The organism is [Erwinia] mediterraneensis, assembly GCF_900604315.1.
GTDB lineage: Bacteria > Pseudomonadota > Gammaproteobacteria > Enterobacterales > Enterobacteriaceae > Pantoea > Pantoea mediterraneensis_A.
Genome location: NZ_LR026978.1, coordinates 883,063 through 939,583, shown reverse-complemented (window position 1 = coordinate 939,583; position 56,521 = coordinate 883,063). Strand labels below are relative to the sequence as shown.

Here is a 56,521-nt window from a genome sequence, read left to right as displayed (position 1 = left end):
GTCGCCAGTATTAACCCTCCCTATCCGGATCCATCCGGCATTGCGGTTAGCTCCAGTAATCGAGTGTTTTTAGGTTTTCCCCGACATGCGGATAACCATAACTGGTATTCATTGGCAGAAGTCAAAGGCAATAAGCTGGTGCCTTATCCTGATAATACGTTAGGTCTGAAAAATAAACAGGATTATGACCACTGGCTTGTTTCACCTCATGGCATGTATATGGATAAAAATGACGTGCTCTGGGTGCTTGATGACGGCAAGATTGCCGGAAATAAAGAGATACCTGAGGGAGCGGCTAAAGTTGTCGCTATCGACACAAAAAGCAATAAGGTTATTCATAATATTGTCATTCATAAGCCGGTCCTGAATTCAGGTTCTCATTATAATGATTTGCGTGTGGATTTAACACATGGCGATCAGGGGGAAATCTATATTGCAAATTCAGGGTTTGAACAACATTATTCACTGGTGATTATTGATATCGCTTCAGGAAAGCAGAGGGAAGTCCTGACAAACCACTATTCGACCTCTCCTGAGCCGGGATATATCGCTTTTCTTGAAGGTCAGCCCCACCAATATGATTTTAACCACCAAAGCTTTCCTTTGGGAGGCGCAGATGGCGTAAGTTTGAGTCCTGACAGTAAAAAACTGTACTGGACAGTATTAAACGGGCGCAACCTTTACAGTATTGATACCGCGGTGTTGAGTGATTTTTCTAAAAATGAAAAGGCTATTGAGGCTGCTGTTCATTTCGAAGGCCAGCATCCTGCTAATGATGGATTGGCGGAAGATTCCGCCGGTAATCTTTACTTTGGCGCTTATGAACAGCAGTCCCTGATTAAAAGAGATGCAAAGGGAAACTATAGTTTGCTTTCTCATGATGAAAAAAACTATGTATGGCCTGACGGGCTGGCTTACAAAAACGGTTTTCTTTATGCGACCTTAGGGCAATGGAATCGACTGGCAGAGCTTAATGATGGCAAGGATCTGAGACGTCCCCCTTATTTGGTTGTTAAAGTGAAAGTCCAATAAAAACTCAGGCTTCATGAAAAAATGAGGCCTGGGTAATGACTTTGATCATGTTATAAAATTATGCGTCGGGACATTGCCGAATCAGCGTGCGGGATGGCCAGCTGCGTTCGCTTGATAAGCGAGACCTCAAGGTCATCCGCTATGGCGTGTCTGCTGTCGCATCCCTGATTGCTGAAGGCGTTCGCGTCGCTGCGTTTCTGTCAGGTCACATGCTTTCGGCAGAGAAATGGCGAGTATCCCGGCAATGATCAGCGAAGCGGCAAGCGCGCAGATTGCCACATTTTGACCATAGAGATAGAGCATTATGCCCACCAGATAAGGGCCGCAGAATCCGCCGAGGTTGCCGAGACCGTTGATTACGCCGCGTGCGCTACCAGCCACTTCGGGAGTCGCAATCCTTCCCGGAATGGACCAGAACGGACTGGTTGCCGCCTTGAGGAAAAAGCCGCAAATCACCAGAGCAATATAAGCTGCGATAATATGGTTGCGCAGTATAACGGAGGCCAGCAAGGCTGCGGCGAAGCAGAATAACGACGCCATTATCCATACACGCCGCTTCCCGCTACGATCGCTGAACAAGGAAATCAGCCAGATACCGGCAATCGTCGCCACGAAAGGCAGCACAGCCAGCACACCGACCCCCGCCATATTGGCGCCAGTCAGATTTTTTAAGATACTCGGGAGCCACAGGGTGTAGCCATAATCGCCCGTCTGGTAAAAAAAGTTTAGCGCTACCAGCTTCATCAGGCCTTTGTTACGGAATACATCTTTCAGCGGCGCACGGCTTACCGGTTGCTGATCGCGCCGCGCTTCGCGCTCGCGTTGCAGTTCGCGAATCAGGTATTCGCGCTCGCGCTCCGGGAGCCAGCGTGCCTCTTCAGGCCGATCGCTGATGACCAGCCACCACACCAGCAGCACCGCGGCAGAAAGCAATCCCTCGATAATAAATAGCCAGCGCCAGTCGAAGGCGTTGATAATCCAGCCGGATATCGGCGCAGTAAACATGCCACCCAGCGGCGCAAACATCATGACAAACGCGTTGGCACGGCCCAGCTCTTTTTCCGGAAACCAGTTGCTGACCATGGTCAGCACCACGGGCAGCATGCCGCCTTCAGACACGCCAAGAATAAAGCGCAGCGCCAGCAGTTGATAATGATTAGTGACGAAGCCGGTCGCAATCGAGACCGCCATCCAGGCGGCAAGCGACCAGGCGATAAAACGTTTACCACTGCCGTTTACCGCAATCCGGCCGCCGGGCACCTGCAAAAACAGATAACCGATAAAGAAGATGCCGCTGGCGATACCCGCCATCTGGCTGCTTATCGCCAAATCCTGTTCCATTCCTCCGGGCAAAGCGAAACTGATATTTACCCGATCCATAAAAGAAACAATACAGGTAATCAGAATGGGGGCAATGACACGTAACCACCGAGTCCCCGGTATTTTATTATCCATACAGCGCCCTCTGTGAATTTACGGAACGTACGGCGCTAACGATGTTGGTAACAACATCGTGAGTGCCTGAATAAAAATGAATGCGGGATTAAACAGCGTTGGGTAAGGGGCGCCCTTTAAAAAACGCGTCGACATTAGCAAAAACGACATCGCTCATTTTTTGACGTGTTTCCGCTGTCGCGCTGCCGACGTGTGGTTGCAATATCACATTATCCAGCGCGATAAGCGCTTCAGGGACATGAGGTTCTTCTTCGAAGACGTCTAACGCGGCGCCAGCAATGGCTTTACGCTGCAACGCCTGAATCAGGGCGTTTTCATCTACCAGCGTTCCGCGAGCGATATTGACCAACCAGGCGTGCGCCGGCATCGCCTCAAGAACCGAGGCATCGATCAGTCCACGGTTTGCCGCGCCGCCGGAGGCGGCGACGATCAGGAAATCATTTTCCCGCGCCAGGGTGTAAATGTCCCCGCACCGGGTATAGGGAAGCTCCGGTTTCGGCGTACAACTGATATAGGATACCGACATATCAAACGCCGTCGCGCGTTGAGCGATCGCGCGGCCGATATTGCCCATGCCCACGATGCCGACTCGCTTGCCGCTGACCTGGGTGCCGAGCGCGGGAGCTTGCCTGAGCCACTGGCCTTCACGTACGAAGCGATCGCCGAGACACAGGCGCCGTGCGCCGCTCAGCAGCAGTCCCATCGCCATGTCAGCAACATCGTTAGTCAGCACGCCGGAAGTGATGGTGACGGCAATATTCGCTTTGCGAGCATAATCAAGGTCAACGGCGTCAGTACCTACGCCGAAGATCGCAATCAGCCCGATCTGCGGTAATTGTTCCAGTACGGCATTGCTGATACCGACATCGCCACGCGTGACAACGGCCTGAACGCGCGTCCCCTCGGCGGCAAGCCAGGCCAGCGGTTCATCCTGTTCATACAGACGATGCACCTCAAAGGCGGAGCTGAGACGGTCAAGCAGAGAATCGAGCACCGGGGCAATCAGTAAAATATTCGGGCGGGCTTGTTGCGTCATGAGCGTTCCTTTAATCATTCCGTTACCTGAGATGGATACTATTAAAGGCGTTCTGACGTATTTTTTTGTGATAAATATCACATGAAAAAGTGTTAAGAAACTCTGTTACTGATGGCGTGATCGTGACGGCGATTCGGCTATATCGGGTGACACATTTCAGATGGTAGCGCCCATCGACAGACGATAATGCAAATCGACCTGCTCGATGGTGGGTTGTTGATGGATCTTTTTAATGAGAATTTCTGTGGCGACCTTGCCCATTTCGAAGCGCGGCGTGACCACGCTGGCCAATTGCGGCGTTGTTACCTGCCCGATTTCCAGCCCGTGAAAACCTGCGATCGCCATTTGATCGGGGACAAGAATGCCTGCGGCGCGACACTCCTGCAATACGCCAACGGCCAGATCATCATTGGTACAGAGAATGCCATCCATATTGGGATAGATCTGCCGCGCCAGAGTCATCATGCCTGTACCGATGGAAACCGAAGAAATTTTATTCGGCGCTATGCGCCCCGCTGGGAGTCCGGCCGCCGTCATGGCTTCGCAATAGCCTGCATAGCGTTGTTCATCACGCGTATCGGACATCGAACCAAAATAGATAATGTGTTTTTTACCGCTGGCCAGCAGCATATTCGTCATATCCAGACCGGCGCGGTGATTATTGAAGCCTACGCTGATGCGTCCGGGCGTCTGAGTCAGGCCCATCACTTCCGCAATCGGGATGCCTGCAGCTTTCAGATATTTTTCTGCGCGCACCGTATGCACGGATTCAGTCAGAAGCAATGCCTTAATATTAAAAGCCAATACCGTAGCGATCTTTTCTTCTTCGCGCTGGCGATCGTAATCGTAATTTACCACCAGCGTCTGATAACCCTGTACGCGGGTAACGGATTCCACACCTGCCAGCAAATCGGCAAAAATCTGATTATGAAAGGAAGGAATAAGCACGCCGATGCGGGGCAGGGTATTGCCGATCATGGCGGAATTATCGGCGTCAGGCTGGTAGCCAACCTCCGCAATCACTTTCGCGATATGTTCCGCCGTTTCCGCCTTTACTTTTTCCGGCGTGCGTAAATAGCGACTAACCGTCATTTTTGTTACGCCCGCCAGCGTAGCGATATCATGTAACGTTATGCGTTGCATTTTCATTATTCATGTCCGTCAGACGGCGATTCCATCACATTATTATGCCTGCCGGCAGAGGGAAAAGGAATTATTCGCCGATACCGGATCCGCCCATTTCGGCTGCCTGACCTGCCACAGTTCACAACAAAGGTAACCGGGTTTTGTAACACGGATTAGAGTGACGTCCGTCACAGTTTTATACGCCATAAAACCGTGATATAGGCGTTATGAATGGCAAAACAAGGCAGGTTTGTTGATGAACGATCTTTTCAGCTTAAACAACAAACGGATATTGATAACCGGCGCCGCCCAGGGCATTGGTTTCATTATGGCCCGTGGTCTGGCGCAACAGGGGGCAGAAATCATCATCAACGGCACGCATGCAGAGCGGGCAGAAAAGGCTGCCATGCGATTACGCGATGAAGGTTTCAAAGCCCATACTTCTCTGTTTGACGTTGCCGATGCCCGTGCGGTGGAACAGGCGGTTGCGGATATTGAAAATAACATAGGCCCGATTGATGTGTTATTTAACAATGCCGGCATTCAACGCCGCCATCCTTTTACCGAATTTCCGCTTGATGAGTGGAACGATATTATTGCAACCAACCAGACCGGCGTATTCATCGTCTCGCAATGCGTGGCAAAAAAAATGGTTGCGCGCAAAAAGGGCAAAATTGTCAATATCTGTTCAATGCAAAGCGAACTGGGTCGGGATACCATTACGCCTTACGCGGCGGCAAAAGGTGCGGTAAAAATGCTGACGCGCGGCATGTGCGTGGAGCTGGCGCGTCATAATATCCAGGTTAACGGTATCGCCCCGGGCTATTTCCGCACGCCGATGACCCAGGCGTTAGCAGACAATAAAGAATTCACCGACTGGTTATGCAAGCGTACCCCTGCCGCGCGTTGGGGCAATCCTGAAGAACTGGTGGGTGCGGCGGTGTTTCTTTCGTCAAAAGCGTCCGATTTCGTTAACGGGCATCTGTTGTTCGTCGATGGCGGCATGCTGGCGGCGGTATAACAGGGAGGATCTGGCTATGGCAGTACCATGTATCATTTTAATGGGCGTATCCGGCACCGGAAAAACCTCCGTAGGCATGGCGCTCGCCAGGGCGCTGAATGCGAAATTCCTTGACGGCGACGACCTTCATCCGCGTGAAAATATCCTGAAAATGGCTGCCGGACAGGCGCTGAACGATGAGGATCGTCTGCCCTGGCTCACGCGTATTTCCGACGTGATTTTTAGCCTGGGCCAGAAAAACGAAGCGGGTGTTCTGGTCTGTTCCGCACTGAAGAAACGCTATCGCGATACGCTGCGCGCGGGCAATGCGCATGTGCGTTTTATCTGGTTGCAGGGTGATTATCAGTTTGTATTGAACCGCATGCGGCAACGACAGGGCCATTTTATGCCGGAGGCGCTTCTGCAAAGCCAGTTTGCTACGCTGGAAGTCCCTGGCGAAGAGGAAGGCGATGTTATCCCGGTCGATATTTCACCTGCTCTTTCCCATATCGTTTCACACTGCATCAGCCTGGTCAGCGCCGCGCCAGCGCAGATGACAAAAGTCGCGTCCTGATTGCCTGTTTTTATACGGGCGCATCGCATCCGCGTTCCGCCCGCTTCCCGCAATGCCATCATCCGCTCTGTGCCGATGCACAGAGCGGATTGACGCCTGCAATCATCCATTGTCTCGGGCTATCCGACGTCGGCGCCGCCAGGTTAATCCTGCGCATACCGCAAGCAGAATGACGATCAACGCCACTATGCCCGGCATAATCCACGGTTGCGCCCTGGCCAGCAGCGGCGGGTGGCCGCCCTGACGCACCCAGGCAACGTCATCTGCACTCACGGTGACCTCTGGATTACCGTAATGCGCCAGCACGAAATTACTGATATCAGCGACCTGCGCATCGCTCAGCTTGTCAACATAAGAGGGTGAGCTGAAGCCCGGCATCAGTACCTGACCCGCGGCGGTGTTGCGCTGCACGCCAAACAGAATAGCGGCAATCAGATTGGCTGGGTTATGCATGCCCGTCGCGGTATTGTGGAACAGCGAAGGGTAAGCCTGATTAGCGCTGCCGGCTCCGTCTGGCTGATGACAGCTGGCGCAGTTGCCGCTGAACAGTGCCGCGCCATTCGTCAGTGAGTGATTGGCGTTATTGGCGTTACGTCCGCGTATGCTGTTCTCCACATCCGCTGGTTTGCCAAAGCTGTAGGCGGGTTGCGTGTCGCCTTCGTCACGGATTGGCGTCGTGCTTTTAAGATAAACCGCTATCGCTTTCAAATCGCTGTCGGACAGATACTGCAGGCTATGCTCCACCGCTTCGGCCATGCCGCCCGCCGCCTGGTTTTTGCCCTCAGCCCGGCCGGTCTTAAGGTATTGAACCAGCTCATCGTTACGCCAGCCACCGATTCCGCTTATCGCATCGGATGTGATGTTAGGCGCGTACCAGCTGCCGATCGGCGCACCAGCCAGCGGCCGGTTGCCTGCCTCCTGCATCAATACTCCGCGCGGCGTATGACAGGTGTTACAGTGCGCAAGGCCGTTAACCAGATAGTTACCCCGATTCCACTCAGCACTCTGGCTGTCATCGCTCAGGTAAGGCTTATCGTCCGCAAACATCAGGTTCCAGAAGAACATGCTGAAGCGCAGGTTAAAGGGGAAAGGCAGGCTGGTTTGTCGGTTTTTCTGCTCAACCGGCTTCACGCCATGCATAAAGTAGTAATAGAGCGCATGCAAATCTTCATCCGTGATCTTGCTGTAAGAGGTGTAAGGCATCGCGGGATAGAGCTGCGCGCCGTCAGCGCGTACGCCATGGCGTACCGCCTGCGAAAATTCAGCTTCGCTGTAAGGCCCGATGCCGTCGGCAGAAGGGGTGATATTGGTGGAATAGATCACACCCATCGGCGAGGCGATCGCATAACCGCCGCTGAAGGCGGTTGCACTGCCCGGAGCGGTGTGGCATGCCTGACAATCCGAAGCAATGGCGACCTGTTCCCCCTGGCGCAACAATGTCAGATCGGTCTGCTCTGCCGGAGCGCTTAACGTCAACGCTGCCATGAGTGACGTTGCCATCAACAGCTGTTTCATGCGTCCCCCTTCATGCGCAGGCTGATGTCATGAGCGGCCTTCAGCCCCAGCGCCGCCATGGTCAGCGTACTGTTCACCACGCTGGCGGAGGGGATGGCGCCTCCCCCGGGCAGCCAGAGATTTTCATGGTCAAATGCCCGACAATTGCCGTCCACAACCGCCTCTTTTGCATTTTTCCCCATGATAACCCCACCCATAATGTGGTTATTGGCATTCAGGCCTTGACTGATAGTGAATTCTTTGGCGTCAAACAGCTGCCCGATATGCTCCAGCTGCGCGTGAGAAGCTTCCGCGCCCTTACGGACATAATCACCCACGTCGTAATAAATATCGGGGCAGGGCAAGCCATGCGGATCTTTACGGGTTTTGCTCAGCGTCAGACGGTTTTCCGGATCGGGCAGCGGTTCCAGACTGATGGAGAGATCCACGCTATGGACTGCGCGGTAGCGAATCTCCTCATCCAGTGCTTTGCCGACCAGGCCTTTTTTCATCGCCTGTTGCGTTGCGGTGACCACACGGGAAATATTGTTGAGGATCACTTTGTTCGCGGAGTAGTCGCGTCGGAAGTCGCCGTCACGGTAGCCGACCATACAGCTGCTCTGCGCCGGACCTCTGCCCAGCCAGACCGGTTCTTTCGTCAGAAACGAACAGTGGAAGCCGGAGTGGTCCATCATGTTACGGCCAACCATATCGGAAGCGTTGGCGATACCGTTGGGATTAGCGTCATTCGCCGCCATCAGCAACAGACGCGGCGTCTCGATGCCATTGCAGGCCAGCGCGAAGGCTTTCGCCGTGGCTTTATGCGAAGCGCCAGAGGTATCCAGCCAGTGAACCGCGGTGATACGGTTATTGCTGTCGGTGTCCATTTTATAAACCACCGCCTCCGCCAGCACCACCGCGCCATTGCGTTCGGCGCGTTCAACATGATGGATGCCGTTATACATCGCACCGATCGGGCAAATGGGCTGACAATTGTTATTGCCGCAACAGGTAGGGCGTCCTTCCCACGGGCGAGTGCTTCGCCCTTGCGGAATCGGTACCAGGTTATAGCCATGCGGGTTTACCACGCTGGCAAAATAATTATCGCCGTGGGCAAAAGGCACCATATCCATCGGATAAGGCTGGCTGCGCTCCGTGGGTGATTGTCTGGCGGGATCGTTTGGCCCTGCGACGCCAATCTCGTTTTCAGCCTTGCAATACCAGGGTTCCAGCTCGTCATAGCCTATCGGCCAGTCGCGGCCCACGCCGTATTTCGACTGCATGACAAAATCGCTTGGATGATGTCGCCAGCAGGAGGCTGCCCAGTGCCAGGTCGTGCCGCCTACCGTGCGCAGGTAGCCTTGTTGAAAACTGTCAGCATTGGGACCCGTCACGTTGACATAGTTGTTACGCGGGAAATAGAGCGGTGCCGGAGCAAATTTTGACTGAGGATATAATCCCTGAAAGTCGGAGCCTGCGCGGTTTGCGAACGGCATATTGCGCCAGTTTTCCACGGCCTGCGCGCGATCGATACGCAGGCCGGCTTCCAGCACCAGTACCGAATATCCCTGACTGACCAGTTCGTTGGCCATCATACCGCCAACAATACCGGAACCCACGATCACAATATCTGCCGAAGCATCGCCTTGCGCAGTAAACACTGGTTTTTTCATGATTTTTAGTACTTTTAAATGAATCAGAGATTTTCAATCAGGCTGGGATTTTCAGCGGGAACGGGCGCGGTCCACCAGATGGGGCCATTGCCGCAGTATGTCGGCACGATCAAACCATCGCTCACGGTCTGGTACATCAGCGCCTGCTTATACGCAACTAAGGTGCCGTGATAATCGTCGCCCACCGTGCCGGTATACCAGGCGACCACGATCTGGTAGAGAAAATCATGCAGGCCTGCCTGCGTCGCTTTATTCAGCAGTTGCTGCGCGCTGTCGTCCGGGCTTTGCAGTTGCGCAAGATGCGACAGACGGGCAGCGAAGTGTTTATCCCGCGCGGCAAAAGCGTCAAAAAACCGTGCTGCCAGTACGCTGTCGATCTGCTTATGCTCGGTGATGGTGCGGGAAAGAGCGATAAAAGCCGTGACGGGATCGCTGGCGCGCGCCACGCTGGCCGCGAACGCATTACCTGACAGTGAAGCGAATGCGCCAGCCAGAGTCAGCCTGGCCGTTGCCAGCAGAAATTCCCTTCGTGTGGAACCGGTTCCATTTTTAGGCGAAAAAATTACGTCGGGTTCGATTTTTAGATTCATGGATTTTTCTTGCGTAAACCAGATAGTGGGGGAATGTGATCCAAGTCACGCACCCTAACATCAATATTAATTTTTTGCTATCGTCATATGAGCTATATGTATAGGTATGTAAATAAAAAAGCTCAGAATGATAGGTAATGGTCCCAACTTATTGATAGTGTTTTATGTTCAGATAATGCCCGATGACTTTATCATGCAGCTCCACCGATTTTGAGAACGACAGCGACTTCCGTCCCAGCCTTGCCAGATGCTGCCTCAGATTCAGGTTATGCCGCTCAATTCGCTGCGTATATCGCTTGCTGATTACGTGCAGCTTTCCCTTCAGGCGGGATTCATACAGCGGCCAGCCATCCGTCATCCATATCACCACGTCAAAGGGTGACAGCAGGCTCATAAGACGCCCCAGCGTCGCCATAGTGCGTTCACCGAATACGTGCGCAACAACCGTCTTCCGGAGCCTGTCATACGCGTAAAACAGCCAGCGCTGGCGCGATTTAGCCCCGACGTAGCCCCACTGTTCGTCCATTTCCGCGCAGACGATGACGTCACTGCCCGGCTGTATGCGCGAGGTTACCGACTGCGGCCTGAGTTTTTTAAGTGACGTAAAATCGTGTTGAGGCCAACGCCCATAATGCGGGCGGTTGCCCGGCATCCAACGCCATTCATGGCCATATCAATGATTTTCTGGTGCGTACCGGGTTGAGAGGCTGTGTATGTGAACTGTAACTGCCATGTTTTACGGCAGTGAGAGCAGAGATAGCGCTGATGTCCGGCAGTACTTTTACCGTTACGCACCACCCCGTCTGTAGCTGAACAGGAGGGACAGCTGATAGAAACAGAAGCCACTGGAGCACCTCAAAAACACCATCATACACTAAATCAGTAAGTTGGCAGCATCACCCCATGTACCCCTCGATCAACTTGCCAAGTATAGATAGAGGGTCTTCGCATTCTTTATTTATTCTACGCAACCATTCTAATGCTTTTACAGGCTTCGAACCCTCGGGGGCATCTCCCGGAGCATCGGCATAGAAAAAAAGACTATTTAAACCAGCATGGGTTTCTGTAGATGATATGTGATCGGCTACAACTGACACTAAAGGCTGCGGAATTTTTCTTTCCATTTTCCTCTAACTCGTCGTTTTAAAGGTTGGCGCGCTGGTTCGCATTAGCTAATTCCTGCGACACTTTTGCGACACACCGAAAGAAAATAGTTAGTATGGCAAGGAGTGTTTGGGTCTATGTTGTTGATAACAAATGAATAATTTGGTGACCCCTGTTGGGTTTGAACCAACGACCAAGCGATTGTGAGTCATAAATACGGCATGTTTTTAATTGTTCGTCATTGTCCCAATTTGTATTTTTAATTGTCTATAATCAATCGGTTATGAAGATATTTTTGTTTCTGATTGGTTCTCTCATTTTCCCATTGTACTATCCTTACCTGACCCGTTACCTGACCCGAAATGGGCATCGGGTCAGGTAACGCTTATTTTCATAAAGGTAACCTCATGGCCGCTAATCTCACCGAGACTGCTATACGTGGATTGAAGACTAAAAGTACGGCGTACTACGTGTGGAGCAACAGCGCTCAGCGTGGTACTGGCAGGCTTGGCGTTAAGGTTCAGCCTTCAGGCAGCAAAGTTTTTTATTTCCGTTACTACGTTGAGAAAGGGAAGAAAGAGAAGTTCATCCAGTTGGGCATCTGGCCCGAGATGAAACTGGTGACGGCAAATGAGCTGGCGAAAAAATATGGTGCCTGGCTTGTTGAAGGAAAAGAACCCCAGCAAGAGCTTGAGCAACAGCTCCTGGCCGAGCAGCACATTATGCAGATTCATCGTTCTCAGGGGTCGTTTGAAGAGCTGGTGCATGGTTACGTTAACAAGATGAAGCTCGACAACAAGCGGACCTGGGCCGATGTCCTGAAGCGCCTTGAAAAAGAGTGCTATACGGTTATCCCTCGTGAAACCAAAGCGAAGGATGTAACACCTCTGCAGATCAAAACCATCCTCTCAGGCATTATCCAGCGTGACGCGGTGGTCCATGCGAACCGAATTCGTTCCTACCTGATGGCGGCATTTAACTACGGTCTGAAAGCCGATAACGATCCGATGAATACCAGCGTGGGCATTACGTTTGGGCTTGAAGTTAATCCGGTATCGGCCATACCGAAGCAGTCCTCAGCGGAAAAAGTGGGTGATACATGGTTAACGCTGGAAGAGCTGCGTTTTGTCATGGAACAGTTCGCTCAGGCAACCAACGTTGGGCCGTTGATGCAGCACCTGATCCGCTTCTGTGTTTATGCTGGCGGGCAGCGTCCATTTGAAATAATTGCCAGCCAATGGAGTGCGATTGACTGGCAGCAAAAGACATTACTCGTCATAGCCGATGTATCGAAAAACAAGCGTGAGCATCTGATCCCGCTGACTGAGTCGGCGCTACAGGAATTAGCCTCAGTGAAAGAACTGACTAAGGAAAGTAACAGTCCCTATATTTTCCCGCTATCAACTAACGGTGAGCGTCCGGTACGTACTGATAGCCTGGCGCGTTCCATCATGTATTTCCGGGCCTTTAATCCTGAGTTTAAAGTTTTCACCGCACGAGATTTACGCCGCACCTGTAAAACGCTGATGGGGGAGGCGGGGATCAGCAAAGAGATTCGCGACCGTATTCAGAATCACGCTTTGAATGACGTTAGCTCGAAACACTATGACCGTTATGATTATCTGCCTGAAAAGCGCAGGGCGCTTGAAGTCTGGGAGGATCGGGTTAACAACTATCAGCGGCAGCAGGAAAACAATGTTGTGAACCTGTTTGGGCGGAAGTAGCATTTATCTGAACAAGGCTACTAGGTAAGAAAGTTATGTGGCTGGGGTTCTCTGCGGCATCAAAAAATTGCGATGCCGCCGAGATACTGGCGAAGGGTTATAGGGGACTTTCTTCTTTATTTCGGTGACCACCTGAGCGGTCACCTCTGATAAATGGCAGTACATTGAAGGCGGCACAGGCTCTCACCTTTAGCACGTAAACACTCCGATTAATATCACGCCAGGTAATACTACTTTTCTGGCAACACGAACCGAACTTCAATGCGACGCTGACGTGCATCTTCCGGTGCAATACCGGGAATAGGCTGCGAGTCACCATATCCGGCAACAATCACCCGACGTGCAAAAGCCTGAGCAAGATCGCCAACTATAAATTTACGCGCTTCTCTTGCACGAGCTGCCGATAAGGTAAAATTATCGTCATAGACAGTGCAAAAACTTTCAAAATTAGTCACCGGACGGGTAACCGGAAGATTATCCGTATACCCTTCAATATAAACTTGTCCGCTTTTAAATTCGTTAAGAAATCTGACAACCTGCGTTTCAATCGTCGTTAATGCCTGGCTTGCCCGAGATGCAATACAGGCACTGCCACGGTTGAAAATCCCATCGCGCAACGTAATTTTTTGCGAGTTGACATCCAGTGCAACTAAGCCTTCATTTGCCGTTCCATCAAGCGTGGTTTTAATACTTCCCAACATTTCCCCTACCCGTGCTCGCTGGGCATTGATTCCATGTTCCATTTCCTGCTTATGCTTAATATCTGACCATGTTTTCTGTAGTACAGACATCACCAGCAGCAACATAACTACAGCCATTACTCCTGACATCAGGTCGGAGATCGAGACCCACTCATTAGGTTTATCTTTCATAAGTGAGTACCTCAGACTGCATCATTAACGATGTTCATTGTCGATAACGTTTGGTCGATATGTTGCAATGTAATGGCAAGTGGCGTCAGGCTTTTTTCAATTTGTTGAACCAGGTGGTTCCGTTCTGGTGGTGACAGCATTTTACGAATCCCCCCCAGCTCTTCCAGAGAACGGATCAATTTGTCATTGAGCGAAGAAAGTGCGGCAGATGTATCAGTATTACTCAGCATTTCATCACGTAATGATTCAATGCTGTGCACCAGTTTACCGACACCTGCAGTGACCCTGTCCATTCCCGGCTGAAGAGGGCTCTCTTTCTGCATGAGCTGAAGTTGATTCACCAGCGTTTCAATCGCATCTGCATTTCTTTCGCCTGATGTCGTCATCTCCGCATAACGGTTGTTCAGGCTTGCTACTTGCCGATTGCTGCTGGATACCGCCGCTAGCCCGTTAACTATTTGCTCACGCAAATCATCAACCAGTTTTGTCATAGCGATCACTTTTTCATTTAAAGTTTCACTAGTGATCATAAATTCACGCTGCGCATCACGCTGAGTTTTCATCGACTGATCGATGGAAATTCGAACTTCACTCATTGTGGTGCCAACGTTTTGAGAAAGGTCGGTAACTGCACTGGAAATGCCATCTGTTGCATTTGCCATACTGGTGGATATTGATTCCATATTCTGGCTAAAACTTTCTCCCATTTGGGAGATGGTGGAACCAAGGTCGGTTTTAACCGTGCCTAACATATCGGTAATGCCCATACGGAAATCGCCGATAACCTGTTGCAAATCACCTGCGGAATTACCCATTTCTTGTGCTGCGGATGACATTTTTTCGGCTGAATGTTGAATTGCGGACAGGTTACTACTGTTGGTGTTAATGAAGTGCTGTAACGATTCTCGGGTTGTCGTTAACTCTGTTATCTGTTGTTCCCTTTGCACATACTGATCTTTGGTACCCTTAACGATATCGTTTTGAATTTCATGCAAGAGGTCTTGCAGTTTTACCAATTGCTCATTCTGGTTAATACGCTGTTGTTCAGCGTTATCACCCTGACCGGCGATCCTCATATAGATCGCGGCTACCTCGGAATGGTGTGAATGGTTAGCCTGACGGGAATTTTCACTTGCCTCGTGAATACTGTTGCATACGTGCTGCAATCCATCGATATGTTGCTGCTGAGTACTACGGGATATATCTGTCAATTGTTCCAGATATGTTTCCTGTATTTTGCGTTGTTGTGCGGCAGCATGGCCTTGGTCAATCAGGGGTTGTAAAAACGACTCCATACCTGAAGAGAACTTGCTCAGCAACTGCCGTGTGGCTTCGCTTTCCACCTGCATTCTATCGTTCAAACCCTGTAATGCTGCCAGATACTGCAACTGGGTCTCTTTATGTTCAGCACGCTTTTGCTCTCGTGACTGGTCGAACACTTGTTTCATCTGCTGAGCGCACCAGCGCAAACGCTTCTCGTCATATCTTAACCCAGCAGCACAGACTTTAAGGATCAGATACGCCATGATCCCCCATGTCGATGTTTTAAATTTCGTCCCCAGCCCTTCCATCATCCCCATCAAATTCGACATGGCGTTATCCATGCCTGCGGAGTTAGCATCAATCAAAATATCCGATGCTTTATTAAGCGCAATTCCCAGACCGAGAAAGGTGCCTAGCAACCCTAAAATTAACAAAATGCCCGGCATAATGTCGGCCATTTTTTCTGCGGGACTGGCAACTGCTGCGCTGATTTCGTTGACTGAACCATGCTCAACATCGAGATGGTCTGCCCCATTATTCAGTGCATCACCTTGCCATTTTCTGTCCCAAAAGCGCTGATTTGCCTGCCAGAGCAATAAACCAATCGTCAGTAAAACCAAAAAAAGCATTGTGCCGCCAAACAGCATCTGAATGACGTCGAATTCCGGCAATATAAAGGCAAAAAACTCATGAAACGTCATGCAGCCACCTCGACAAGCTTGCTTGCACGTGCGCGGCTGGCTTTTTCAAAGATATTGGCAAAATCGATAATTAAACTTTGTTGCTCGGTATTAAGTTCTTCCCAACGCTTACCAAACTGAGCACACTCAATAATAATCATCCCAACCGTGCTGCTGTCTTCCATCAAATATTCTTGGTCAGCAAATTCTTCAGGCTCTTTTTCGAGCATTTGCAGAAATCCTTCTGCTGCAAAAACATAATTACGCATTTCATTGGTTCGTTTGCGTTTTGCTTCCATCTCAGCCTGTTGCACTGGTAAACGAGCTTCTAGCTCGTTGAGCATTGGTACTTCATCTTCCTGAAGATCACCAAGGCGCTGGCCAATCTGTAGACGTCGCAGAAGTACTTGTTCTTTGGACAGACCGTCATTCAGCGATTTCCATTCATTTTCCATATCCTGCAGGTTATACCCCCAAGCCATTATCATCTCTTCGAACACGAAGGGGATAAGCTTCTTGCCAAAACGCGCCATCACAACACGATCCAAGCGTTGCGTTGCGTCATCGTTCAACTGAGGGTTGGGTTTTAGAAATTCGTTGCCAGTTTCAATAAGAAACAGGTCGTCATCGGTTATCGTATCAATGTCCTGCGCACGCGTAAGATGCTGCTCAGTATCTTTCAGTAACTTCTGCGAAGCGCGTAACCGCAGATAATGCTCGAAATCGTTGATCTGAATGTTATCCAAGACGTCCTTAATACGCGTTGAGAGTTGGGCATATAAGGTAATCAGGCTCGCCAGATCAACAGCACTTGCTGCTTCCCCGCGCATCTGATTACGCGCTTCGCGTAGTGCTTGCTCATGCTCACTGGCCTCATCCATTTCTTCCGGTGTAAGAAACAAATCTTTAAGTTGTTTGGCTTTATTAATTGCCCACTCAATGGCCTTACCAATACGTTTCGCCAGATCACTCTTATCCCATTCGACCAGCAGCCCCAACGCCTTATCCAGCGCTTTCAAAGCGCCACCCACCCACGGGAATTGTGGCAACATCTTTTCAGCTAATTTTGCTGCGTTTTGCACGATAGGGCGGATCACATTACTGATAAATGGTTTCACCTTTTCCCAGACACTCTTTACGCTTCCCACAAAGGTCTCAGCTTTCTCTGCCATCCAAGAAACGGTTTTAGCTGCGGTTTCTTTAATACCATTCCATACCCGGCTAGCAGTGCTTGTCACTGCACTTGCTACGCTGCTGCAAAAACTGCCGACACTTGACCAGAAACCCATAATCTTCTCCTGTTGTTTTTATTGGATACCTAATAATTTTTTTGCTGTGTTGACTTCACTGGCTGTACGTCCCGAATGATTGGCTATCGCCTGATGGGAGGCCAAAACCTGTTCTATCGCACTCCGTAAATGAGCGATGTTAAGTTGTGCAGCCTCTCCGGTGCGTTCTGCTTCCAGCAGCACTTTAGGCAGTGCCAGACGCATACAGGTACGGATCTCACGTCCTGCCAGGCCTTCGGATAGTTCGCTTGCGGCGGTGAGAAGACTTTCTCTTTCTTCTGCGAGTGGAATTTCAGCAACCAGGAATTTGTTCCAGAGTTGATGGCGGGCTGTAAGATCAGGAAGCGTAAATTCAACGTGATAGCCAATACGGCTGCGGAACGCCTCATCATAGTTACGTGCGAAATTAGTCGCGAAAACTACAATGCCGTCAAAACGCTCCAGCTCGATCAGTAACGTAGAGCGCATCGCATTAACTTCATTATCAACGCCTTGTGTGACAGAGGAGAGTCGTTTCCCCAGTAATGTGTCGGCTTCATCGAAAAAGAGCAGCGCTCCGGTTTCCTTAGCCTGCGCGAAAGCAGCCTGGATATTTTTAGCCGTTTCTCCCATAAACTTGCTTTCCAGTTCTGCAATACCAAGAGCAATAAAGGGCATCCGTAACTGTCCAGCCAGTGCCTCGGCGCAAAGCGTTTTCCCGGTGCCGGGAGGGCCATAAAAATTTAGTATCGCCGTCGACCCCATAGGATCAACGGCTGAAAAATTCCATTCCTGGTAGATCGTTTTATGAAAACGCAGACGAGCCATACATTCATCAAGAGAGGAGCGGGTAGACAGGGATAAGATGACATCTTTATCGAGAGTAAATCTCGGGTCTGTCGATATATTTTTTTTACCATTTTCGTCGTCATCTTGTGGAGATAATGGCTGCCTAAACGGTGCTGAATTGTTACTGTGCGTTGACCTAAGATCGTCATTCATAGAGAGATGTTTAAGTTCCGTTAAACCAGGGCTGTGTTGTCCCTGAAAAATTATCATATTGATAATCATGTGAAATATAACTTTAGGTGTTATCGGCCTGTGGCTTGGTCACTTTAGTAAAAAAATTTCGGAAAATGTAACACCGCAGTCAGTGCACAGTCAGCGCTGCTTGTTGCGTTCTGCTGCTAACGAGCAGTTGGTTGTGAAAGTCATCCGTCAGCGGCGCTATTTTTTGAACATGTGAGTGCATGAAATCGTCAACTACTGGCTATGAGAAGCCGTTTCTCTCTCGTTTTGGTGAACTGAAATCTCTGGCTTGTCAGAGGCTAGCTATCTGGTTGAATGCAGTGTGGCGTTTATTTTGGACCGTCCGTTCATGGAAGATGATGGATGCTTGTTACAGTTAATTTGCGATGTATTGTCAGTTCTGGTGGGGAAAGATTTGCTGGATTACAGCTTATGGGATGAACTCAAGGTCTTTTACTTCGAGGCAATACATGCTGGCAGGTGTGTCAGGGAACTACTGCTTTACGATGCAACTGGTGGGCGATATGTTGCCAGATTAACGGGCGAGACCGACGGCTTTTGCCTGCGCTTGGTTACGTTCAAGTTGTTGCTCAATTTTTTGTACAGAAGCACCGGTTTCTATCGCGGTCGAGCTGGCAACGGCGCGGTAGATTTTTGCTTTGCTCACTAGAGATGATGTATGTTTGCTCATGAAAAATTTCCTTATAGTTGCTGCCAGGATTTTAGGTGTGAGAGGGTAGGTCAGTCCAGTAAAGTCCTCATCCGGGTGTGCAAAGGGATTTGTGAGCTAATTCGCAATTGTGCAGATTTAATCTAATCGATATGTTACTTCTTGAATGTACGCAGTAATGACTTATCTTAATTTATTGCAGTTGTAAACTATTTATTGATTTTATAAGGGTTGAAAATGGTTGAAAATCCTGATTTTACAAGAGAGAATTTTGAGGAACTTCTTAGAATAAATAATGATTTAAGAAGAAAAAATAACGATCTTTTAGATGATATAAAAAACTATCGTAAAGATGCGGAAGGTTTTCTTGCGGATAAAGAAAATTTTCTCAAAGATCTTGAAATGCTCAGAGGTGAAAATAATGAACTGAAAAAAGAATTATCAAATGATGAAAAAAAATCAAAAGTTAATCGTGGTGAAACAAAAATAAGACCTCCAGCAGTAAATGCAATTTATCTTCTCAGCAAAGAACATTATCAACTTGATAAGTTTGTTGCAAAAGATTTACTTAAAAAATTAGATTCCCTCGTATCGCTATATAAAATTGATTACTCTTTCGAGTTAAAGACTGTTGAGGCCTGGTGTACAGAATTCAAAAAAATGGGCGCTAAATAGTAGCCTGTTTTAATCTGAGAGTTACTTCTTAATACGCTTGTAATTCTCAGATAATACGAAAATTTAACTTTATGGAGAGCCGTTTCTGTAATCACTATTCAACTCTTCTCCAGCATGAATCCTTCAAATATCTCTTCTGTAATATTTTCTTTCTGAGTACACATTTTCCTCTGCCATATCATAACCTCCCTTAATAAGGGAAAGTCCGCACATCGCGTAACCAGTTGATATTAATGTATTTTATTTGATTTTGAATTCCCTGTTCCTTAATGAGAATCGCGAGTGTTGTGCATGTGTCCTGGCTCAAGCATGATAATTTCACGCTATCAACAAGGAAACTCAAATGATGCTATTTAAGTTAACTAATGAACAACGTATCAAAGTCTTACGAGATTATGGTGAAACCTGTGACCGATTAGTTCGTGAGAAAGAACGGCAATATATTACCTCTATTTCCCGCTCTACAGCGTGGAAACTGGAACAGGTTGGCAAGTTTCCACTGCGTAAGTCTATTGGTCTGAAATCCTGCGGGTGGCTGTTAAGTGACCTGCTCTATTGGATCAGTGAGCGTTAACATCAGGTGTTTTTTGCATTTATTTTTTTGGATGATCCAAGTTTATCCTGCTATTTCTGCCATTACCCCACTGGCTCCGGTACTCCCACTAAGCGTACAACGCACTGTGCAACATGCCCTGGCCCTGCTTGACCGCCACCTGCGCGAAACTGGCGTGGCGTTCACCTCCACACAGTCCGCCCGCGACTGGCTGCGGTTGAAAATGGCCGGGCTTGAGCGAGAGGAGTTTATAGTGCTTTATCTCAATCAGCAGAACCAGTTGATTGCCTATGAAACCCTTTTCACCGGCACCATTAACAGTACCGAGGTACATCCTCGCGAGGTGGTCAAGCGGGCCCTGTACTTTAATGCGGCGGCGGTGATACTGGCGCACAACCACCCTTCCGGTGACACCACACCCAGTCAGGCCGATAAAGCTGTCACGCAGCGTCTGGTGCAGGCGCTCCAGCTCGTTGATATCCGTGTGCCTGACCACCTTATCGTCGGTGGCACGCAGATATTGTCGTTCGCTGAACACGGTCTGCTTTGAGATATTACATGAAAATTATCAGTAAACGCCGGGCGATGACGATTTACCGCCAACATCCGGCCTCCCGCATTTTTCGCTACTGCACCGGCAGATACCAGTGGCACGGCAGTGTCTGTCATTATACCGGCCAGGTAGTTCCTGACATTCCCGGCGTGCTGGCGGTATACGCCGAACGCCGCCAGGACCGCAACGGCCCTTATGCCTGTCTGATGAGTATCACCCTGAACTGACAATAAAGGAGAAGCTGATGAGGAGTAACGCCACATGGGGACTGCAACGGGATATCACGCCGCGTCTGGGAACCCGTCTGGTGCAGGAGGGCAACCGGCTGCACTATCTGGCTGACCGGGCAAATATCACCGGTAAGTTTAGTGATGCCGAATGCCTGAAGCTGGATGTCGCATTTCCGCATTTTATCAGTCAGATGGAATCAATGCTGACCACTGGTGAAATGAATCCTCGCCATGCCCACTGCGTCACCCTTTACCGCAACGGTTTCACCTGCGAAGCCGATACCCTTGGTAGTTGTGGCTACGTATACATCGCCATTTATCCCACTCAACGCTAACAAATTTCACGAGAGCAAACATGAAAACTCTACCTGCTACAATTTCGCGGGCGGCGAAGCCCTGTCTGTCGCCCGTTGCAGTCTGGCAAATGTTACTGACACGCCTACTGAAACAGCACTATGGCCTGATGCTAAACGACACGCCGTTCAGTGATGAAACTGTGATTCAGGAACACATCAATGCCGGTATCACCCTGGCTGATGCCGTGAATTTTCTGGTGGAAAAATACGAGCTGGTCCGTATCGACAGGAAGGGATTTAGCTGGCAGGAGCAATCTTCTTATATTCGGGCTGTCGATATTCTGCGAGCGCGGCAGGCAACTGGTCTGTTACAGCAAAGCCGTAAAAATTTGGTACGGTGAATAATACGGGCAGTGCTACTGGCTTTCATCACTATCCGGGGATGCTTGCAGCGAGATGAAGAGAGCAAGGAGGCAATTCCTTACCTGACCCATTACCTGACCCAAATCGCAGGAAAAGAAAAAGGAGTCAGACGATTTCTCATCTAACTCCTTGTTTTATTTGGTGGCCCCTGTTGGGTTTGAACCAACGACCAAGCGATTATGAGTCGCCTGCTCTAACCACTGAGCTAAGGGGCCAGCGGAGCGGGGATTATAAAGTATCTGTGCGAGGCGATCCAGCTATCTCCGGCTGGTTGCCTGAATTTTACACAGCAAAAAAATCAGTAATAATTCTTGTAAATTCCGGCACTTCCATAAGAAAGGACGCAAAATCTGGCTTTTGTGATTCGGCTCTGGCAGGCGGGGGAGGCAGGTAGCTGAATCATACTGATCTGCCTTTCCTCTTGTCAGATACCGATTCATTGCTGGCGATAGCGCGACGCAGACTGACTGAGCGATAAAAAGGGCAGCATCGCACTACGTGCCTGATCATACTCCTGCCACAGCCCGTAATTTTCCAGGGTTGGTATTGTCACCAACTCGCCTTGCGCTAATCCGGCCAGCGCGGCCTCTACCAGGGTATCGACCTCCATCAGCATCTCCGCCGGAATCGCGGTGACCGACATACCGGCACGGTCAAAGATTTCTGTACGCGTCAGGCCGGGCAACACCGCCTGAATACGTACCTTGCTCCCGGCCAGTTCCGTCTGCATGGCGCGCGTAAGCATCAGGAGAAAGGATTTTGTGGCGTTATAGGCCCCGTTAAACCGCTCATGCATCAGGGCGACCACCGAGGCGATATTAATAATAGTGCCGTTGTCGCGCGCCTGAAACGCCCTCCCTGCCGCCTGCGCCAGGCGGGTGGGTGCCACCACATTTAATGCCAGCATGTTTTGCACCTGCGCAGTATCAGTCGACAAAAAACTGCCTTCCACGCTCATACCAGCGTTGTTTAACAGCAGGGTAATGTCAGCATTATGCTGCAGCAGAGCCTCGACGCGTTGCAGGTCGCTTTCCTGCGTTAAATCGGCCGGAAAGACCTGCGCTTGCGTGTGATAACGCTGCGTCAGTGTCTCAGCCAGGGCGATCAGACGCGCTTTATCACGCGCCACCAGAATCAAATCATAGCCGCGGGCGGCAAGCTGTTTTGCATAAGTAGCGCCAATGCCACTGGATGCACCGGTAATCAGGGCAACGCCGGGGTGTTGTTGTGTTGACATGGTGGATTCCTCAGATGATGGTTATCATATTTACCCACCAAATATGACGATCATAATATTTAACGTCAAGCTGGAAGATGATGGTCGTAATAATTACTATCATTGCTAACCTTGATCTGTTTCTGGTGGAGAGAGAAAACGCATGGAAAAAATGAGTCACAAAGCGCGTACGCGTCAGCGTATTCTGGACGAGGCGGCGCGTATCATGCGTGAGGTCGGCACTGAAGGCATTGGCGTTGCGGCCCTGATGAAACGAGCAGGACTGACCCACGGCGGGTTCTATGCGCACTTTTCCTCACGTGAGGAACTGGTGCAGGCGGTATTAGAGCAGATGTTTGCCGATTCGGCTCAGCGTACCGATGCGGCCATTACCGCGACCGATCCCGCTGAACAGCTGAGCCAGTTTATCGATCTCTATCTTTCTGAGGAGCATCGTAATCATCCGGCAGAGGGCTGCCCGCTGCCGGCACTGATGAGCGAAGCGGCACATCTGCCGGTTGAGACGCGTACGCGTTTTACCGCCGGTATGGAGGCGGTGCGCAAGCGGCTGGCTACGCCGCTACGTAAGCTGGGTTATGCGCAGGCGGACGATCTGGCGATGACCATGCTGGCAGAAATGAGCGGTGCGCTGGCGCTGGCGCGTGCATGTCCGGATGACGCGCGTGCCAGCCAGATGCTGGCGGTCAGTCGACAAGCCCTGAAAGCCCGCGCCGGTCTGGAGAGCGAAGCCGCATGAGCGAACACGCAATAAGCGATATCCTTGCGCCGGATCTGAACGTTCTGTTCTGCGGCATTAATCCCGGCAAGTCATCTGCCCATTCCGGCTTTCATTTTGCCCATCCGGGAAACCGTTTCTGGAAGGTAATTCATCTGGCGGGATTTACCCGCACACAGCTGAAGCCTGAAGAGGAGCAGCAACTGCTGGAAACCGGCTGCGGCATTACCATGCTGGTTGAGCGCCCCACAGTACAGGCGACCGAACTGGCGGCACAGGAACTGCGCGAAGGCGGAGCCCGGCTGCAGGATAAGGTGATGCATTACCGGCCACGGGCGCTGGCGGTGTTGGGCAAAGATGCCTATAAACGCGCCTTTGGTCAGCGCAAAGCGGAGTGGGGGAGACAGCCGCACCTTGCCGGTGAAACACAAATCTGGGTATTACCCAATCCCAGCGGCCTGAATCGCGCCTCGCTGGAAGAGCTGGTCGCTGCCTATCGCCAGCTCTATCTGGCGCTACATCATCAGGACAATTAGCCTGCTGACAGGCAAAAAAAACCCCGGCAAGCCGGGGTTTTTAACGCTGATGGCTTAGTCGTCAAGGAAGCTACGCAGCACTTCCGAACGGCTCGGATGGCGTAACTTACGCAGCGCTTTCGCTTCAATCTGACGGATACGCTCACGCGTAACGTCAAACTGTTTGCCTACTTCTTCCAGCGTATGGTCGGTGTTCATATCGATACCAAAACGCATACGCAGCACCTTCGCTTCACGCGCAGTCAGGCCAGCCAGCACGTCGTGCGTTGCAGAACGCAGACTTTCTGAGGTGGCGGAGTCGAGCGGCAGCTCCAGCGTGGTATCTTCGATAAAATCGCCCAGATGCGAATCTTCATCATCACCAATCGGCGTCTCCATAGAGATTGGCTCTTTAGCGATTTTCAGCACCTTGCGGATTTTATCTTCCGGCATCAGCATGCGTTCAGCCAGCTCTTCCGGCGTCGGCTCGCGGCCCATCTCCTGCAGCATCTGGCGCGAAATACGGTTGAGCTTGTTAATGGTCTCAATCATATGCACCGGAATACGGATGGTACGCGCCTGGTCGGCAATAGAGCGGGTAATCGCCTGACGGATCCACCAGGTGGCATAAGTTGAGAATTTATAGCCACGACGGTATTCAAATTTATCAACCGCCTTCATCAGACCGATGTTGCCTTCCTGGATCAGATCAAGGAACTGCAGGCCACGGTTGGTGTATTTTTTGGCGATGGAGATCACCAGACGTAAGTTCGCTTCCACCATCTCTTTCTTGGCGCGACGAGCCTTGGCTTCACCAATCGACATACGACGGTTAATATCTTTGACCTGCTCGATGGTCAGGCCGGTCTCTTCTTCAATCTGCGTGAGTTTCTGCAGGCAACGCTGAACGTCTTCTTCCACGTCTTTCAGCTTTTCCGACCAGGGCTTGTTCATCGCCAGTGCAGCTTTGAACCAGCTTTCGCTGGTCTCGTTGCCGGTGAATAAGGTGATGAAGTTTTTCTTCGGCATCTTACTCAGCTCGACGCAGAGTTTCATGATGATGCGTTCCTGAGTACGGACACGCTCCATCATTTCACGCATGTTATTCACCAGGTAGTCGAACTGCTTCGGTACCAGGCGGAACTGTTTGAAAACGTCGGAAAGATTCTGAATCTCAGCGATGGCATCGGCGTGACTACGCCCTTTGCTCTTGATGACGTTACGGGTCACCTCATACTGGTTACGCAGTTCAACAAACTTCTCGCGTGCCAGTTCAGGATCGATAGAGTTATCGTCATCAGCGCTGTCGTCGTCGCTCTCTTCGTCTTCATCATCTTCGTCGTCGCGATCTTCTTCTGAAAGCTCAGAACCGACGTGCGTGGCAGTCGGGGCCAGATCTTCTTCAGCGTTCGGATCCACAAAGCCAGTAATCAGATCGGAAAGGCGAGATTCACCCGCTTCTACTTTATCGTACTGATCCAGCAGATAAGTGATCGCTTCCGGATATTCCGCAACGGAACACTGGACCTGGTTGATACCATCTTCGATACGCTTAGCGATGTCGATTTCGCCTTCACGCGTCAGCAGTTCAACGGTACCCATTTCACGCATGTACATACGTACCGGGTCAGTGGTGCGGCCAATTTCAGATTCTACGCTGGATAACACCTGGGCGGCGGCTTCCGCGGCATCTTCGTCAGTATCGGTACTGTTCTCATTCAACATCAGATCATCAGCATCAGGGGCTTCTTCCACCACCTGAATACCCATGTCGTTAATCATCTGGATGATGTCTTCGATCTGATCGGAGTCGACGATATCTTCCGGCAGATGGTCATTGACCTCAGCATAGGTCAGATAGCCTTGCTCCTTACCACGGGTGACAAGTAGCTTAAGCTGTGACTGCGGGTTTTGCTCCATAAGACGGTATCCACACTTCTGTTAATTTGATTGGTGTTGGTCGGCAGCGAGCCAACAATAACAATGAAGGCGTTTGATATTATCGCCGCTGCCTTCGTCGCGGCCAGGGCTTTGCCCATGTTTATCGGCACTCAAGCCGCTTGTGTTAACTTATCGGGCTGGCTTACTTGCCATTTTTGTCCCCGGCAGTGCTCGCAATCCTCACGTACCTCGGGTACGCTCCGGTTGCTGCGCGCTGGCGGTCACAAAACTGGCTGCGACGCACACGCCCTTAAATCAGTTGTCGGGCTGGCTTACTTGCCATTTTTGTCCCCGGCAGTGCTCGCAATCCTCACGTACCTCGGGTACGCTCCGGTTGCTGCGCGCTGGCGGTCACAAAACTGGCTGCGACGCACACGCCCTTAAATCAGTTGTCGGGCTGGCTTACTGGCCATTTTTGTCCCCGGCAGTGCTCGCAATCCTCACGTACCTCGGGTACGCTCCGGTTGCTGCGCGCTGGCGGTCACAAAACTGGCGGCGCCGCACACGCCCCTGAAAAGCAGGTCGGGGCTGGCTTACTCGCCATCCTCCCACCGGATCGTGCGCTGTTGGGGCTGGCTAATCCGTCATCCCTCGATCCAGTTATAACTTTATTTCTTTGCCAGAGCAGTGAGTAATGATTGCAGCTCACGACGCTCTTCAGCGCTTAAGCCCTGAGTGCGATCGCGCGCAATCAATGCTTCGAGACGCTGTTCAAGCGCCGAGTCGTAAACGCTTGCCAGGGAGTCCTGAAATACCGCTTCTACCTCTTCATCCACTATCATGTGGTTCCAGATGGCGAGGGTTTCAAGGGTCTGGCTAAAATTTGTCCCGCGATATAACTCTAGTAGCTGGCCGGTCGTCAGGCCAGGGTTCTCGACGCATCGGGTCACTAACTCGACAAACAACGGTAAACCGGCCATCTTTGACTGCTCAAGTCCCTGTAATGAAGGGACCAGCGTCGCCAGATGCGGGTTCTGCACCAGTAAAGCTACCAGCACGCGCATGGTCGTGCGCTTCAGCTGAGGCGCGACCGGTAACGCACCGCTTACTGCCTGTTTCGGCATCAGCTTTTCAAGCTGATTGTCATCCAGAATTCCCAGTTTGTTACCCAATTCCTGACGCAGATAAATACGCAGCGTCTCTCCCGGAATCTGGCTGATTAATGGCAGCGCCAGCGTGCTCAGGCGCGCTTTACCATCCCGGGTGCTGAGATCCACCTGCGGCAGCAGCGAGTCAAACAGAAACGTCGAGAGCGGCATCGCCTGCTCCATACGCGCTTCAAACGCTTCTTTCCCCTCTTTACGCACCAGCGTATCCGGGTCTTCGCCGTCAGGCAGAAACATAAAGCGTAGCTGACGACCGTCATTCATGTAAGGCAGGGCGGTTTCCAGCGCACGCCAGGCCGCCTCGCGACCGGCACGGTCGCCGTCATAACAGCAAATAACAGTGTCTGTCGTACGGAACAGAAGTTGGATATGTTCGGCGGTGGTTGAGGTGCCCAGTGACGCAACCGCATAATCAATACCGAACTGCGCCAGCGCCACGACATCCATATAACCTTCCACCACCAGCAGGCGTGCCGGTTGCGGATGGCTCTTCTGCGCTTCGAACAGGCCATACAGCTGACGGCCTTTATGAAAAATGGTGGTTTCCGGCGAGTTAAGATATTTGGGCGTATCGTTGCCCAGTACGCGTCCGCCAAAACCAATTACCCGCCCACGCTTGTCGCGGATGGGGAACATGACCCGATCGCGAAAACGATCATAGGTACGTCCTTTATCATTTTTGACCAGCATCCCGGCTTCCATCAGAGACTCTCGATCCTCCTGATGCGTACCGAAACGTTTGAGCACGTTATCCCAGCCGGGCGGGGCATAGCCAATGGCGAAATGATCGATGATAGCCTGGCTCAGGCCGCGGGCGCTGATATAGTCGCGCGCACGCTGGGCGTCATTTTGTCGCAGCGCCTGCTGGTAAAAACCGTTCAGGCCATCCATCAATTGATAAAGCGTCTGGCGCTGGTGACGTTCGAGGGGGCTCGGACCGCTGCCCGCTTCGTAAGGCACTTCCAGGCCATGCTGAGTGGCCAGCTCCTCGATGCTCTCCACAAACTCCAGACGATCATAATTCATCAGGAAGTCGATGGCATTGCCATGCGCACCACAGCCGAAGCAATGGTAGAACTGTTTCTCGCCGTTTACGGTGAAAGAGGGGGTTTTTTCATTATGGAAAGGACAGCACGCATGATAGTTCTTACCCTGCTTTTTCAGCTTAACGCGGACATCGATCAGATCCACGATATCCGTGCGGGCAAGTAAATCATTTATAAATACGCGTGGGATTCGTCCAGCCATAGGCCCCGATTTTTCAGCTCATAAACGACAACAAGCCGCGCTTCCTTTCGGAAAGCACGGCCTTTTACTTGACTCGCTCTGCGTTTAACACGCGATGGAGGCGAACCTCCCAAAGAGATTAGTACAGACGAGTGCGGCGTGCGTTTTCACGAGCCAGTTTTTTGGCGTGACGTTTAACGGCAGACGCTTTAGCGCGCTTACGTTCTGTGGTCGGTTTTTCATAAAACTCACGACGACGAACTTCAGCCAGAACACCTGCTTTCTCGCAGGAACGCTTAAAGCGACGCAGTGCTACGTCGAACGGCTCGTTTTCACGTACTTTAATTACCGGCATGTAACTCTCACCTCGATAAAATTCGGTTTTTGCTGCTGGCTGCGGCGCCAGCACATTTCAAAATGGTGCAGCATTTTACTCCAACTCACGCCGGTTTGTAAAGCACCATGAACAATTTGAAACCAACAGGCGCCTTTGCCTGCGGCTGCCGGTTTTTTTCAGGGCGCTGAGTATAGCGCACTCTTTGCGCGACGGAAAAACACTTTTTCCACGCAATACGGGCTCCCACGCATATCAGCTGTGATACACTGCGCGCCGTAAGAAGGGGTAACTGCTATGCGTGTTCTGGGTATTGAAACGTCCTGCGATGAAACCGGTATCGCAATTTATGACGATGAGGCCGGTCTGCTGGCCAATCAACTTTACAGTCAGGTGAAACTGCATGCCGATTATGGCGGTGTGGTACCGGAACTGGCATCGCGCGATCATGTGCGCAAAACCGTCCCGCTGATTCAGGCCGCGCTGAAAGAAGCTGGCCTGCAGGCGAACCAGATTGATGCTGTCGCCTATACTGCCGGACCCGGTCTGGTCGGCGCGCTGCTGGTCGGCGCCACTATCGGGCGTTCGCTGGCCTTTGCCTGGGGCGTGCCGGCGGTGCCGGTACATCATATGGAAGGGCATCTGCTGGCGCCGATGCTGGAAAATAATCCACCGGGCTTTCCTTTTGTGGCGTTACTGGTCTCGGGTGGTCACACCCAACTGATCGCTGTCACTGCTATTGGCGAATATCAGCTGCTGGGCGAATCGATTGACGATGCGGCCGGTGAAGCCTTTGATAAAACCGCCAAGCTGCTGGGACTCGATTATCCCGGCGGGCCGATGCTGTCGAAAATGGCGCAGCAGGGCACGGCAGGGCGCTTTACTTTCCCGCGGCCGATGACCGATCGTCCTGGCCTCGATTTCAGCTTTTCCGGCCTGAAGACCTTTGCTGCCAACACGATCCGTGAACACGATAACGATGATCAAACCCGTGCGGACATTGCACGCGCCTTTGAAGATGCGGTCGTGGATACACTTTCAATTAAATGTAAGCGTGCGCTCGACCAGACCGGTTTTAAACGTCTGGTGATCGCCGGCGGCGTCAGCGCTAACCAGACATTGCGGGCGCGTATGGCGGAAGTGATGCAGGCGCGTGGCGGCGAGGTGTTTTATGCCCGTCCATCACTCTGTACCGATAACGGCGCCATGATCGCCTATGCCGGTATGGTGCGATTGAAAGGCGGCGGCACCAGCGATCTGGGCATCAGCGTACGACCACGCTGGCCACTAGCGGAATTACCCGCCCTGTCATAACAAAAAAAGCCTGATAGATTTATCAGGCTTTTCTTTTTATAGCCCGCTAGCGTTCACACGCCAGACATAGTGGTTTGTTTTAATAGCCTAATTAATAATAGATAACATATATCTTTGTGTTCTCTTGAATGTTTATATTTTCATAGATCATGATGATGAACAGATTTTTTATAGCGAAAGACAGATAAAATGACTCGCTTAGACCCGAAGTTAGCAGGATGATTTTAATGACAGGAGGTTATATGAGTAACAAGAGTGATATTCTTGACGGAAGTATCATTTCATTGTCCACTCATGGGCTGATATATACTGAGGTACCTGGGTAGATTATTCAGGCCATGCCAGGGGAACAGATATTCGCGCTGTTTTAAATAAAACAGAGGAGGGTGAAAGAGGGGTTGCAAATTATTACGAAATTATTTATCAGCAATCTATGCAGTTAACCCGGATACCCGGTGGTCCTTATGAAACATCGAAGTGGACAAAATGGCGAATTCAAAAAGGGCAACCATTGCAAGACAGGCACAGGATTGCTCTGGCAATGATGATAAGAACTGCTATTGCTTTTGAAAAATGGCAAAGTAAATGGATATTTAGTTGGTATGCCGATAGTGGCTTTAGTGCGGGAGATTTAGTGCCTGACTTGTCAGGGTTTTATCGCGTCATACGACCAATAGATCTTACGTCTTCTTTGCAACCCGTAAGCAAAGCTGCTGCACTGAAGCGCTGGGATTATTATGGCCCGTAGGGAATTATAAAAACGAAACCTTTAAACCTCTCCTTTTTCCGGATCCTGATAAAATTTACGGCAAAAAAACACCTTATAACGCAGAATTGACGAAATTTATGACATCTGTATTACCCTGGGATGATTTTTCCACAGATAAATTAAAAATAATTCAGCGTAATGGCTATGGCGTTAATATAAATTAATATCCAGATAAGGTATAAGCAAGGTGAAGCGGCTACTTCTCTTCTTTATTACCACTCTTATTCTGATATGCGGTGCGACCGCCAGATATGTACTTCGGGACAGTGTTTGTTATTTTGAGGCGGATTTTATTTACTATCGGCTGTATACGGCTGATGAAATAAAAGGGGCGCCGCGTCTTAATGGTTAATATCATTTTTGCTTTAGCCAGCCAGATGGAAACGATCCAGGGGTAAGTGCTATCGTTTACTCAGGCGTAAACGACATCACAGCGTTACATCCCTGGCTGATAGCTGAAGGTTATAAAAAGGTGAGTAGCCAGTCCTTTGTGGAGAAATGGCAACAGGAGGCAACAAAAAGCACAATTTTCCTGACCCTGAACCAGGAGGACAAGTCTGTTATTTTAGGTCTTGAACAATATTCGCCTTACTATCCTGAATGAGCTGAACGCTTTTGTCCTGATGGACGGGCATCGTAGCCATCAGGACAAGGACAGCAAAGGTGTGGGTTTTATGGTTTGTTCTTCTTCTTCCGTTTCCAGATTTTTCCTTCCTGACCCCGCCACAGACGCTGAATATTGTCATGGTGACGCAGCAAAACCAGGCAGGAAAGCATCGATACCGGAAAGGTAAACTGAGGTTTAAACCACCAGATATAGAAAGGGGCGATCAGAGCGCTGACAATAGCCCCCAGCGAGGAGTAGCCGCTGAGCAGCACGGTCAGCAGCCAGGTGCCCGCCATCAGTCCGGTTAAATCCCAGCCCACCGGGGCAATCGCGCCGAACGCCGTCGCCACGCCTTTACCGCCACGGAAGTCGAAAAATACCGGATAGATATGCCCCAGACAGGCAGCAATCGCCGTCAGGCCGAGATAGAGCGGGGAGAGATGCAGCAGATAGGCCAGCCAGACAGGGGCCATACCCTTCAGAATATCGAAAATCAGCACGGCAGCGGCAGCGGCCTTACCGCCGATGCGCAACACATTGGTCGCGCCCGGATTGCCGGAACCCTGAGTGCGTGGATCGGGCAGCCCGGCGATTTTGCAGACCAGAATCGCGCTGGAAACTGAGCCGCAAAGATACGCGAAAATAATCATACCAAGCGCGATAGCAACCATAATGACGTTCCGTTCCTTTAGGGTCGTTTTGTTCTCTTTAACCGTGGATAATACGCATAATCCGCCGGAAGTGGTATCCGGCATGGCCAAAAACAGAGACTGTCATCATGGATATCGTATTTATTGAGCAACTCACGGTGTTTACCACCATTGGCGTTTATGACTGGGAACAGGGGATTCAGCAGAAGCTGGTGCTCGATGTCGAAATGGCGTGGGACAATCGTCAGGCGGCAGCCAGCGATGATGTGAATGATTGTCTGAGCTATGCCGACGTAGCCGAAACCATTCTGCAACATCTTACCGGTCAGCGCTTCGCGCTGGTGGAGCGCGTGGCAGAAGAAGTGGCTTCTCTGCTGATGGCGCGCTTCAACACGCCGGGCGTGCGTATTAAGGTCAGCAAGCCGGGAGCTGTGGCTCAGGCAGCTCAGGTCGGCGTGCGTATCGAACGCGGGAGTTTTCCTAAATAAATCTTCCGTGATTGCCATCACAATGAAACCAAACCAAATTACTGTGTGTCATAGCAGTTGCCGTTACGGTTAAACGGACTGTTACACGAGAAACCAGTCAGGTTCGCTCACCATGACGCAGGCGTAATTTCAGGCGGGAGCGATTCGCTACCGCCTTTTTAATGTTTCAAACGGATAGAGGAAAATTTGATGGCAGATATTCATCACCTTTGGGTGGCCGCAATCCTGGGGTTGGTAGAGGGCTTGACTGAGTTCCTGCCGGTCTCCTCCACGGGCCACATGATTATTGTGGGTCATCTGTTAGGCTTTGAAGGCGATACCGCTAAGACGTTTGAGGTGGTGATCCAGCTGGGATCAATTCTGGCGGTAGTGGTGATGTTCTGGCGTCGTCTGTTTGGCCTGATCGGCATCCATTTCGGGGAAGTAAAGCATGAAGGGGTGGGTAGCGGCCATCTGACACTGATTCATATCCTGCTGGGGATGATTCCGGCGGTGATCATTGGCCTGGTGTTACACGATCAGATCAAATCGCTGTTTAACCCGGTAAACGTCATGTACGCGCTGGTGATTGGCGGCGTGCTGCTGCTGGCGGCGGAATACCTGAAACCCAAAGTGCCAAAGGCGGCGGGCATTGATGATATCACCTACCGTCAGGCGTTTATGATTGGCTGCTTTCAGTGCCTGGCGCTCTGGCCCGGTTTTTCCCGCTCCGGCGCGACCATCTCAGGCGGCATGTTAATGGGCGTCAGCCGTTATGCAGCCTCCGAGTTCTCTTTTATCCTGGCCGTGCCGATGATGATGGGCGCAACCGGCTATGACCTCTATAAAAGCATGCACTTCCTGTCGATGGACGATCTGCCGATGTTTGCCGTCGGGTTTGTCACTGCCTTTATCGTGGCGCTTATTGCGATCAAAGCTTTCCTGCAACTGATCAAACGTATCTCGTTTGTCTCTTTTGCCATTTACCGCTTTATTGTGGCGGGTGCCGTTTACATGGTCTTTATGTAAGTCCCTGGCGGTCAGTTATTCTGACCGCTTCATGCCTCCGGCGATGGCCGCAATGCGTCGCCGTGTTAACTCTTCCCGCACTGCAGCCCCTTTAAACCCGGCCTCTACCACTGCTTTGGTTGGTACTGCCTGCGCCAGCGCAAAGGCGCGCCGCAAATAATCCCCTTGCGGATAGGCACAGTTTTCCAGACCCGCCCGACCGCGTACGTCGGCTTCGCTGGTCAGCGCAATCTGCTCCACGCGCTGCGGTTTACGCCAGGCATCGATACGATCAAACAGCGCAACCAGCGCTTCCGGTGGCTGACGCTCAATGGTATGCACCACATCATGAAACTCTGTCACCAGCAGCGCTAAGTCGCGGACGGCGCCAGGCACGCGCAGACGCTGGCACAGCGCTTCCACCAGAGGAACACCCGCCGGTCCATGACCATGGTGACTGGGCCATTTTTCGGGGGGCGTCAGCGCTTTGCCCACATCATGAAACAGGGTGGCGAAACGCACATCGACGCGGTCAGTTAGCGCCGCCGCAATGGTGAGTGTCATCAGGGTATGCAGGCCGGTATCGATCTCCGGGTGCCATTTGATCGGTGCCGGGACGCCATACAGGTTATCCAGCTCCGGAAAAAGCACCTTTAACGCGCCACAGTCGCGCAGCACCTGAAAATAGACCTGCGGATTGCGCGTTTCCAGCGCCTTTTCGGTCTCTTTCCATACCCGTTCCGGCGTCAGGTGGGCCAGTTCGCCGCCCTGTGCCATATCGCGCATCAGCGCCTGGGTTTCATCTGCCACGCGAAAGTTGAGGTGCGCAAAACGGGCGGCAAAACGCGCCACGCGCAGCACGCGCAGCGGATCTTCCACAAACGCCGCGGAAACATGCCGCAGCAGGCGTGCACGGATATCGTTTTGTCCCTGACAGGGATCGATTAATTCGCCGCTGGTGCTGCGGGCAATGGCATTAATGGTCAGATCACGACGCTGCAGATCCTGCTCTAAAGTAACGTCCGGTGCTGACCAGGTGACAAAACCGGTATAGCCGTTGCCCGATTTACGCTCAGTACGCGCCAGCGCATACTCTTCACGGCTGTCAGGGTGTAAAAAAACGGGAAAATCGCGGCCAACCTGCTGAAAACCTTTTGCCAGCATCATCTCAGGCGTTGCGCCTACCACGACCCAGTCTTTGTCTTTAACGGGCAGATTCAGCAGCGCATCGCGCACCGCGCCACCGACAAGAAACGTCTTCACTCAACCACTCCAAAGGTAAAAAATGTCGCATGCCCGGGGCGTCCGGCACCCGTACAAGAGCACACACGTTGCTTTATTGTTACACACAATTGCCGGATTGCAGGCATGACAACGGGGGCATCTTGCGATACCCCCCGGGGGACTGCAGGAAAAAGTGGCCTCAGTTCATCCAGCGATCGTTCTTTTTACGACGCGGGATCATATGCGGCAACAGCAGACCAAGCAGCAGACCAACACCGAGCACGCCGCCGCCATACATAAACCACTGCATGATAATGGTGCGCTGTTTGTCATCCAGCTGAACGTTCGCCGCATTGACTTTTTTCTGCGCCACAATGAGTTCGTTTTTCAGCTTCTGATTCTCATTTTTCAGGCCATTGATCACGCTGTCGCTGTTCGCCACTTTATTCTGCATTTCGGCCGTGCGCTGATTCCAGCTTTCATCGATGGTCGCCAGCTTGGTGGTCAGGTCTTTCACCTGCTGTTCCAGCTGCGGTACACGGGTGCGCAGGCTGGGCGCGGTGCTGAGTTGAGAAAGCGGGATCCAGTTGGTGCGGCCTTCTGAATCGCGAATCTGCGCATATTGCGTGTCATTATTGGTCTGCAGCAGGGCGACTTCTTCGCCTGCATTGAGTTTGCCTACCAGGCGATACTGCTCGCCGGGGCCGCTGCGTACCCAGGTGGATAATTCGTCGGAAATATAGCGTTTTTCTTCAGCATGAGCAGGCATGATGGCGCTAAAAGCCAGTAAAGTGAGTCCAACTAAGGTGATTTTCTTCATTCGATATCGTTTTTTGCTTGAGGTCGGTAAAATTACCGGCACAGTCTGGAGAGGCTTCACACAGATCGAAATGGGAACTATCCTGGTCTCAATCTCGTGCGAAATGGGTCGCGAAAGCGCAAGAAAGCCGAGACAGCGACTCAGCAGTGTTTTACTCTTCGCCAGAATAACCTCTCTGATGCCAGCAGCGTATTGAATAAAAAATTATGACCATCGAAATCGAATTAAAGTTCATTGCCACACCCCATGCCGCCGGGAAACTTTCCCGGGCGCTCTCTGCCTGGCCGCACGATCACGAAGCGGCACAGGAACTGACCAACATCTATTACGAAACGGAAGATAGCCAGCTGCGCCGCTGGGATATGGGCCTGCGCATTCGCGGCGTTAATCAGCGCTATGAGATGACCCTGAAAACCGCGGGCAATACCCTCGGCGGGCTGCATCAGCGCCCGGAATATAATGTTGCGTTAAGCGAGCCGGTGCTGGATATCGCGCAGCTGCCTGCAGAGATCTGGCCGCAGGGCACCGATCTTGCCGCGCTGCAGTCACGTCTGCAACCTCTGTTCAGCACCCATTTCCAGCGCGAAAAGTGGCTGGTGCGCTATCAGCAGAGCGAAATTGAAGTGGCGTTTGATCAGGGGGAGATCGCGGCAGGCGATCTGCATGAACCGCTGTATGAAATCGAGCTGGAGCTGAAAACGGGTCAGCGCAGCGACCTGATGGCGTTCGCCCATGAGTTGCTCGCTGGCGGTGGGCTGCGTCTCGGCAGCCTGAGCAAAGCGGCGCGTGGCTATCAGCTGGCGCAGGGCAACCCCGCCCGGCCATTACGTGCGCTGCCTGTACTGCGCATCGCCCCTAAAGCCACGGTGGAAGAGGGCATGGTCGCGGCGCTGTCGCTGGCGCTCAGCCACTGGCAATATCATGAAGAAGTCTGGCTGAGCGGCAATCCCGAGGCGCTGAAACCGGTACGTGAGGCGCTGGAAACGCTGCATCAGGCCTTTTCCCTGTTCGGCACCCTGGTGCCGCGTAAGGCGAGCAGCGCGCTGCGCCAGAAGTTGCTGACGCTGGAAGAGACGCTGGCAGCAGGCGTACCCGATGCGCAGGAAACCTGTTTTTCTACCCTGTGGGTAGATACTCAGCTGACCCTGACGCGCTGGCTGGTGGAAGCGCAATGGCAGCCCTGGCTGAATGAGAAAAACCACAGCAAAATGCAGGGATCCTTTAAACGCTTCTGCGACATTATGCTGGGACGCATCGCCGCTGACCTGAAAGAGACATTCAGCAAGGTCCATCAGGTGAGTGAATATCATGATAAAGCCATACGGCTATCGCATCAGTTGCTGGCAGTTCATCTGCTGGCGGGCGCCTATGACACCAGTAAAGTAGAAAGCTGGCTGGCTCCCTGGCAGCAGTTGCTGCAGGCCATTCACCAGCAGCAGGCGAGCTGGCTGAATGCGCACACCAGCCAGGCGCTGAAGCAGCCCGCTTTCTGGCGCAACGGCAGCGTCGCGCGCTAAGCCATTCGAAACATCTCATCAGGGAGATTCATGTTGTCTGAGCTATTACCGATACTGAAAACGCAACAAGAGAAGGCAGCTGAAAAGCTGGGTCTGGCGCTGAGTGCGCTCAGCGCAGAGCAGGCAGAGGCGCTGGCCTTTAGCGATTTTATCGTGGAAAACCTGCAACAGTATCCTGACTGGTGGCAGGCGCTACAACAGCAGCCGCCACAGCCTGATGAGTGGCAGCATTATGCCTGCTGGCTGAGCGACGAATTACAGGCGGTGAGCGATGAAGCGACACTGATGCGCACGCTGCGCCTGTTCCGCCGCCAGATGCTGGTCCGTATCGCCTGGATGCAGTGTCTGCATCAGGCCACCACTACGCAGAGTTTGCAGCAACTGAGCGTGCTGGCGGAAACCCTGATTGTCGCTGCGCGCGACTGGGTCTGGCAGGAGTGCTGTCGAGATTTTGGTACGCCCTGTAACGCTGAGGGGGAAGCGCAGCCGATGCTGATTCTGGGCATGGGCAAGCTGGGCGGCGGCGAGCTGAATTTCTCCTCTGATATCGATTTGATTTTTTCCTGGCCCGAAAATGGCGTCACGCGCGGCGGACGGCGCGAGCTGGATAACGCGCAATTTTTTACCCGTATGGGGCAGAGGCTGATCAAAGTGCTCGATCAGCCCACCGTAGATGGATTTGTTTACCGCGTAGATATGCGCCTGCGGCCTTTTGGCGACAGCGGGCCGCTGGTGCTGAGCTTTGCGGCGCTGGAAGATTATTATCAGGAACAGGGACGCGACTGGGAACGCTACGCTATGGTCAAAGCGCGCATTATGGGCGGTGACGAAGATCGCTGGAGCCAGGAGCTGCGTCAGATGCTGCGTCCGTTCATCTTCCGCCGCTATATCGATTTCAGCGTGATTCAGTCGCTGCGAAATATGAAGAGCATGATTGCCCGTGAAGTACGGCGGCGTGGCCTGACGGACAATATCAAGCTGGGGGCGGGCGGCATCCGCGAAGTCGAGTTTATCGTGCAGGTGTTCCAGCTGATTCGGGGTGGGCGTGAGCGCTCACTTCAGTCACGCTCGCTGCTGCCTTCACTCACGGCGATCGCGCAGCTTGATCTGTTGCCGCCCGGCCAGATTGAGCAGCTGCGGGAAGCCTATCTGTTTTTACGTCGTCTGGAAAACCTGCTGCAAAGTATCGCCGATGAGCAGACGCAAACCCTGCCGGCTGACCCACTGAATCGGGCGCGTCTGGCATGGGGCATGGGGTTTACCTGCTGGGAGAGCCTGAAAACGCAGCTGGACAGCCATATGGCTGCGGTGCGCGCTATTTTTGACGAGCTGATTGGCGAAGATGCGCCGGAAGCGGGAGATAACCCGGCGCTGGCAGAGTATGCCGCCCTGTGGCAGGACCGGCTTGAAGAGAGCGATCTTGTACCACTGCTGCCACAGCTGGAGGAGGCGCAACGCCAGCAGCTGCTGACCACGCTGAACGATTTTCATCAGGATATCAGCAAACGCACCATTGGTCCGCGCGGCCGTCAGGCGCTGGATCAGCTGATGCCGCGTCTGTTAAGCGAGGTCTGTCCGCTGCCCGATGCGGCGGTAACGCTACGCCGTCTGACGCCGCTGCTGGTCGGGGTGCTGACGCGCAGTACCTATCTGGAGCTGTTAACGGAATCGGGCGGTGCGCTGCGCCATCTGATTCATCTCTGTGCCGCCTCACCAATGCTCGCCAGCCAGCTGGCACGCCATCCCCTTCTGCTGGATGAGTTGCTGGATCCCGCCACGCTCTATCAGCCCACCGCGACCGATGCGTATCGCGACGAGCTGCGCCAGTATCTGATGCGTATTCCTGCCGATGATGAAGAGCAACAGCTTGAGGCGCTGCGTCAGTTCAAACAGGCGCAGCATCTGCGTATTGCGGCGGCGGATATCGCCAAAACCTTGCCGGTAATGAAAGTGAGCGATCACTTAACCTGGCTGGCCGAGGCGATTATCGAGTCGGTGGTGCAACAGGCCTGGAATATGATGGTGCAGCGTTATGGCCGCCCCTCCCATCTGCAAAACGAGCATGAGCGCGGTTTTGCTGTGGTGGGCTATGGCAAGCTGGGCGGCTGGGAACTGGGCTACAACTCCGATCTCGACCTGGTGTTCCTGCACGATTGCCCGGTTGAGGCGGTGACCCAGGGCGAGCGCAGCATTGATGGCCGCCAGTTCTATCTGCGGCTGGCACAACGCGTGATGCATCTGTTCAGCACCCGGACCTCATCCGGCATTCTTTATGAAGTTGATGCGCGACTGCGGCCTTCGGGTGCGGCAGGGATGCTGGTCAGCACCTTTGAGGCGTTTGACGACTATCAGCGCAATGAGGCCTGGACCTGGGAGCATCAGGCGCTGGTGCGTGCGCGTATCGTGTTCGGAGAAGCTGAACTGGGCGAACGCTTTGCCGCTATCCGTCGGGGCGTGCTCTGCCTGACGCGCGAGCCTGTGGGACTACGTACGGAAGTCCGTGATATGCGCGAAAAGATGCGCGCTCATCTCAGCAACAAACACAAAGGGCGCTGGGAGATTAAAACCGACGAGGGCGGCATCACCGATATTGAATTCATCGCGCAATATCTGGTCTTACGCTACGCAGCTGAACAGCCCGCACTGACGCGCTGGTCCGATAATGTGCGCATCTTCGAGTTGATGGCGAGGCACCAGAAAATGCCGGAAGAAGAGGCTCAGGCGCTTACCCGGGCTTATGTGACTTTGCGCGACGCGCTGCACCATCTGGCGCTCCAGGAATTGCCTGGCCACGTTGAGCCAGATGCGTTCCTGACGGAGCGTGAAACGGTGCGCGCCAGCTGGCAGCGCTGGCTGACATAATACCGTCCCGGATGCGGAACAGGTGGCACTACTGGCTTCTGTGCTATTATCCGCGCACTATTTTTACTGCAGTCTGGAGTCTCAGGAATGAAAGTAACCCTGCCCGAATTCGACCGTGCCGCAGTGCTGGTTGTCGGTGACGTCATGTTGGATCGCTACTGGTATGGCCCGACCAGCCGTATCTCCCCTGAAGCCCCGGTGCCGGTGGTGAAAGTGGATACCGTGGAGGAGCGGCCCGGCGGCGCAGCCAACGTGGCGATGAACATTGCGGCGCTTGGGGCGGCTTCCCGGTTGATCGGGTTGACCGGCGAGGATGATGCCGCGCGCGTGCTGAGTTCCACACTGAATGGCGTTAACGTTGAGTGCGATTTTGTGACCATCAAAACGCACCCCACCATTACCAAGCTGCGTATCCTCTCCCGTAATCAGCAGTTGATCCGCCTCGATTTTGAAGAGGGCTTTGATAACGTTGATCCGGAGCCGATTCATCAGCGTATTCGCCAGAAGGTATCACAGGCAGGCGCGCTGGTACTCTCCGACTACGGTAAAGGCGCGCTGGCCAGCGTGCAGATGATGATTCAGCTGGCGCGTCAGGCTGGAGTGCCGGTGCTGATCGATCCCAAAGGCACAGACTTCTCCCGCTATCGCGGCGCTACGCTGCTGACCCCCAACCTCTCAGAGTTTGAGGCAGTGGTGGGCAAGTGCAAAAGCGAAGAGGAGATCGTGCGTCGCGGTATGCAGCTGGTGGCCGATTATGAGCTTTCTGCGCTGCTGGTGACCCGTTCAGAGAATGGTATGACGCTGCTGCAGCCGGGCAAAGCGCCGTTGCACCTGCCGACGCAGGCGCAGGAAGTCTATGATGTGACCGGTGCTGGCGATACGGTGATCGGCGTGCTGGCGGCATCGCTGGCGGCAGGCAACTCGCTGGAAGACGCTTGTTTCCTCGCCAATGCTGCCGCAGGCGTTGTGGTTGGCAAACTGGGGACCTCAACCGTCAGCCCGGTAGAGCTGGAAAATGCCATCCATGCGCGGCCGGAAAGCGGCTTTGGCGTGATGAACGAAGCGCAACTGAAAGAAGCCGTCGCGCTGGCGCGCAAGCGTGGCGAGAAAGTGGTCATGACCAACGGCGTCTTTGATATTCTGCATGCGGGTCATGTTTCCTATCTGGCAAATGCGCGTAAACTGGGCGATCGCCTGATCGTGGCGGTGAACAGCGATGCTTCCACGAAGCGCCTGAAAGGAGAAACCCGGCCGGTAAACCCGCTGGTTAACCGCATGATTGTGCTCGGGGCGCTGGAATCGGTCGACTGGGTGGTTTCCTTCGAAGAGGATACGCCTCAGCGTCTGATCGGAGAGATCCTGCCCGATCTGCTGGTTAAAGGCGGCGACTATCGCGCGGAAGATATCGCTGGCAGTAAAGAGGTGTGGGCAAATGGCGGCGAGGTGATGGTACTGAACTTTGAAGACGGGATTTCAACCACCAATATCATCAAAACCATTCGCGACGCAAACAGCTAAAGACGATGCGGGAGCCAGACAGGCTCCCGCAGCAGTGTCAGCAGAACGTTACTGCGGATCTTCCGTTTTTAAAATTTCGGGCGTCGCGCCGGGGGCGCTGGCTGGCGCGCTGGCGCTGCTGGCTGGCGCATTAGTGGTAGTTGCTGCCGGGGTAGCTTCCGGCGCACGATTTTCTAACTGTGCCAGACGCTGTTCAAGCGCCGCCAGTTTTTCCCGCGTGCGCAGCAGAACCTGTGTCTGCACGTCAAACTCTTCGCGGTTGACCAGATCCATACGGGTAAGCTGCGCCTGCAGCACCTGACGAATTTTCTTTTCTACGTCATCGCCAAATTCACGAATCCCTTTTGGCATGGCCTCATGCACCTGACGCGCAAGTTGTTCAATTTTTTTCGTGTCGATCATGGTGATTTCCTGGTTGCGGGTTGCCGATGGCAGCGTCTCTGTTGTCACAATATGCTTTAAGTGTAATGCCAGAAACGAAAAGGTTAAACCTCAAATCGTCAGCGCAGGAAATGCAAAAGCTTTTGCGCTTTTGTCGATTGCCCGACAGTTTTTTTGGCGTTATAGTGATTTCGCTTATTCTCAGGGCGGGGCGAAATTCCCCACCGGCGGTAAATCAGCGTAGCTGAAAGCCCGCGAGCGCTTCAAACCGACAGGTTTGAAGGTCAGCAGATCCGGTGTAATTCCGGGGCCGACGGTTAAAGTCCGGATGGGAGAGGGTAACGATTTCAGCCGGGCTATGCCCGCTTCACGTTATTGCCATGTCTTTATGACATACTCCTAAGCTCGCCCTGATTCTGGTAACTCACATACTTACATAAAGGTTTATTACCATGAATCAGACGCTTCTTTCTGAATTTGGCACGCCGGAACAGCGCGTAGAACGCGCCATTGCGGCGCTACGGGATGGCCGTGGCGTGATGGTGCTGGACGATGAAAATCGTGAAAATGAAGGCGATATGATTTTCGCCGCCGAAACCATGACCGTTGAACAGATGGCACTGACAATTCGTCACGGCAGCGGCATTGTCTGCCTGTGCCTGACCGAAGAGCGTCGCCAGCAGCTTGAGCTGCCGATGATGGTGGAGAACAACACCAGCGCTTACGGCACCGGTTTTACCGTGACCATTGAAGCGGCGCAGGGTGTGACCACCGGCGTGTCGGCGAAAGACCGTATTACCACCATTCGTACCGCCATTGCGGATAATGCTAAACCGAGCGATCTCAATCGTCCGGGGCATGTATTCCCGCTGCGTGCGCAGGATGGCGGCGTACTGACGCGTGGCGGCCATACGGAAGCCACGATTGATCTGGTGACCCTGGCAGGATTTAAACCGGCTGGCGTTCTTTGTGAACTGACCAATGATGACGGCTCTATGGCCCACGCGCCGGAAGCTATCGCCTTTGCGAAACAGCACGATATGCCGGTAGTGACCATTGAAGATCTGGTTGCCTATCGCCGTCAGCGTGAGACGCGCCAGGCAAGCTGATGCTTGCTGCGAGTTATAAAAAATGGCCGGATATTCCGGCCATTTTATTACCAACTTAAAACCACGTCCTGCGGGCGTGGTCATCAATACGTTTTGGCTCTGCCTTATCGTCTCTGGCTTTGAATCTTACGGAACAGGCAGAGACTGCTTTTTAAGGTTTTTGGTACACCCCTGTGGGATGCAAACAAAGCCGCCTTCTATGAAGGCGGATTTTTACTGCTTAATTTTCGCCAGCGTTAACTGATACCGCTACTCTGCAGCAGCGTCAGGCTCAGGCCCATAACTGTCATGCCGCACAGCACGCCATAGCTGGGGTTATTGTGTGGGTCGATTTCACGCGCCAGCGGCATCAGTTCGTCCACTGACAACGCCACCATAATACCCGCCACCGCCGCCATTACCGCCGCGATCGCTACCGGCGACATGGTCGGACCAAACAGCCAGAAAGCGGCAATACCGCCCAAAATTTCTGCCAGGCCAGAGAGGCAGGCCCAGAAAAGCGCCTTTGTTTTTGAGCCGGTAGCGGCAAACATCGGGCCCGCTACCGCCAGTCCTTCAGGAATATTATGGATAGCTACGGCGAGGGCAATACCCAACCCCAGCTCCATATCGCTGCTGGCGGTGACAAAAGTAGCGACTCCTTCAGGAAAGTTATGCAGGCTGATACCCAGCGTCAGCAGAATCGCCGTACGCCGGAGGTTGGCGGGGCGGCAATTAACCGCAACCAGATCCTGCGGATGCTGATGTGGCAACAGGCGATCCAGCGCAAAGTAACCCAGCAGGCCCAGCAAGAACATACCGTACCCTAATACGGGTGACATCTCCGGCGTATGCAGCGCGGTGGGTAACATCTCCATCAGCGAGATCAGCAGCATAATGCCGGCAGCGAAGCCCAACGCGAACGCCAGTACACGATTAGAGGGCTTTTGCCCCATCACGCCAAAGAGAGCGCCCGCGAATGTGGCACCGCCCGCCAGAATAGTCAGAAGCAACGGCACTGACATATTAACATCCTTAATGATAATGATTCGCAGTTAAATTACCTTTAACCCTATAAAAAATAAAGTTACTTCATGTAAAGAACTGTCGGGCGGTTTTTTCAAATTATCTGATGATCATCATCATGCTTATGCGGGTTTCTCCCGTCAGGAAAGGGGGTATGGTAACGCTCATTGCGATGACAGATTAACCTGAGGATGCCTGATGAGTAACAACCGCATGCCTGCACTGTTCCTGGGCCACGGCAGCCCAATGAACGTGCTGGAGGAAAACCGCTATACCGCCGTCTGGCGTGAGCTGGGTAAAACTCTGCCGCGTCCGCGTGCCATCGTCGCAGTTTCCGCGCACTGGTATACGCAGGGTACAGCCGTTACGGCGATGAGCAGGCCACGTACTATTCATGATTTTGGCGGGTTTCCTGAGGCGCTGTATGCCACGCGCTATCCGGCACCAGGTTCTCCTGAACTGGCGCAGGAGATTGCCGATCTGCTGGCACCGGTTGCTGTGCAGTTTGATCAGGCATGGGGACTGGATCACGGTGCCTGGGGCGTGTTGATTAAGATGTATCCTGATGCAGCGATTCCGGTGGTACAGCTGAGCATTGACGCCACTAAACCGGCGAGCTGGCATTATGAGCTGGGCAGCCAGCTGGCAGCGTTGCGTGAACGCGGCGTAATGATAGTGGCCAGCGGCAATGTGGTGCATAACTTACGCATGCTACGCTGGCAGCAAGAGGCTGAAGCCTGGCCCTGGGCAGATTCTTTCAATGAATTTGTCCGTGCCCAGGCAGCCTTCAAGGGCGCAAACCGCCAGCATCCGCTTGTCAATTTTATGCAGCATGAGCATGCCAGCCTCGCTAACCCGACGCCAGAACATTATCTGCCGTTACTGTATGTGCTGGGCTCGCGTCAGCCGGATGAAGCGGTGACCTTTCCTGTCGATGGTATTGAGATGGGCGCAGTGAGTATGCTGTCGGTGCAGGTGGGTTAACGCCGTGACATAAACAAGGCCGCTGAAGCGGCCTCAAAATTTATTCAAGAAAGGTGTGGGGGTAAAAACGGGAGAGATCCTGGGTGATCAGGTCACGATCCTCTCGAATGCCGATTCCGGCGGGTTGATCGTCAATCAGCCAGCTGCCAATCAGCGTGTAGCTGTCGCCAAATTTAGGCAGCGGATGGAACTGCTGCACAATCATGCCTTCTTCACCATAGGGGCCATCCACGCGCGCAATTTCTTTACCGTTTTCGATAATGCGAATGTTAGCGCCTTCGCGTGAAAAGAGCGGCTTCACCACGTACTTATCCAGTGGCGGAACCTCATCCTCTGCGAACCAGGCGGGCAGCAGGTTAGGGTGATTAGGGAACATTTTCCACAACATCGGCAGCAAGGCTTTATTCGAGATGATGCTCTTCCAGGCCGGTTCCAGCCAGCGAACGCCAGCATCGGCCAGCTTGGTGGAAAACATCTCGCGCAGCATAAACTCCCAGGGATAGAGCTTGAAGAGATTGCTGATAACCTGATCGTGAATATCGGTAAACTGGCCCTTTTCTCCCAGACCGATTTCATCCATGTAAAGAAATTCGCTCGGCAGGCCCGCTTCGGTGGCGCAATCCTGCAGATACTGCACCGTGCCGCGATCTTCTTCTGTATCCCGACAGCAGGAGAAATGGAGCCACGTAAAGCCGTGTTGTTGATGCAGCGCGGCAAAGCGCTCAATCAGCTTCTCCTGCAGGCTGTTAAACTGATCGCTGCCTGCGGGCAACTGCCCCGCATTCAGCTGATCTTCCAGCCAGATCCACTGGAAAAAGGCCGCTTCGTACAGGGAGGTCGGCGTATCGGCATTATTTTCCAGCAGTTTGGCATCGCCTTTGCCATCCCAGGCAAGGTCAAGCCGGGAGTAAAGCGAAGGCTGGCGCAGTTTCCATGAGTCGCGCACAAAATCCCAGGTGTGTTTGGGAATACGAAATTTTGTCAGCAGCTCTTCGCTGTGGACCACTTTCTCGACGACATCAAGGCACATCTGATGCAGCTCGGCGGTGGTGGCTTCCAGCTTGTCAATTTGCGCCAGCGTAAACTGGTAATACGCATCTTCACACCAGTAGGGCTCGCCATGCATGGTATGAAAGCGGAAGCCATATTCAGTCGCCTTTTCGCGCCAGTCCGGACGCTCGGTAATCGCAATACGTTGCATAGGCGTTGATTAGCCCCCCAGCGAACGGTTGCTGGTGCCGGTTGCACTGCTGCGCTGCATGGTATTCTGTTTGGCTACCGTTTCGCCGAAGCCGCCACGGGTGACCGTTGAAGTGGTAGCAGGTTTAGGCGCCAGCGCTGTTTTCGGCACCGTCATGGTGCGTCCGGAAGTGGCATTGCCGTAGCTGCGGCCAGAAGCATCCACAAACTGGCCATTGGCCGGGCTGTTAGGCGTTTTGGGAGAGAACAACGGCTGCTGAGCAAAGCCTGCGCCGCCGCCCATCATCCGGCCCATCATATAGCCCGCCATTAATGGCATCCAGAAGCTGCCGCTATGCTGCGCTTCTGCCTGAGTGCCCGCCTGCGCCGGCACCTGCTGGCACTGATTTTCGCCAAACTCCGCGATGCAATCTTCTTTGCTGGCATATTTGGGGGCGGTACGTTCCGCTTCTTTCAGCGCATTGTTGTAAGCGGTCGTACACTGCGCGCTCTTATCGGGATTGGCCTGGGCGCAATCATCTGCATTCTGGTAGAGCGAGACGGTTTCATCATTTTGTTCACAGCCAGCCAGCATAAATACCGCCGAAACGGCAAATGCGACTGGCGTTAAATGGCGTGCCTGCCAGCTTTTACGAAAGGCGGCATGGCGAATATTTTTAGTCCGTTTCATGGTCATTATCCTGTGCCTGAATATAGCGCTTAGAATAGGGGATGAGTGGTGAAAAATGAAGCGGCAGGCCTGACAGAGTGGGGATATTTACGTTGCTATACGTTTGATTGGGAAAGGGGCCGCAAACAGGGCCCCTGAAAGATCAATTGCTGAAGGGATTACTGCTGCGCGCGGCGGCTGGACGTGCGGCTGCGGCTGACATCTCGCCATTTACGCTCGGACCGTTATCCACGCTGGCATCCTGCTGCGGGTTCTCCGGCGCTACGCTTTCCGGCGAGGTCGGGATCTCTTTGCCCAGCTGGCTGTTCAGCGCCATCAGATCCTGCTCGTTCAGCGTACCCAGCGCATATTTGATATTAAGCTGGTTAATCAGGTAGTTATAACGCGCATCGGACAACTGCTGTTTCGCGTTATACAGAGTGGTGGTCGCATCCAGCACGTCAACGATGGTACGGGTTCCCACCTGATAGCCTGCTTCCATCGCATCCAGGGAGCTCTGGGCAGAAATCACTGCCTGTTTGTAGGCTTCGATACTGCTGACTGAGGCGTTCACGTTATTATACGAGGAGCGCACGGTTTGCACGGCAGAACGGTGTGCGCTTTCCAGCTGCTCACTGGCGCTGACAAAGTTGTACTGTGCCTGTTTCACCTGCGAAGAAACCGCGCCGCCGCTGTAGAGCGGCAGCGAGAAGCTCAGGCCCACCTGATTGGTGCCGGAAATCGAGTCATTGTTTGTGGCCTGATTGGCGCGGCTGCCGCCATATTTGGTGTTGGAGAGACCGGTTGAAGCGGTCAGATCCAGCGTTGGCATATGGCCGGTTTCCGCAGAACGAATCTGTTCGCGCGCCAGGTCCTGTGACAGGCGTGCAGAGAGCAGGTTCAGGTTACGGCTTTCCGCTTCTTTCAGCAGCGCGCTCACCGGTGCCGTTTTAGTGGTTTTAAAGCGATCGATATCCAGCGAGGCCAGTGACAGGTAAGCGTTACCGGTGATCTGGCGCAGCGTTTCCACCATATTATCGAGGTTGTTACGCGCGTTCACTTCATTGGCCAGCACGCTGTCATACTGTGCGCGGGCGTTCTGCACGTCAGTAATCGCTACCAGGCCGACGTTAAAACGCTGGGTGGTCTGATCAAGCTGACGATAGATAGATTGTTTCTGCGCTTCATAAAAAGAAAGCGTATCGATGGCGTTCAGTACGTTAAAATAAGCGGTAGCGGTATTGAGGATCAGATTCTGCTGGGCAGCCTGATAGGAGACATCCTGAATCCCCGCCGCTTTCTCCTGCAGCGTCAGCGCGCGCCATCTTGACATATCAAAAATGGTTTGCGTCAGTTGCAATGAGGCGCTGGTAGTGTTGGAGTGGAGACCACTGCTGTCACGATAGCCGTTGGTATATGTGTAATCTGCACCCAAGCCCAGCTGTGGCAGTAAAGGACTACGCGCTTCATTGATCTTTTCGAATGCAGCGTCGCGATCGGCAGCAGCGCTACGCAGATCCGGGTTGCTCTGCCGCGCCTGTTGATAAACCTGGAGTAGATTTTCTGCCTGGCTGGCGAAGCTGAAAGCGCCCAGGCTTAGTCCAATAACGTATGGGAGCAGTTTTTTCATTTGCATTCCTTGAGTTGCAGCAAAATAGCTATGGTAGCGCTGCCGATAAGCCAAAAATAATCGCCGATTCTAACAGACCTGGTCTGCCAGATAAGTTGGCTGAACGTGCCTTCTACCCCTAATTTACGTAAATAATTCATCAAGAACCACTCGGATGGAGTACAAGGCTTGGCTTTTCTTAGCTCCATCCCCATCTGCGTAAGGAGCCAGACGATGACGGGCGAAAAAAAATCCCCTGTGACTTTCACAAAAAACGATGTAGAAATTATTGCACGCGAAACATTGTATGACGGTTTTTTTTCGCTTGTTCGCTATCGCTTTCGCCACCGTCTTTTCAATGGTGAAATGAGTGGTGAAATTCAGCGCGAAGTTTTTGAGCGCGGACATGCTGCCGTGCTGTTACCCTATGATCCCCTGCGAGATGAAGTGGTGCTGATCGAACAGATCCGCATCCCGGCCTACGACACCAGTCATTCACCCTGGCTACTGGAGATGGTCGCGGGCATTATCGAGCCGGGAGAGAGCGTGGAACAGGTTGTACGGCGCGAAGCCGTCGAAGAGGCGGGCTTAACCGTCGGGCGCGTCAGGCCGGTGCTGAATTATCTGGCCAGCCCCGGTGGAACCACCGAACGGCTGTCCGTGTTAGTAGGAGAAGTGGATGCCAGCCTGGCAGAGGGATACCACGGGCTGGAGGAAGAGAATGAGGACATTCTTGTCCATGTGGTGAGCCGGGAGCAGGCATACCGCTGGGTGGAAGAGGGGATAATAGATAACGCAGCGACCGTCATCGCCCTGCAATGGCTGGCGTTGCACCATACGACATTACGTGAAGAGTGGAAGATAAAATGAGACAGCGCTATACCCCTGATTTCCCCGAAATGATGCGGCTGTGCGAAACCAATTTTGCCCAGCTGCGTCGTCTGCTGCCGCGCAGCGATGAGGCGGGCGCATCGGTGACCTATCAGGTGAATGGTGCCAGCTATCAATTGACGATTGAGGAATCGACCCGTTACACCACCCTGGTGGAGATCCGTCAGATTGCGCCTGCCGTCAGTTACTGGAGCCTGCCTGCCATGTCGGTCAGGTTATATCATGATGCTATGGTCGCTGAAGTGTGTTCAACGCAGCAGATCTATCGCTTTAAAGCGCGCTATGATTACCCCAATAAAAAATTGCATCAGCGTGATGAGAAACATCAGATTAATCAGTTTCTCGCTGACTGGTTGCGCTACTGCCTGGCCCATGGCGCTATGGCAGTGCCGGTCTGCTGATGGCGTACAAATGTAGAAAATGGCGTGGAGATTAAGGAAACGCTTTGGAGAGCTTGCTAAATCTTCCTGTAGCGAATGGGTCCCGAATCAGGATTTTACAAATCACGGATACCCATCTTTTCGCTGGCAAAGATGAAACCCTGCTCGGGGTAAATACCTGGGCGAGTTACGACGCGGTACTGGATGCCATTACTGCCCAGCAGCGTGATTATGACCTGATTATTGCGACCGGCGATTTAGCGCAGGATCACTCGACTGAGGCTTATCAGCATTTCGCTGAAGGTATCTCGCGTCTGCTTGCGCCCTGCGTCTGGCTACCGGGCAATCACGATTTTCAGCCTGCCATGGTGGATACCCTGGCGAAAGCGGACATTGCCGATGCCCGGCATGTGTTGTTGGGCGATCGCTGGCAACTGGTCCTGCTGGATAGCCAGGTCTTTGGCGTGCCGCACGGCATGCTGAGCGATTACCAGCTGGAGTGGCTGGAAAAAACGCTGGCGCTGGCGCCGGAGCGTCATACGCTGGTGCTGTTGCATCATCATCCGCAGGCGTCGGGCTGCACCTGGCTCGATCAGCACAGCCTGCGTAATCCGCATCAGCTGGACGATATTCTGCAGCACTATCCGCTGGCAAAAACGCTGATTTGCGGCCACATTCATCAGGAGATGGATGTGATGTGGCACGGACGTCGGGTGCTGGCCACGCCCTCCACCTGTGTTCAGTTCAAGCCCCACTGCACCAGCTTTACCATTGATAATGTCGCTCCCGGCTGGCGCTGGCTCGAATTAACAGAGGATGGCACCCTCTTTACCGAGGTGAATCGCCTGCAAAGCGAGGATTTCCGTCCCGATCTCGATGCGGAAGGCTATTAAATTATGGCCGCGCTGCTCTATCTGCATGGTTTCAACAGTTCACCGTTATCGGCCAAGGCGACGCTGCTGCAACGCTGGCTGGCGGAAACGCATCCGCACATTGAAATGATCGTGCCGCAACTGCCCACTTTTCCGGCCGATGCGGCCATGCTGCTGGAGACGCTGGTATTGCAACATGCCGGCGAGCCGCTGGGGCTGGTGGGGTCATCTTTAGGCGGCTATTACGCCACCTGGCTTTCACAATGCTTTATGATACCCGCGGTGGTGGTGAATCCCGCGGTGCGTCCTTTTGAGCTGCTGACAGATTTTCTCGGCGCGAATCAGAATCCGTACACCGGTCAACAATATGTGTTAGAGTCTCGCCACATTTACGATCTGAAAGTGATGCAGATTGACCCGCTGGAAGCACCTGATTTGATCTGGCTGCTGCAACAAACCGGCGATGAAGTGCTCGATTACCGTCAGGCGCTCGATTACTACAGTTCCTGTCGCCAGACGGTAGAAGAGGGCGGCAATCATGCCTTTATCGGATTCGAACGCTATTTTCCGCCGATTCTTGACTTCCTCGGTCTGAATCACGACTGAGCGCGGCGGAAGTCGCGACTATTTTCAAACCTCAAATCAGACAGTTACGATGACTCAATCAAGCTATAACGCGGATGCCATTGAGGTTCTTACTGGCCTCGAGCCCGTACGTCGTCGTCCGGGCATGTATACGGACACTTCTCGTCCCAATCATCTGGGTCAGGAAGTGATTGATAACAGCGTCGATGAAGCGCTGGCCGGACACGCAAAACGTGTGGAAGTGATCCTGCACGCGGATCAGTCGCTGGAAGTAATCGATGACGGACGCGGCATGCCGGTGGATATCCACCCGGAAGAGGGTGTGCCTGCGGTTGAACTGATCCTCTGCCGACTGCATGCCGGCGGCAAATTTTCCAATAAAAACTATCAGTTCTCCGGCGGCCTGCACGGCGTGGGGATTTCGGTGGTTAATGCCTTATCGACACGCGTGGAAGTCACGGTACGTCGCAATGGCGAAGTGTATGACATCGCCTTTGAAAATGGCGAGAAGGTGCAGGATCTGACGGTAACCGGCAGCGTCAGCAAACGCAATACCGGTACGCGCGTGCATTTCTGGCCGGATGGTTCGTTCTTTGACAGCCCGCGCTTCTCGGTATCCCGTCTGACGCACCTGTTGAAAGCCAAGGCAGTGCTCTGCCCGGGCGTTGAAATCCTGTTCAAAGACAAAGTCAATAACACCGAACAGCGCTGGTTCTATGAAGATGGTCTGACCGACTATCTTGCCGAGGCGGTAAACGGTCTGCCGACGCTGCCGGAAAAACCCTTTGTCGGCAGCTTTGCCGGTGACGTGGAAGCGGTGGACTGGGCGCTGCTGTGGCTGCCGGAAGGCGGCGAGTTGTTGACGGAGAGCTACGTTAACCTGATTCCCACTATGCAGGGCGGTACCCATGTGAACGGTCTGCGTCAGGGGCTGCTGGATGCCATGCGCGAGTTTTGCGAATACCGCAATATTCTGCCGCGCGGCGTGAAGCTCTCCGCAGAGGATATCTGGGACCGCTGCGCCTATGTGCTTTCGGTGAAAATGCAGGATCCGCAATTTGCCGGACAGACCAAAGAGCGTTTGTCGTCGCGTCAGAGCGCCGCTTTTGTTTCTGGCGTAGTGAAAGATGCGTTCAGCCTCTGGCTTAACCAGAACGTCCAGGCCGCAGAACAGCTGGCGGAGCTGGCAATCGCCAGCGCGCAACGGCGTATGCGTGCGGCGAAAAAAGTGGTGCGTAAAAAGCTGACCAGCGGACCGGCGTTACCGGGCAAGCTGGCGGACTGTACTGCCCAGGATCTGAGTAAAACCGAGCTGTTTCTGGTGGAAGGGGATTCGGCAGGCGGATCCGCCAAGCAGGCGCGCGATCGTGAATATCAGGCGATCATGCCGCTGAAAGGTAAGATCCTGAATACCTGGGAAGTGTCGTCTGATGAAGTGCTGGCCTCGCAGGAAGTACACGATATCTCTGTGGCGATCGGCATCGATCCCGACAGTGAGGATCTCAGCCAGCTGCGTTACGGCAAGATCTGTATTCTGGCGGACGCCGACTCCGATGGCCTGCATATCGCTACCCTGCTGTGCGCGCTGTTTGTAAAACATTTCCGTGCCCTGGTGCAGGGCGGTCATGTGTATGTCGCTATGCCGCCGCTCTATCGTATCGATCTCGGCAAAGAGGTCTGGTATGCGCTGGATGAGGATGAGAAAGAGGGCGTGCTGGAACAGCTGAAGCGCAAGAAAGGCAAGCCGAACGTACAGCGTTTTAAAGGGTTAGGTGAAATGAACCCGATGCAGCTGCGCGAAACGACTCTCGATCCCAATACGCGTCGTCTGGTACAGCTCACGGTCGAAGATGACGATGTTGAGCAGACGCTGCGTATTATGGATATGCTGCTGGCCAAAAAGCGCTCGGAAGATCGCCGCAACTGGCTGCAGGAAAAAGGCGATATGGCCGATATTGAAGTGTAATAAAAAGGACGCTGCGGCGTCCTTTTTGTCACAGGAAAGAGACGGGTGAAAATTACGCTGGAAGAGCTGCGTGCCTGGGTGGTGGTGGTGGATACCGGATCCATTACGGCAGCAGCGGAGCAGTTAGAACAGACCAGTTCCGGTATCAGCCGGGCGTTAAGCCGTCTGGAAAGCAAGCTGCAAACGACCCTGTTGCATCGTACGACGCGTCGTCTGGCGCTCACGGAAGAGGGACGTATCTTCCTGACGCATGCGCGCCAGATCCTCGCCTCCGTTGAGCAGGCGGAAGAACAGATTGCTCAGCGGCGCGAAACCCCTGCGGGTCGCCTGCGCGTGAACGCGGCTACTCCTTTTATGCTGCATGTCATTGTGCCGCTGGTGGAGGAGTTCAGCCACCGTTATCCCCTGGTGCAGCTTGAACTCAATACCGACGATATTTTTATCGATCTGCTGGAGCAGCAGACTGATATCGCTATTCGTATCGGTCTGTTACGCGACTCCACTATCCGGGCGCGCATGCTGGGTAACAGCCGGTTGCGTCTGCTGGCCAGCCCGGCTTATCTCGCGCAATATGGCGAGCCGCAGAGCGTGGCGGAGCTGGCGCAACATCGTCTGATTGGCTTCAGCAATTCCGAAGTGCATAACCGCTGGCCGGTATGGGAAAAGGAAGGGGAGCTGTTGCAGATTAAACCCACCATCGGTGCGTCCAGCGGCGAAACGATTCGTCAGCTGGCGCTGGCCGGTCAGGGTATTGCCCGTCTTTCTGATTTTAACAGCCGGGAAGATATCGCCTGTGGCAGGCTGGTTCAGGTACTGGAAAGCGTCACGCGTGATATTCGCTTGCCGGTGCATGCGGTCTATTACAGCAATTCCACTCTGGCGGCACGCATTACCTGCTTTCTCGATTTCCTGCGCGAAAAGATTGAAGAACAGAAACTGTTCTGAGGCCACTCTGTGGCAGGGAGAGAGAAGGGGGCTCTTACCCGTTGCGCGGGAAAGAGCCGGTATGGGTTATACCTGAGCCGGTTCCAGCACCAAGATTTTCACATCCATCACATCATCTTTAATCGCCGCACGATGGGCTTCCATATGCGGCATCTGCTGATGCTGTTCCAGATGACGCAGCGATTCCCACTGCTCCAGCATAAAAATGGAATCGGGTGAGTTATGTTTCCAGGGGATCTGCGCCTGATGATCGACCAGCAGATCATACTGATGGCATCCCGCTTCCTGCAGCACGGCAGGAATCAGCTTTTGAACCTCCGCCAGAACCCTGTTGCGACGGCCTGGTTTAATGCAGATCTCTGCCACTACGGTCAACATACCCTTTCCCTCTTTTTTGCCGGTGTGCTTACAGTTAAGCAAAGATCTGGTTGAGATGTGTCCGATAACGGGCAACATCGCGTGGAACATCAGGCGCTTTGATCACATCGTTACAGATAAAGGTCGGCAAGCCTTCCATGCCCAGGAACTGGTTCGCTTTATGAAAGTGCAGGTAAAGCCCGTCAACGCCTGCGCCCTCAAAGAACTGATCCGGGTCGGTAAAGGCTTCCAGCGGGGCGTTCCAGGTCAGGGAAAGCATATATTTTTTGCCCTGCAGCAGGCCGCCTGAACCATATTTTTTGCTGGCGTCAGCGCGTGTACGACCATCGCTGGCGTAGAGCGAGCCATGACCTTCGGTAAAGATCTCATCGATATATTTTTTCACTGTCCAGGGCTCACCCATCCACCAGCCCGGCATCTGATAAATTACCACGTCGCTGTCGAGGTATTTCTGAACTTCTTCTGCGATGTTGTAGTCGCTATCAGCGACGGTAACCTGTACTTCGTGGCCAAGATCGCGCAGCTGGCTGGCTGCCACATCAGTCAGCGTATGGTTTAGCTCACCTTTAGAGTGCGCGAACGTTTTGCCGCCATCGATAATTAAAATTTTGCTCATTTATTCGGCTCCAGTATAAAATAGGGCGTCATTTTACCTGACGACGGAACGCGGGAAAAATGCGTGTTTGATCACAAGACTTTTGCTTACTAAGCAACAATCCTGCGTTCTTACCGCCCAAAAAATTGAAAAAGGAGTTTTCATATGACCGTTTTATCCGGCGCATTAGCGCAGCCAGTCACCTTCCCCTGCACGCTTTTCCGTTCTGTACATCAGATGGAGGATTATCGCGCTGACGATATGCGCTGTGGTGATCTGACGGAAAATGCACTCAAGACCCGTTATGGCCTGGAAAAGGTATCAGAAAGGCTTAACCCCTGGACCTGTGAAGAGCTGATTTACACCTCTCTTCATCCTCAGGCGGCACCAGTATTACAGACGGTAAAACTGACGCATGAGCAGATGGCGGAGCGGCTGTTTCAGGAGATGAAAAGCAGCTCATATCTGATGTCAGTATTAGGGCAGCGTGACCTGTTTTTAAAGCTGGTTGATCATTTTCAGACGGGGAAAGGGAAACCTTTTAGTCATGGCGGGCTGAATATGGCTTATCGTGCGTTGATAATGGGAGACTATACTGAGGAAAGCTCGCTTTTATTGATAAAAAAAGCACTTGATAGAAATATTGACTGGGATAGGAAATATCTTCCTGCAAGTAAAAAAGAGGATATCATAACCTCTATTTATCAATCATCTTTACCAAGATTTGATCGGTGCCGGGATCGCTTTAATGCGTTAGGGATTTCTGTGCATGATATTTATGCTACGCATATTACAATTAATTCATTGCAGATAGCAGGAAATCAATACAGAGCTGTAATCCACTATCGTGCCCAAGATCATTTTGGACTGGATGACAATGATATTGGCAATTCCTTTTACTTCCAGTTTGCTGTTTTTCGCATCTGGTTTGTATTGCAACACTGGGAGAGATTTGGCTATCAACCTTTTATGACTAATATGGAAGCTACAATAGAGATTACCGGAGAGAAAAAGTGAAAATAAAAATATTCTTTCTTGTTATCCGGCTATCTTTTATTACCCTCACTGGTTATGAGATTTACAGTATCTGGCAGGACTTCGAACCGGTAGAGATCGTGGCAGTTCATAAAAACAAGGTTGTCAGCAATGTGTTAGTAAAGAACTTCCCGGTTACCGACCGGGGCAAGCTGGACTGGTGGCAAAAGAATCATGCCTGGCTGAAGGAAAAATATGGCGTGCCGGAGTTTGCGCAGGACGGGAGCTTTTCTGTCTGGTTCTGGCGGTTCGGCGACGGCTATAAAAAATTGCCAACTCATGATTTTCGCTTAAGCGTAAATACCCCACAGTTTCTCTGTTTCAGAGAGATGAAAACAGAAAAAAACTGTATTGAGAAAGATCCATTATTAACAGTAGACACGGGCTCTGATGGATCAATCTATTACACCCTTTTTGAAGGGAGTTACCGACAACGACCTGGCGGAAAAATTGAAATAATAGAATGGGAATAATAATTCTATGAATAAACCCATCCGCCCTTTTCCGGGGGGTGGGTATAGGATTGATGACAGACAAGGATGAGGAATGAAATATCTGAAATACCTGCTGCAGCTTAGCGGCGTAATGGCAACAGCTTATTTCATCTGTGCCAGCTGGCAGGACTTCGAACCGGTAGAGATCGTGGCAGTGCATAAAAATGATGTTTCCAGTGATGTATTAGTAAAAAACTTCCCGGTTACCGACCGGGGCAAGCTGGACTGGTGGAAAAAGAATCATGCCTGGCTGAAGGAGAAATATGGCGTGCCGGAGTTTGCGCAGGACGGGA

The 56,521-nt window shown here is 52.6% G+C and carries 56 protein-coding genes, 1 tRNA gene, 1 pseudogene and 1 riboswitch (2 of these 59 running past the window's edge); of the genes and pseudogenes, 31 read left to right on the top strand and 27 right to left on the bottom strand.

Translation table 11 applies throughout. The annotated features are described in order from the left end of the window. Positions 1 to 1,032, top strand: partial view of an L-dopachrome tautomerase-related protein gene (locus E0E17_RS04410; RefSeq protein WP_038627233.1) — the 3' portion only. Its footprint begins 84 nt before the window's first position; only the last 1,032 of its 1,116 coding nucleotides appear in the window; the start codon falls outside the window, past its left edge; it ends in the stop codon at positions 1,030 to 1,032. Between the two features lie 132 nt (positions 1,033 to 1,164). Here E0E17_RS04410 and E0E17_RS04405 read toward each other — a convergent pair whose 3' ends face one another. The 3 genes from E0E17_RS04405 to E0E17_RS04395 form a co-directional block, all read right to left on the bottom strand. Further along, on the bottom strand, positions 1,165 to 2,487 hold the full coding sequence (locus tag E0E17_RS04405) for an MFS transporter (protein ID WP_038627231.1): 1,323 nt from the start codon (positions 2,485 to 2,487) through the stop codon (positions 1,165 to 1,167). 88 nt (positions 2,488 to 2,575) lie between these two features. Then, positions 2,576 to 3,523 carry a 2-hydroxyacid dehydrogenase gene (locus E0E17_RS04400; protein WP_038627229.1) on the bottom strand — a complete coding sequence of 316 codons (948 nt, stop codon included), beginning with the start codon at positions 3,521 to 3,523 and terminating at the stop codon, positions 2,576 to 2,578. Positions 3,524 to 3,679: 156 nt separating this feature from the next. After that, positions 3,680 to 4,672 carry a LacI family DNA-binding transcriptional regulator gene (locus E0E17_RS04395; RefSeq protein ID WP_038627227.1) on the bottom strand — a complete coding sequence of 331 codons (993 nt, stop codon included), beginning with the start codon at positions 4,670 to 4,672 and terminating at the stop codon, positions 3,680 to 3,682. 232 nt (positions 4,673 to 4,904) lie between these two features. Here E0E17_RS04395 and idnO point away from each other — a divergent pair, with 232 nt between their 5' ends. Both idnO and E0E17_RS04385 read left to right on the top strand, forming a co-directional pair. Then, entirely contained in the window at positions 4,905 to 5,669 is a 765-nt protein-coding gene (idnO, locus tag E0E17_RS04390; protein WP_038627225.1) for a gluconate 5-dehydrogenase, read from the top strand. A gap of 16 nt (positions 5,670 to 5,685) precedes the next feature. After that, positions 5,686 to 6,222 (top strand): gluconokinase, encoded by a 537-nt coding sequence (locus tag E0E17_RS04385; protein ID WP_038627223.1) that lies wholly within the window; start codon positions 5,686 to 5,688, stop codon positions 6,220 to 6,222. A 102-nt stretch (positions 6,223 to 6,324) separates the two neighbouring features. On the opposite strand, the gene E0E17_RS04380 is transcribed toward E0E17_RS04385, so the two are convergent. From E0E17_RS04380 to E0E17_RS04365, 4 genes are all read right to left on the bottom strand, one after another. Next, positions 6,325 to 7,737 (bottom strand): cytochrome c, encoded by a 1,413-nt coding sequence (locus E0E17_RS04380; protein ID WP_130831884.1) that lies wholly within the window; start codon positions 7,735 to 7,737, stop codon positions 6,325 to 6,327. Then, positions 7,734 to 9,389 (bottom strand): GMC family oxidoreductase, encoded by a 1,656-nt coding sequence (locus E0E17_RS04375; RefSeq protein ID WP_048783519.1) that lies wholly within the window; start codon positions 9,387 to 9,389, stop codon positions 7,734 to 7,736. The genes E0E17_RS04380 and E0E17_RS04375 overlap by 4 nt, the downstream gene beginning before the upstream one ends. Positions 9,390 to 9,412: 23 nt before the next feature. Continuing rightward, positions 9,413 to 9,979, bottom strand: coding sequence for a sugar dehydrogenase complex small subunit (locus E0E17_RS04370; RefSeq protein WP_048783522.1), 567 nt, complete (start codon positions 9,977 to 9,979; stop codon positions 9,413 to 9,415). 148 nt (positions 9,980 to 10,127) lie between these two features. Further along, positions 10,128 to 10,825 (bottom strand): IS1-like element IS1A family transposase gene (locus E0E17_RS04365; RefSeq protein ID WP_103215986.1). Its coding sequence is split into 2 segments (ribosomal slippage): positions 10,128 to 10,576 and positions 10,576 to 10,825, totalling 699 coding nucleotides; the frame shifts between segments, so codons are not numbered across the junction. Between the two features lie 665 nt (positions 10,826 to 11,490). Here E0E17_RS04365 and E0E17_RS04355 point away from each other — a divergent pair. Beyond that, the gene (locus tag E0E17_RS04355) at positions 11,491 to 12,807 is read left to right on the top strand and encodes a tyrosine-type recombinase/integrase (RefSeq protein WP_130831883.1); all 1,317 of its coding nucleotides are present in this window, start codon (positions 11,491 to 11,493) and stop codon (positions 12,805 to 12,807) included. Positions 12,808 to 13,037: 230 nt separating this feature from the next. On the opposite strand, the gene E0E17_RS04350 is transcribed toward E0E17_RS04355, so the two are convergent. The 4 genes from E0E17_RS04350 to E0E17_RS04335 are packed head-to-tail and all read right to left on the bottom strand — an operon-like array spanning position 13,038 to position 17,961. Further along, positions 13,038 to 13,679: an OmpA/MotB family protein gene (locus E0E17_RS04350; RefSeq protein ID WP_130831881.1), complete on the bottom strand. Its 642-nt coding sequence runs from the start codon at positions 13,677 to 13,679 to the stop codon at positions 13,038 to 13,040. 11 nt (positions 13,680 to 13,690) lie between these two features. Then, complete coding sequence (locus tag E0E17_RS04345) at positions 13,691 to 15,643, bottom strand: coiled-coil domain-containing protein (protein ID WP_130831879.1); 1,953 nt, start codon at positions 15,641 to 15,643, stop codon at positions 13,691 to 13,693. Beyond that, positions 15,640 to 16,911, bottom strand: coding sequence for a hypothetical protein (locus E0E17_RS04340; RefSeq protein ID WP_130831877.1), 1,272 nt, complete (start codon positions 16,909 to 16,911; stop codon positions 15,640 to 15,642). Before E0E17_RS04340 ends, E0E17_RS04345 begins: the two co-directional genes overlap by 4 nt. An 18-nt stretch (positions 16,912 to 16,929) precedes the next feature. Beyond that, on the bottom strand, positions 16,930 to 17,961 hold the full coding sequence (locus E0E17_RS04335) for an ATP-binding protein (RefSeq protein WP_237680758.1): 1,032 nt from the start codon (positions 17,959 to 17,961) through the stop codon (positions 16,930 to 16,932). 197 nt (positions 17,962 to 18,158) lie between these two features. Here E0E17_RS04335 and E0E17_RS20540 point away from each other — a divergent pair. Further along, positions 18,159 to 18,458: pseudogene (locus tag E0E17_RS20540) on the top strand (hypothetical protein); the annotation flags it as partial. On the opposite strand, the gene E0E17_RS04325 reads toward E0E17_RS20540, so the two are convergent. Further along, on the bottom strand, positions 18,455 to 18,610 hold the full coding sequence (locus tag E0E17_RS04325) for a hypothetical protein (protein ID WP_103821861.1): 156 nt from the start codon (positions 18,608 to 18,610) through the stop codon (positions 18,455 to 18,457). The pseudogene E0E17_RS20540 and the gene E0E17_RS04325 overlap by 4 nt on opposite strands. A gap of 216 nt (positions 18,611 to 18,826) precedes the next feature. Between E0E17_RS04325 and E0E17_RS04320 the strand changes: the two genes are divergently transcribed. From E0E17_RS04320 to E0E17_RS04295, 6 genes are all read left to right on the top strand, one after another. After that, positions 18,827 to 19,264: a hypothetical protein gene (locus E0E17_RS04320; RefSeq protein ID WP_130831875.1), complete on the top strand. Its 438-nt coding sequence runs from the start codon at positions 18,827 to 18,829 to the stop codon at positions 19,262 to 19,264. Between the two features lie 343 nt (positions 19,265 to 19,607). Then, on the top strand, positions 19,608 to 19,838 hold the full coding sequence (locus E0E17_RS04315; protein ID WP_103821863.1) for a helix-turn-helix transcriptional regulator: 231 nt from the start codon (positions 19,608 to 19,610) through the stop codon (positions 19,836 to 19,838). A gap of 31 nt (positions 19,839 to 19,869) precedes the next feature. Next, complete coding sequence (locus E0E17_RS04310; protein WP_130835461.1) at positions 19,870 to 20,367, top strand: JAB domain-containing protein; 498 nt, start codon at positions 19,870 to 19,872, stop codon at positions 20,365 to 20,367. Positions 20,368 to 20,375: 8 nt separating this feature from the next. Then, positions 20,376 to 20,597, top strand: coding sequence for a DUF987 domain-containing protein (locus E0E17_RS04305; protein ID WP_016151535.1), 222 nt, complete (start codon positions 20,376 to 20,378; stop codon positions 20,595 to 20,597). A 17-nt stretch (positions 20,598 to 20,614) separates the two neighbouring features. Further along, a complete protein-coding gene (locus E0E17_RS04300) occupies positions 20,615 to 20,935 on the top strand; it encodes a type IV toxin-antitoxin system YeeU family antitoxin (protein ID WP_130831873.1) in 321 nt (106 codons plus the stop codon). 20 nt (positions 20,936 to 20,955) lie between these two features. Next, positions 20,956 to 21,297, top strand: coding sequence for a TA system toxin CbtA family protein (locus tag E0E17_RS04295; protein WP_130831871.1), 342 nt, complete (start codon positions 20,956 to 20,958; stop codon positions 21,295 to 21,297). 161 nt (positions 21,298 to 21,458) lie between these two features. Here the strand turns inward: E0E17_RS04295 and E0E17_RS04290 are convergent. Together E0E17_RS04290 and E0E17_RS04285 are read right to left on the bottom strand one after the other, a co-directional pair. Further along, positions 21,459 to 21,534: transfer RNA gene (locus E0E17_RS04290), tRNA-Ile, on the bottom strand. Between the two features lie 221 nt (positions 21,535 to 21,755). Further along, the gene (locus tag E0E17_RS04285; protein ID WP_130831869.1) at positions 21,756 to 22,556 is read right to left on the bottom strand and encodes an SDR family NAD(P)-dependent oxidoreductase; all 801 of its coding nucleotides are present in this window, start codon (positions 22,554 to 22,556) and stop codon (positions 21,756 to 21,758) included. Between the two features lie 142 nt (positions 22,557 to 22,698). Between E0E17_RS04285 and E0E17_RS04280 the strand changes: the two genes are divergently transcribed. Next, the gene (locus E0E17_RS04280; RefSeq protein ID WP_130831867.1) at positions 22,699 to 23,292 is read left to right on the top strand and encodes a TetR/AcrR family transcriptional regulator; all 594 of its coding nucleotides are present in this window, start codon (positions 22,699 to 22,701) and stop codon (positions 23,290 to 23,292) included. Next, positions 23,289 to 23,807, top strand: a complete 519-nt coding sequence (mug, locus tag E0E17_RS04275; protein WP_130831865.1) for a G/U mismatch-specific DNA glycosylase — start codon at positions 23,289 to 23,291, stop codon at positions 23,805 to 23,807. Before E0E17_RS04280 ends, mug begins: the two co-directional genes overlap by 4 nt. 54 nt (positions 23,808 to 23,861) lie before the next feature. Here the strand turns inward: mug and rpoD are convergent, their stop codons facing one another. The 3 genes from rpoD to rpsU form a co-directional block, all read right to left on the bottom strand. Then, complete coding sequence (gene rpoD / locus E0E17_RS04270) at positions 23,862 to 25,706, bottom strand: RNA polymerase sigma factor RpoD (protein ID WP_130831863.1); 1,845 nt, start codon at positions 25,704 to 25,706, stop codon at positions 23,862 to 23,864. Between the two features lie 629 nt (positions 25,707 to 26,335). Further along, positions 26,336 to 28,081 (bottom strand): DNA primase, encoded by a 1,746-nt coding sequence (dnaG, locus tag E0E17_RS04265; RefSeq protein WP_130831861.1) that lies wholly within the window; start codon positions 28,079 to 28,081, stop codon positions 26,336 to 26,338. Between the two features lie 118 nt (positions 28,082 to 28,199). Beyond that, positions 28,200 to 28,415, bottom strand: a complete 216-nt coding sequence (rpsU, locus tag E0E17_RS04260; protein ID WP_001144069.1) for a 30S ribosomal protein S21 — start codon at positions 28,413 to 28,415, stop codon at positions 28,200 to 28,202. Between the two features lie 276 nt (positions 28,416 to 28,691). Here rpsU and tsaD point away from each other — a divergent pair, with 276 nt between their 5' ends. Both tsaD and E0E17_RS04250 read left to right on the top strand, forming a co-directional pair. After that, a complete protein-coding gene (gene tsaD, locus E0E17_RS04255; RefSeq protein ID WP_130831859.1) occupies positions 28,692 to 29,708 on the top strand; it encodes a tRNA (adenosine(37)-N6)-threonylcarbamoyltransferase complex transferase subunit TsaD in 1,017 nt (338 codons plus the stop codon). A 541-nt stretch (positions 29,709 to 30,249) separates the two neighbouring features. Further along, positions 30,250 to 30,456, top strand: coding sequence for a hypothetical protein (locus E0E17_RS04250; protein ID WP_130831857.1), 207 nt, complete (start codon positions 30,250 to 30,252; stop codon positions 30,454 to 30,456). Positions 30,457 to 31,149: 693 nt separating this feature from the next. Here E0E17_RS04250 and plsY read toward each other — a convergent pair. Further along, positions 31,150 to 31,755 (bottom strand): glycerol-3-phosphate 1-O-acyltransferase PlsY, encoded by a 606-nt coding sequence (gene plsY / locus E0E17_RS04245; RefSeq protein ID WP_130831855.1) that lies wholly within the window; start codon positions 31,753 to 31,755, stop codon positions 31,150 to 31,152. A 107-nt stretch (positions 31,756 to 31,862) separates the two neighbouring features. Here plsY and folB point away from each other — a divergent pair, with 107 nt between their 5' ends. Beyond that, positions 31,863 to 32,222 (top strand): bifunctional dihydroneopterin aldolase/7,8-dihydroneopterin epimerase, encoded by a 360-nt coding sequence (folB, locus tag E0E17_RS04240; protein ID WP_130831853.1) that lies wholly within the window; start codon positions 31,863 to 31,865, stop codon positions 32,220 to 32,222. Between the two features lie 189 nt (positions 32,223 to 32,411). Beyond that, complete coding sequence (gene bacA, locus E0E17_RS04235; protein WP_130831851.1) at positions 32,412 to 33,230, top strand: undecaprenyl-diphosphate phosphatase; 819 nt, start codon at positions 32,412 to 32,414, stop codon at positions 33,228 to 33,230. Between the two features lie 15 nt (positions 33,231 to 33,245). Here bacA and E0E17_RS04230 read toward each other — a convergent pair whose 3' ends face one another. Beyond that, on the bottom strand, positions 33,246 to 34,472 hold the full coding sequence (locus E0E17_RS04230) for a multifunctional CCA addition/repair protein (RefSeq protein ID WP_130831849.1): 1,227 nt from the start codon (positions 34,470 to 34,472) through the stop codon (positions 33,246 to 33,248). A gap of 160 nt (positions 34,473 to 34,632) precedes the next feature. After that, complete coding sequence (locus tag E0E17_RS04225; RefSeq protein ID WP_130831847.1) at positions 34,633 to 35,253, bottom strand: TIGR04211 family SH3 domain-containing protein; 621 nt, start codon at positions 35,251 to 35,253, stop codon at positions 34,633 to 34,635. 206 nt (positions 35,254 to 35,459) lie between these two features. On the opposite strand from E0E17_RS04225, the gene E0E17_RS04220 reads away from it, so the two are divergent. From E0E17_RS04220 to hldE, 3 genes are all read left to right on the top strand, one after another. Next, positions 35,460 to 36,770 carry a CYTH domain-containing protein gene (locus E0E17_RS04220; protein WP_130831845.1) on the top strand — a complete coding sequence of 437 codons (1,311 nt, stop codon included), beginning with the start codon at positions 35,460 to 35,462 and terminating at the stop codon, positions 36,768 to 36,770. A 30-nt stretch (positions 36,771 to 36,800) separates the two neighbouring features. After that, the gene (gene glnE, locus E0E17_RS04215) at positions 36,801 to 39,632 is read left to right on the top strand and encodes a bifunctional [glutamate--ammonia ligase]-adenylyl-L-tyrosine phosphorylase/[glutamate--ammonia-ligase] adenylyltransferase (RefSeq protein ID WP_130831843.1); all 2,832 of its coding nucleotides are present in this window, start codon (positions 36,801 to 36,803) and stop codon (positions 39,630 to 39,632) included. A gap of 87 nt (positions 39,633 to 39,719) precedes the next feature. Continuing rightward, positions 39,720 to 41,150, top strand: coding sequence for a bifunctional D-glycero-beta-D-manno-heptose-7-phosphate kinase/D-glycero-beta-D-manno-heptose 1-phosphate adenylyltransferase HldE (gene hldE / locus E0E17_RS04210; protein WP_130831841.1), 1,431 nt, complete (start codon positions 39,720 to 39,722; stop codon positions 41,148 to 41,150). Positions 41,151 to 41,198: 48 nt separating this feature from the next. Here the strand turns inward: hldE and ubiK are convergent, their stop codons facing one another. Further along, positions 41,199 to 41,552: a ubiquinone biosynthesis accessory factor UbiK gene (ubiK, locus tag E0E17_RS04205; protein ID WP_130831839.1), complete on the bottom strand. Its 354-nt coding sequence runs from the start codon at positions 41,550 to 41,552 to the stop codon at positions 41,199 to 41,201. Between the two features lie 172 nt (positions 41,553 to 41,724). Further along, positions 41,725 to 41,875, top strand: a riboswitch (FMN riboswitch). A gap of 108 nt (positions 41,876 to 41,983) precedes the next feature. On the opposite strand from ubiK, the gene ribB reads away from it, so the two are divergent. Continuing rightward, complete coding sequence (ribB, locus tag E0E17_RS04200) at positions 41,984 to 42,640, top strand: 3,4-dihydroxy-2-butanone-4-phosphate synthase (RefSeq protein ID WP_130831837.1); 657 nt, start codon at positions 41,984 to 41,986, stop codon at positions 42,638 to 42,640. Between the two features lie 236 nt (positions 42,641 to 42,876). Here ribB and zupT read toward each other — a convergent pair whose 3' ends face one another. Next, positions 42,877 to 43,644, bottom strand: a complete 768-nt coding sequence (gene zupT / locus E0E17_RS04195) for a zinc transporter ZupT (RefSeq protein WP_130831835.1) — start codon at positions 43,642 to 43,644, stop codon at positions 42,877 to 42,879. Positions 43,645 to 43,843: 199 nt separating this feature from the next. Between zupT and ygiD the strand changes: the two genes are divergently transcribed. After that, entirely contained in the window at positions 43,844 to 44,629 is a 786-nt protein-coding gene (gene ygiD, locus E0E17_RS04190; protein WP_130831833.1) for a 4,5-DOPA-extradiol-dioxygenase, read from the top strand. 40 nt (positions 44,630 to 44,669) lie between these two features. Here ygiD and E0E17_RS04185 read toward each other — a convergent pair whose 3' ends face one another. The 3 genes from E0E17_RS04185 to tolC form a co-directional block, all read right to left on the bottom strand. Next, the gene (locus E0E17_RS04185) at positions 44,670 to 45,830 is read right to left on the bottom strand and encodes a glutathionylspermidine synthase family protein (protein WP_130831831.1); all 1,161 of its coding nucleotides are present in this window, start codon (positions 45,828 to 45,830) and stop codon (positions 44,670 to 44,672) included. A 9-nt stretch (positions 45,831 to 45,839) separates the two neighbouring features. Beyond that, positions 45,840 to 46,499, bottom strand: a complete 660-nt coding sequence (locus E0E17_RS04180) for a DUF1190 family protein (protein ID WP_130831829.1) — start codon at positions 46,497 to 46,499, stop codon at positions 45,840 to 45,842. A 142-nt stretch (positions 46,500 to 46,641) separates the two neighbouring features. Beyond that, positions 46,642 to 48,108: an outer membrane channel protein TolC gene (gene tolC, locus E0E17_RS04175; protein WP_130831827.1), complete on the bottom strand. Its 1,467-nt coding sequence runs from the start codon at positions 48,106 to 48,108 to the stop codon at positions 46,642 to 46,644. 213 nt (positions 48,109 to 48,321) lie between these two features. Between tolC and nudF the strand changes: the two genes are divergently transcribed. From nudF to E0E17_RS04140, 6 genes are read left to right on the top strand one after another with little or no spacing between them, the layout of a single operon-like run. Continuing rightward, on the top strand, positions 48,322 to 48,957 hold the full coding sequence (gene nudF, locus E0E17_RS04165; protein ID WP_130831823.1) for an ADP-ribose diphosphatase: 636 nt from the start codon (positions 48,322 to 48,324) through the stop codon (positions 48,955 to 48,957). Then, on the top strand, positions 48,954 to 49,379 hold the full coding sequence (locus E0E17_RS04160; RefSeq protein WP_130831821.1) for a DUF1249 family protein: 426 nt from the start codon (positions 48,954 to 48,956) through the stop codon (positions 49,377 to 49,379). The genes nudF and E0E17_RS04160 overlap by 4 nt, the downstream gene beginning before the upstream one ends. Positions 49,380 to 49,423: 44 nt before the next feature. After that, the gene (cpdA, locus tag E0E17_RS04155) at positions 49,424 to 50,251 is read left to right on the top strand and encodes a 3',5'-cyclic-AMP phosphodiesterase (RefSeq protein WP_130831819.1); all 828 of its coding nucleotides are present in this window, start codon (positions 49,424 to 49,426) and stop codon (positions 50,249 to 50,251) included. A 3-nt stretch (positions 50,252 to 50,254) separates the two neighbouring features. Beyond that, positions 50,255 to 50,836 (top strand): esterase YqiA, encoded by a 582-nt coding sequence (gene yqiA / locus E0E17_RS04150; RefSeq protein WP_130831817.1) that lies wholly within the window; start codon positions 50,255 to 50,257, stop codon positions 50,834 to 50,836. Positions 50,837 to 50,885: 49 nt separating this feature from the next. Beyond that, on the top strand, positions 50,886 to 52,781 hold the full coding sequence (gene parE / locus E0E17_RS04145) for a DNA topoisomerase IV subunit B (protein WP_130831815.1): 1,896 nt from the start codon (positions 50,886 to 50,888) through the stop codon (positions 52,779 to 52,781). 45 nt (positions 52,782 to 52,826) lie between these two features. Further along, positions 52,827 to 53,726, top strand: coding sequence for a LysR family transcriptional regulator (locus E0E17_RS04140; RefSeq protein WP_130831813.1), 900 nt, complete (start codon positions 52,827 to 52,829; stop codon positions 53,724 to 53,726). Between the two features lie 66 nt (positions 53,727 to 53,792). Here the strand turns inward: E0E17_RS04140 and E0E17_RS04135 are convergent, their stop codons facing one another. Continuing rightward, a complete protein-coding gene (locus E0E17_RS04135; RefSeq protein WP_130831811.1) occupies positions 53,793 to 54,104 on the bottom strand; it encodes a putative quinol monooxygenase in 312 nt (103 codons plus the stop codon). A 34-nt stretch (positions 54,105 to 54,138) separates the two neighbouring features. Then, complete coding sequence (locus E0E17_RS04130; protein ID WP_130831809.1) at positions 54,139 to 54,720, bottom strand: NAD(P)H-dependent oxidoreductase; 582 nt, start codon at positions 54,718 to 54,720, stop codon at positions 54,139 to 54,141. A 144-nt stretch (positions 54,721 to 54,864) separates the two neighbouring features. On the opposite strand from E0E17_RS04130, the gene E0E17_RS04125 reads away from it, so the two are divergent. From E0E17_RS04125 to E0E17_RS04115, 3 genes are all read left to right on the top strand, one after another. Beyond that, complete coding sequence (locus tag E0E17_RS04125) at positions 54,865 to 55,716, top strand: DUF3289 family protein (protein ID WP_130831807.1); 852 nt, start codon at positions 54,865 to 54,867, stop codon at positions 55,714 to 55,716. After that, on the top strand, positions 55,713 to 56,207 hold the full coding sequence (locus E0E17_RS04120; protein ID WP_237680757.1) for a DUF943 family protein: 495 nt from the start codon (positions 55,713 to 55,715) through the stop codon (positions 56,205 to 56,207). Before E0E17_RS04125 ends, E0E17_RS04120 begins: the two co-directional genes overlap by 4 nt. 73 nt (positions 56,208 to 56,280) lie before the next feature. Beyond that, positions 56,281 to 56,521, top strand: the 5' portion of a protein-coding gene (locus tag E0E17_RS04115) for a DUF943 family protein (RefSeq protein WP_130831805.1). The gene runs 32 nt beyond the window's last position; only the first 241 of its 273 coding nucleotides appear in the window; its start codon is at positions 56,281 to 56,283; the stop codon falls past the right edge of the window.

Coding starts and splice junctions, on each gene's coding strand:
- idnO (WP_038627225.1), top strand. CDS start 4,905: ATGAACGATCTTTTCAGCTTAAACAACAAACGGATATTGATAACCGGC.
- E0E17_RS04325 (WP_103821861.1), bottom strand. CDS start 18,610: ATGAGCAAACATACATCATCTCTAGTGAGCAAAGCAAAAATCTACCGC.
- E0E17_RS04315 (WP_103821863.1), top strand. CDS start 19,608: ATGATGCTATTTAAGTTAACTAATGAACAACGTATCAAAGTCTTACGA.
- yqiA (WP_130831817.1), top strand. CDS start 50,255: ATGGCCGCGCTGCTCTATCTGCATGGTTTCAACAGTTCACCGTTATCG.
- E0E17_RS04305 (WP_016151535.1), top strand. CDS start 20,376: ATGAAAATTATCAGTAAACGCCGGGCGATGACGATTTACCGCCAACAT.
- ygiD (WP_130831833.1), top strand. CDS start 43,844: ATGAGTAACAACCGCATGCCTGCACTGTTCCTGGGCCACGGCAGCCCA.
- E0E17_RS04250 (WP_130831857.1), top strand. CDS start 30,250: ATGATGATAAGAACTGCTATTGCTTTTGAAAAATGGCAAAGTAAATGG.
- E0E17_RS04225 (WP_130831847.1), bottom strand. CDS start 35,253: ATGAAGAAAATCACCTTAGTTGGACTCACTTTACTGGCTTTTAGCGCC.
- hldE (WP_130831841.1), top strand. CDS start 39,720: ATGAAAGTAACCCTGCCCGAATTCGACCGTGCCGCAGTGCTGGTTGTC.
- E0E17_RS04355 (WP_130831883.1), top strand. CDS start 11,491: ATGGCCGCTAATCTCACCGAGACTGCTATACGTGGATTGAAGACTAAA.
- E0E17_RS04160 (WP_130831821.1), top strand. CDS start 48,954: ATGAGACAGCGCTATACCCCTGATTTCCCCGAAATGATGCGGCTGTGC.
- rpoD (WP_130831863.1), bottom strand. CDS start 25,706: ATGGAGCAAAACCCGCAGTCACAGCTTAAGCTACTTGTCACCCGTGGT.
- E0E17_RS04400 (WP_038627229.1), bottom strand. CDS start 3,523: ATGACGCAACAAGCCCGCCCGAATATTTTACTGATTGCCCCGGTGCTC.
- E0E17_RS04280 (WP_130831867.1), top strand. CDS start 22,699: ATGGAAAAAATGAGTCACAAAGCGCGTACGCGTCAGCGTATTCTGGAC.
- E0E17_RS04385 (WP_038627223.1), top strand. CDS start 5,686: ATGGCAGTACCATGTATCATTTTAATGGGCGTATCCGGCACCGGAAAA.
- E0E17_RS04345 (WP_130831879.1), bottom strand. CDS start 15,643: ATGACGTTTCATGAGTTTTTTGCCTTTATATTGCCGGAATTCGACGTC.
- tsaD (WP_130831859.1), top strand. CDS start 28,692: ATGCGTGTTCTGGGTATTGAAACGTCCTGCGATGAAACCGGTATCGCA.
- E0E17_RS04340 (WP_130831877.1), bottom strand. CDS start 16,911: ATGGGTTTCTGGTCAAGTGTCGGCAGTTTTTGCAGCAGCGTAGCAAGT.
- E0E17_RS04310 (WP_130835461.1), top strand. CDS start 19,870: ATGATCCAAGTTTATCCTGCTATTTCTGCCATTACCCCACTGGCTCCG.
- E0E17_RS04185 (WP_130831831.1), bottom strand. CDS start 45,830: ATGCAACGTATTGCGATTACCGAGCGTCCGGACTGGCGCGAAAAGGCG.
- E0E17_RS04320 (WP_130831875.1), top strand. CDS start 18,827: ATGGTTGAAAATCCTGATTTTACAAGAGAGAATTTTGAGGAACTTCTT.
- dnaG (WP_130831861.1), bottom strand. CDS start 28,081: ATGGCTGGACGAATCCCACGCGTATTTATAAATGATTTACTTGCCCGC.
- zupT (WP_130831835.1), bottom strand. CDS start 43,644: ATGTCAGTGCCGTTGCTTCTGACTATTCTGGCGGGCGGTGCCACATTC.
- rpsU (WP_001144069.1), bottom strand. CDS start 28,415: ATGCCGGTAATTAAAGTACGTGAAAACGAGCCGTTCGACGTAGCACTG.
- glnE (WP_130831843.1), top strand. CDS start 36,801: ATGTTGTCTGAGCTATTACCGATACTGAAAACGCAACAAGAGAAGGCA.
- E0E17_RS04380 (WP_130831884.1), bottom strand. CDS start 7,737: ATGAAACAGCTGTTGATGGCAACGTCACTCATGGCAGCGTTGACGTTA.
- E0E17_RS04335 (WP_237680758.1), bottom strand. CDS start 17,961: ATGATTATCAATATGATAATTTTTCAGGGACAACACAGCCCTGGTTTA.
- nudF (WP_130831823.1), top strand. CDS start 48,322: ATGACGGGCGAAAAAAAATCCCCTGTGACTTTCACAAAAAACGATGTA.
- E0E17_RS04220 (WP_130831845.1), top strand. CDS start 35,460: ATGACCATCGAAATCGAATTAAAGTTCATTGCCACACCCCATGCCGCC.
- plsY (WP_130831855.1), bottom strand. CDS start 31,755: ATGGTTGCTATCGCGCTTGGTATGATTATTTTCGCGTATCTTTGCGGC.
- E0E17_RS04375 (WP_048783519.1), bottom strand. CDS start 9,389: ATGAAAAAACCAGTGTTTACTGCGCAAGGCGATGCTTCGGCAGATATT.
- ribB (WP_130831837.1), top strand. CDS start 41,984: ATGAATCAGACGCTTCTTTCTGAATTTGGCACGCCGGAACAGCGCGTA.
- E0E17_RS04300 (WP_130831873.1), top strand. CDS start 20,615: ATGAGGAGTAACGCCACATGGGGACTGCAACGGGATATCACGCCGCGT.
- E0E17_RS04285 (WP_130831869.1), bottom strand. CDS start 22,556: ATGTCAACACAACAACACCCCGGCGTTGCCCTGATTACCGGTGCATCC.
- E0E17_RS04125 (WP_130831807.1), top strand. CDS start 54,865: ATGACCGTTTTATCCGGCGCATTAGCGCAGCCAGTCACCTTCCCCTGC.
- E0E17_RS04395 (WP_038627227.1), bottom strand. CDS start 4,672: ATGAAAATGCAACGCATAACGTTACATGATATCGCTACGCTGGCGGGC.
- folB (WP_130831853.1), top strand. CDS start 31,863: ATGGATATCGTATTTATTGAGCAACTCACGGTGTTTACCACCATTGGC.
- parE (WP_130831815.1), top strand. CDS start 50,886: ATGACTCAATCAAGCTATAACGCGGATGCCATTGAGGTTCTTACTGGC.
- E0E17_RS04405 (WP_038627231.1), bottom strand. CDS start 2,487: ATGGATAATAAAATACCGGGGACTCGGTGGTTACGTGTCATTGCCCCC.
- E0E17_RS04295 (WP_130831871.1), top strand. CDS start 20,956: ATGAAAACTCTACCTGCTACAATTTCGCGGGCGGCGAAGCCCTGTCTG.
- bacA (WP_130831851.1), top strand. CDS start 32,412: ATGGCAGATATTCATCACCTTTGGGTGGCCGCAATCCTGGGGTTGGTA.
- E0E17_RS04180 (WP_130831829.1), bottom strand. CDS start 46,499: ATGAAACGGACTAAAAATATTCGCCATGCCGCCTTTCGTAAAAGCTGG.
- mug (WP_130831865.1), top strand. CDS start 23,289: ATGAGCGAACACGCAATAAGCGATATCCTTGCGCCGGATCTGAACGTT.
- tolC (WP_130831827.1), bottom strand. CDS start 48,108: ATGAAAAAACTGCTCCCATACGTTATTGGACTAAGCCTGGGCGCTTTC.
- E0E17_RS04350 (WP_130831881.1), bottom strand. CDS start 13,679: ATGAAAGATAAACCTAATGAGTGGGTCTCGATCTCCGACCTGATGTCA.
- E0E17_RS04130 (WP_130831809.1), bottom strand. CDS start 54,720: ATGAGCAAAATTTTAATTATCGATGGCGGCAAAACGTTCGCGCACTCT.
- E0E17_RS04370 (WP_048783522.1), bottom strand. CDS start 9,979: ATGAATCTAAAAATCGAACCCGACGTAATTTTTTCGCCTAAAAATGGA.
- ubiK (WP_130831839.1), bottom strand. CDS start 41,552: ATGATCGACACGAAAAAAATTGAACAACTTGCGCGTCAGGTGCATGAG.
- E0E17_RS04135 (WP_130831811.1), bottom strand. CDS start 54,104: ATGTTGACCGTAGTGGCAGAGATCTGCATTAAACCAGGCCGTCGCAAC.